This window comes from Porphyromonas canoris (assembly GCF_000769115.1).
In the GTDB taxonomy this organism is placed as follows: domain Bacteria; phylum Bacteroidota; class Bacteroidia; order Bacteroidales; family Porphyromonadaceae; genus Porphyromonas_A; species Porphyromonas_A canoris.
The window spans coordinates 1-57,671 of the sequence record NZ_JQZV01000010.1 but is presented as its reverse complement, the minus strand read 5'-3'; the positions used below and the strand labels follow the sequence as shown (position 1 = coordinate 57,671).

The 57,671-nt window shown below is 46.1% G+C and carries 49 protein-coding genes and 3 pseudogenes (1 of these 52 running past the window's edge); 33 read left to right on the top strand and 19 right to left on the bottom strand.

Going from position 1 to position 57,671, the window contains the following annotated elements; translation table 11 throughout:
• Together HQ43_RS05120 and HQ43_RS05115 are read right to left on the bottom strand one after the other, a co-directional pair.
• Window positions 1–816, bottom strand: the 5' portion of a protein-coding gene (locus tag HQ43_RS05120; protein ID WP_036790668.1) for a hypothetical protein. Its footprint begins 150 nt before the window's first position; only the first 816 of its 966 coding nucleotides appear in the window; the start codon lies at window positions 814–816; the stop codon falls past the left edge of the window.
• 116 nt (window positions 817–932) lie between these two features.
• Window positions 933–2,513, bottom strand: a pseudogene (locus HQ43_RS05115) (helicase-related protein); the annotation flags it as partial.
• A 271-nt stretch (window positions 2,514–2,784) separates the two neighbouring features.
• Between HQ43_RS05115 and HQ43_RS05105 the strand changes: the two are divergent.
• The 6 genes from HQ43_RS05105 to HQ43_RS05080 all read left to right on the top strand — a co-directional run bounded on the left by HQ43_RS05105 (window position 2,785) and on the right by HQ43_RS05080 (window position 7,567).
• Window positions 2,785–4,005 carry a site-specific integrase gene (locus HQ43_RS05105; RefSeq protein ID WP_036790659.1) on the top strand — a complete coding sequence of 407 codons (1,221 nt, stop codon included), beginning with the start codon at window positions 2,785–2,787 and terminating at the stop codon, window positions 4,003–4,005.
• A 4-nt stretch (window positions 4,006–4,009) separates the two neighbouring features.
• Window positions 4,010–5,275, top strand: a complete 1,266-nt coding sequence (locus HQ43_RS05100) for a site-specific integrase (protein WP_036790656.1) — start codon at window positions 4,010–4,012, stop codon at window positions 5,273–5,275.
• 594 nt (window positions 5,276–5,869) lie between these two features.
• The gene (locus tag HQ43_RS05095) at window positions 5,870–6,139 is read left to right on the top strand and encodes a helix-turn-helix domain-containing protein (RefSeq protein ID WP_036790653.1); all 270 of its coding nucleotides are present in this window, start codon (window positions 5,870–5,872) and stop codon (window positions 6,137–6,139) included.
• A gap of 7 nt (window positions 6,140–6,146) precedes the next feature.
• Window positions 6,147–6,452 carry a helix-turn-helix domain-containing protein gene (locus HQ43_RS05090; RefSeq protein WP_036790650.1) on the top strand — a complete coding sequence of 102 codons (306 nt, stop codon included), beginning with the start codon at window positions 6,147–6,149 and terminating at the stop codon, window positions 6,450–6,452.
• Window position 6,453: 1 nt separating this feature from the next.
• A complete protein-coding gene (locus tag HQ43_RS05085) occupies window positions 6,454–6,942 on the top strand; it encodes a DUF3408 domain-containing protein (protein WP_036790647.1) in 489 nt (162 codons plus the stop codon).
• A 199-nt stretch (window positions 6,943–7,141) separates the two neighbouring features.
• Complete coding sequence (locus HQ43_RS05080; RefSeq protein WP_036790645.1) at window positions 7,142–7,567, top strand: plasmid mobilization protein; 426 nt, start codon at window positions 7,142–7,144, stop codon at window positions 7,565–7,567.
• A 110-nt stretch (window positions 7,568–7,677) separates the two neighbouring features.
• Here HQ43_RS05080 and HQ43_RS05075 read toward each other — a convergent pair whose 3' ends face one another.
• The 4 genes and pseudogenes from HQ43_RS05075 to HQ43_RS10165 form a co-directional block, all read right to left on the bottom strand.
• Window positions 7,678–9,276 (bottom strand): Eco57I restriction-modification methylase domain-containing protein, encoded by a 1,599-nt coding sequence (locus tag HQ43_RS05075; protein WP_036790643.1) that lies wholly within the window; start codon window positions 9,274–9,276, stop codon window positions 7,678–7,680.
• Window positions 9,263–12,277, bottom strand: coding sequence for an Eco57I restriction-modification methylase domain-containing protein (locus tag HQ43_RS05070; protein ID WP_036790641.1), 3,015 nt, complete (start codon window positions 12,275–12,277; stop codon window positions 9,263–9,265). The genes HQ43_RS05075 and HQ43_RS05070 overlap by 14 nt, the downstream gene beginning before the upstream one ends.
• A 9-nt stretch (window positions 12,278–12,286) precedes the next feature.
• Window positions 12,287–12,526, bottom strand: a complete 240-nt coding sequence (locus tag HQ43_RS05065; RefSeq protein ID WP_036790639.1) for a helix-turn-helix transcriptional regulator — start codon at window positions 12,524–12,526, stop codon at window positions 12,287–12,289.
• A gap of 255 nt (window positions 12,527–12,781) precedes the next feature.
• Window positions 12,782–13,033, bottom strand: a pseudogene (locus tag HQ43_RS10165) (hypothetical protein); the annotation flags it as partial.
• 316 nt (window positions 13,034–13,349) lie between these two features.
• Between HQ43_RS10165 and HQ43_RS05055 the strand changes: the two are divergent.
• Window positions 13,350–16,658 (top strand): Eco57I restriction-modification methylase domain-containing protein, encoded by a 3,309-nt coding sequence (locus tag HQ43_RS05055; protein ID WP_152567487.1) that lies wholly within the window; start codon window positions 13,350–13,352, stop codon window positions 16,656–16,658.
• Window positions 16,659–16,764: 106 nt separating this feature from the next.
• On the opposite strand, the gene HQ43_RS05050 is transcribed toward HQ43_RS05055, so the two are convergent.
• The 8 genes from HQ43_RS05050 to HQ43_RS05015 all read right to left on the bottom strand — a co-directional run bounded on the left by HQ43_RS05050 (window position 16,765) and on the right by HQ43_RS05015 (window position 29,604).
• Window positions 16,765–17,193, bottom strand: coding sequence for a plasmid mobilization protein (locus tag HQ43_RS05050; RefSeq protein WP_036790629.1), 429 nt, complete (start codon window positions 17,191–17,193; stop codon window positions 16,765–16,767).
• A 353-nt stretch (window positions 17,194–17,546) separates the two neighbouring features.
• Window positions 17,547–17,855: a helix-turn-helix domain-containing protein gene (locus HQ43_RS05045; protein WP_036790625.1), complete on the bottom strand. Its 309-nt coding sequence runs from the start codon at window positions 17,853–17,855 to the stop codon at window positions 17,547–17,549.
• A 7-nt stretch (window positions 17,856–17,862) separates the two neighbouring features.
• Entirely contained in the window at window positions 17,863–18,132 is a 270-nt protein-coding gene (locus HQ43_RS05040) for a helix-turn-helix domain-containing protein (protein WP_036790622.1), read from the bottom strand.
• A gap of 499 nt (window positions 18,133–18,631) precedes the next feature.
• Complete coding sequence (locus HQ43_RS05035) at window positions 18,632–19,921, bottom strand: site-specific integrase (RefSeq protein WP_036790619.1); 1,290 nt, start codon at window positions 19,919–19,921, stop codon at window positions 18,632–18,634.
• Window positions 19,922–19,930: 9 nt separating this feature from the next.
• Window positions 19,931–21,184 carry a site-specific integrase gene (locus tag HQ43_RS05030; RefSeq protein ID WP_036790616.1) on the bottom strand — a complete coding sequence of 418 codons (1,254 nt, stop codon included), beginning with the start codon at window positions 21,182–21,184 and terminating at the stop codon, window positions 19,931–19,933.
• A 223-nt stretch (window positions 21,185–21,407) separates the two neighbouring features.
• On the bottom strand, window positions 21,408–25,916 hold the full coding sequence (locus HQ43_RS05025) for a DUF2958 domain-containing protein (protein WP_052103090.1): 4,509 nt from the start codon (window positions 25,914–25,916) through the stop codon (window positions 21,408–21,410).
• A gap of 182 nt (window positions 25,917–26,098) precedes the next feature.
• A complete protein-coding gene (locus HQ43_RS05020; protein ID WP_036790611.1) occupies window positions 26,099–28,174 on the bottom strand; it encodes a DNA topoisomerase 3 in 2,076 nt (691 codons plus the stop codon).
• Window positions 28,175–28,200: 26 nt separating this feature from the next.
• Window positions 28,201–29,604, bottom strand: coding sequence for a DUF4099 domain-containing protein (locus HQ43_RS05015; protein ID WP_036790607.1), 1,404 nt, complete (start codon window positions 29,602–29,604; stop codon window positions 28,201–28,203).
• A 412-nt stretch (window positions 29,605–30,016) separates the two neighbouring features.
• On the opposite strand from HQ43_RS05015, the gene HQ43_RS05010 reads away from it, so the two are divergent.
• The 9 genes from HQ43_RS05010 (at window position 30,017) to arsB (ending at window position 36,210) form a co-directional block, all read left to right on the top strand.
• Entirely contained in the window at window positions 30,017–30,343 is a 327-nt protein-coding gene (locus tag HQ43_RS05010; RefSeq protein WP_005800946.1) for an ArsR/SmtB family transcription factor, read from the top strand.
• 77 nt (window positions 30,344–30,420) lie between these two features.
• A complete protein-coding gene (locus tag HQ43_RS05005; protein ID WP_005800948.1) occupies window positions 30,421–30,654 on the top strand; it encodes a thioredoxin family protein in 234 nt (77 codons plus the stop codon).
• A gap of 12 nt (window positions 30,655–30,666) precedes the next feature.
• Window positions 30,667–31,110, top strand: a complete 444-nt coding sequence (locus tag HQ43_RS05000) for a nitrophenyl compound nitroreductase subunit ArsF family protein (protein ID WP_036790603.1) — start codon at window positions 30,667–30,669, stop codon at window positions 31,108–31,110.
• Between the two features lies 1 nt (window position 31,111).
• Window positions 31,112–31,819 (top strand): aromatic aminobenezylarsenical efflux permease ArsG family transporter, encoded by a 708-nt coding sequence (locus HQ43_RS04995; protein WP_036790600.1) that lies wholly within the window; start codon window positions 31,112–31,114, stop codon window positions 31,817–31,819.
• A gap of 35 nt (window positions 31,820–31,854) precedes the next feature.
• Window positions 31,855–32,181 carry an arsenite efflux transporter metallochaperone ArsD gene (gene arsD / locus HQ43_RS04990; protein ID WP_036790597.1) on the top strand — a complete coding sequence of 109 codons (327 nt, stop codon included), beginning with the start codon at window positions 31,855–31,857 and terminating at the stop codon, window positions 32,179–32,181.
• Between the two features lie 25 nt (window positions 32,182–32,206).
• The gene (gene arsA / locus HQ43_RS04985) at window positions 32,207–33,919 is read left to right on the top strand and encodes an arsenical pump-driving ATPase (RefSeq protein ID WP_036790594.1); all 1,713 of its coding nucleotides are present in this window, start codon (window positions 32,207–32,209) and stop codon (window positions 33,917–33,919) included.
• Between the two features lie 4 nt (window positions 33,920–33,923).
• Window positions 33,924–34,352 (top strand): arsenate reductase ArsC, encoded by a 429-nt coding sequence (locus tag HQ43_RS04980; RefSeq protein WP_081964544.1) that lies wholly within the window; start codon window positions 33,924–33,926, stop codon window positions 34,350–34,352.
• Window positions 34,353–34,504: 152 nt separating this feature from the next.
• Window positions 34,505–35,152: a cation transporter gene (locus HQ43_RS04975; RefSeq protein ID WP_235305946.1), complete on the top strand. Its 648-nt coding sequence runs from the start codon at window positions 34,505–34,507 to the stop codon at window positions 35,150–35,152.
• Window positions 35,153–35,163: 11 nt separating this feature from the next.
• Window positions 35,164–36,210, top strand: coding sequence for an ACR3 family arsenite efflux transporter (gene arsB, locus HQ43_RS04970; RefSeq protein ID WP_036790587.1), 1,047 nt, complete (start codon window positions 35,164–35,166; stop codon window positions 36,208–36,210).
• Between the two features lie 657 nt (window positions 36,211–36,867).
• On the opposite strand, the gene mobC is transcribed toward arsB, so the two are convergent.
• The 3 genes from mobC to HQ43_RS04950 form a co-directional block, all read right to left on the bottom strand.
• On the bottom strand, window positions 36,868–38,871 hold the full coding sequence (gene mobC, locus HQ43_RS04960) for a conjugal transfer protein MobC (protein ID WP_036790582.1): 2,004 nt from the start codon (window positions 38,869–38,871) through the stop codon (window positions 36,868–36,870).
• A gap of 292 nt (window positions 38,872–39,163) precedes the next feature.
• Complete coding sequence (gene mobB, locus HQ43_RS04955) at window positions 39,164–40,444, bottom strand: conjugal transfer protein MobB (protein WP_036790579.1); 1,281 nt, start codon at window positions 40,442–40,444, stop codon at window positions 39,164–39,166.
• Window positions 40,444–40,854 carry a plasmid mobilization protein gene (locus HQ43_RS04950; protein WP_036790576.1) on the bottom strand — a complete coding sequence of 137 codons (411 nt, stop codon included), beginning with the start codon at window positions 40,852–40,854 and terminating at the stop codon, window positions 40,444–40,446. The genes mobB and HQ43_RS04950 overlap by 1 nt, the downstream gene beginning before the upstream one ends.
• Before the next feature lie 548 nt (window positions 40,855–41,402).
• Here HQ43_RS04950 and HQ43_RS04945 point away from each other — a divergent pair.
• The 17 genes and pseudogenes from HQ43_RS04945 to HQ43_RS04865 all read left to right on the top strand — a co-directional run bounded on the left by HQ43_RS04945 (window position 41,403) and on the right by HQ43_RS04865 (window position 56,260).
• The gene (locus HQ43_RS04945) at window positions 41,403–42,188 is read left to right on the top strand and encodes a ParA family protein (protein ID WP_036790573.1); all 786 of its coding nucleotides are present in this window, start codon (window positions 41,403–41,405) and stop codon (window positions 42,186–42,188) included.
• 3 nt (window positions 42,189–42,191) lie between these two features.
• A complete protein-coding gene (locus HQ43_RS04940; protein ID WP_036790570.1) occupies window positions 42,192–42,704 on the top strand; it encodes a DUF3408 domain-containing protein in 513 nt (170 codons plus the stop codon).
• The gene (locus tag HQ43_RS04935; protein ID WP_052103089.1) at window positions 42,704–43,141 is read left to right on the top strand and encodes a DUF3408 domain-containing protein; all 438 of its coding nucleotides are present in this window, start codon (window positions 42,704–42,706) and stop codon (window positions 43,139–43,141) included. Before HQ43_RS04940 ends, HQ43_RS04935 begins: the two co-directional genes overlap by 1 nt.
• Complete coding sequence (locus tag HQ43_RS04930) at window positions 43,138–43,899, top strand: hypothetical protein (protein ID WP_052103088.1); 762 nt, start codon at window positions 43,138–43,140, stop codon at window positions 43,897–43,899. Before HQ43_RS04935 ends, HQ43_RS04930 begins: the two co-directional genes overlap by 4 nt.
• A gap of 138 nt (window positions 43,900–44,037) precedes the next feature.
• Window positions 44,038–44,340, top strand: a complete 303-nt coding sequence (locus tag HQ43_RS04925; RefSeq protein WP_036790565.1) for a DUF4134 domain-containing protein — start codon at window positions 44,038–44,040, stop codon at window positions 44,338–44,340.
• A 5-nt stretch (window positions 44,341–44,345) separates the two neighbouring features.
• Window positions 44,346–44,675 (top strand): DUF4133 domain-containing protein, encoded by a 330-nt coding sequence (locus HQ43_RS04920; protein ID WP_036790562.1) that lies wholly within the window; start codon window positions 44,346–44,348, stop codon window positions 44,673–44,675.
• Between the two features lie 127 nt (window positions 44,676–44,802).
• A pseudogene (locus HQ43_RS04915) lies at window positions 44,803–47,313 on the top strand (TraG family conjugative transposon ATPase).
• Window positions 47,314–47,350: 37 nt separating this feature from the next.
• Entirely contained in the window at window positions 47,351–47,980 is a 630-nt protein-coding gene (locus tag HQ43_RS04910) for a DUF4141 domain-containing protein (protein ID WP_036790559.1), read from the top strand.
• A 13-nt stretch (window positions 47,981–47,993) separates the two neighbouring features.
• On the top strand, window positions 47,994–49,043 hold the full coding sequence (gene traJ / locus HQ43_RS04905) for a conjugative transposon protein TraJ (protein WP_036790556.1): 1,050 nt from the start codon (window positions 47,994–47,996) through the stop codon (window positions 49,041–49,043).
• 24 nt (window positions 49,044–49,067) lie between these two features.
• Window positions 49,068–49,691, top strand: a complete 624-nt coding sequence (traK, locus tag HQ43_RS04900; protein ID WP_036790553.1) for a conjugative transposon protein TraK — start codon at window positions 49,068–49,070, stop codon at window positions 49,689–49,691.
• 4 nt (window positions 49,692–49,695) lie between these two features.
• Complete coding sequence (locus tag HQ43_RS04895) at window positions 49,696–49,992, top strand: hypothetical protein (protein WP_052103087.1); 297 nt, start codon at window positions 49,696–49,698, stop codon at window positions 49,990–49,992.
• Complete coding sequence (gene traM / locus HQ43_RS04890; RefSeq protein WP_036790551.1) at window positions 49,985–51,232, top strand: conjugative transposon protein TraM; 1,248 nt, start codon at window positions 49,985–49,987, stop codon at window positions 51,230–51,232. The genes HQ43_RS04895 and traM overlap by 8 nt, the downstream gene beginning before the upstream one ends.
• A gap of 38 nt (window positions 51,233–51,270) precedes the next feature.
• A complete protein-coding gene (gene traN / locus HQ43_RS04885; RefSeq protein WP_036790548.1) occupies window positions 51,271–52,209 on the top strand; it encodes a conjugative transposon protein TraN in 939 nt (312 codons plus the stop codon).
• A 5-nt stretch (window positions 52,210–52,214) separates the two neighbouring features.
• The gene (locus HQ43_RS04880; RefSeq protein ID WP_036790725.1) at window positions 52,215–52,796 is read left to right on the top strand and encodes a conjugal transfer protein TraO; all 582 of its coding nucleotides are present in this window, start codon (window positions 52,215–52,217) and stop codon (window positions 52,794–52,796) included.
• A 14-nt stretch (window positions 52,797–52,810) separates the two neighbouring features.
• The gene (locus tag HQ43_RS04875; RefSeq protein WP_036790545.1) at window positions 52,811–53,266 is read left to right on the top strand and encodes a DUF3872 domain-containing protein; all 456 of its coding nucleotides are present in this window, start codon (window positions 52,811–52,813) and stop codon (window positions 53,264–53,266) included.
• 5 nt (window positions 53,267–53,271) lie between these two features.
• On the top strand, window positions 53,272–55,179 hold the full coding sequence (locus tag HQ43_RS04870; protein WP_036790542.1) for a collagen-like domain-containing protein: 1,908 nt from the start codon (window positions 53,272–53,274) through the stop codon (window positions 55,177–55,179).
• Complete coding sequence (locus HQ43_RS04865) at window positions 55,169–56,260, top strand: OmpA family protein (protein ID WP_036790539.1); 1,092 nt, start codon at window positions 55,169–55,171, stop codon at window positions 56,258–56,260. Before HQ43_RS04870 ends, HQ43_RS04865 begins: the two co-directional genes overlap by 11 nt.
• Before the next feature lie 207 nt (window positions 56,261–56,467).
• Here HQ43_RS04865 and HQ43_RS04860 read toward each other — a convergent pair whose 3' ends face one another.
• Together HQ43_RS04860 and HQ43_RS04855 are read right to left on the bottom strand one after the other, a co-directional pair.
• The gene (locus HQ43_RS04860; protein ID WP_036790536.1) at window positions 56,468–56,917 is read right to left on the bottom strand and encodes a hypothetical protein; all 450 of its coding nucleotides are present in this window, start codon (window positions 56,915–56,917) and stop codon (window positions 56,468–56,470) included.
• Between the two features lie 13 nt (window positions 56,918–56,930).
• Window positions 56,931–57,671 (bottom strand): PcfJ domain-containing protein (locus tag HQ43_RS04855; RefSeq protein ID WP_036790532.1); only part of this gene is annotated, 741 nt, incomplete at its 5' end.

Genomic DNA, 57,671 nt, shown 5'->3' with positions numbered 1-57,671 from the left:
AATATTATTCCCGAACTTCTCATTTACACGAGTAGAGAGCGTTTTTAACGCTGCTTTTGTTATGGCATAACATGCTCTTGGTTCGGGATTTATCATAGTATACTCAGAAAGGGCATTGATGCCACTTTGCCAAGTGTCTATAACATCATCTGTGTAAACGATTTTTGCGACTGGGTTTTCTAAGAAAGGCAAAGCCTTCTCCCACAATTCTCTTGGGGTATGATGCAGTTCAATCAATTTACTCTTGCCTTGGCTCACTTTGATTAGCTCTTTGTCATATAGCCAACGGATAGCACGATTAGCAGAGGCATATGAAACATCAAGTTTACTCGCCAAAGCTCTTGCATCTAATCCTTGAACAGACTCAACTTGAAGATGATAAAGTAAGAGAACCTGAGCTGTAGGAGAAATCGTTTCTGTTAGATCACTTCCTATCTGTTGCTCCTTTCTGAAATTGACTAATAGGGAAGGCAGGAACATTTGCTTATTGGGAACAATAAAGTTTATCCTAAGATTGGCAAGTCGCAAAGCATTGTATGAAGCTATCTCTTGGGTCGCAAGAATTACCAAACTTCCAAGTTTCTGTTCTAGTATTAGAAGTTTTTTCTGTATTTGTTTTGGGGGAATGATGTCTGCTTGCTCTATAAGAGCTAAGACGACATCACAATTCAGTATCCTGCCACTGTATAGATTAAACTCTCCTGATATAGCAATAGGAACTCTATTTCGTAGAGACTCGTTAATCGGCGAGAAGACGACCTTCTCTCCGATATATTCATTAATGTATGTGTTTGTATTTTCTATCAAACGACTCATATTGCACATAATCTCTCATTCTGATTTTGTGCAAAGATAGTGATATTATATTGATTTACAAAACTTATTTGAGGTATTTATTCCATACGACTTCAGTAAATCAAACTATAGGATTTCTATCTCCACTTGGGCTTAGATATGACCACACAACTCATGATGCCTCGGTCTTCTTGTTCGCTCTTCGGAGCTTGCATAGGAGACTGGGGCGTTGTCGTGTTTTGGGGCGAAGTGTGAGCTGGCTCTTGCTTTTCCCCTTGAGAGGTTGTGCTTTGTCCGCCACCTTGACTTTGCCCCTGCTTCTCTCCCTCGTTGACCTCTTCCTTCTCAGGCTCGGGCGGAGCCAGTTCTAAGGCAATTTTGCGGTCGAGCTCGGCTGCTTGGGTCTTGAGCGAACGCAATTCGTCCTCCTTCTTCCATGAACCGCCCGCAATCGCTGTGTAGACGCCGATGTCTGCCTTCGCCTTGGCAACTTCTTTCTCATGCGACTCTATGACCTTAGGAATACGCTCCAGAGCGTTCACGAAGTTGGCACAGGCTAGTTTGGGGTCGCTGGCGAGCTTACCATTATTATAGGTGTAATAGATGCCCTCCTGACCTTTGACGAAAAAGCGATTGACCGACATCTGAAACAGGTCTTTGCTGGAGCTCTCGGTCTTGACGGTGATAGAGAAGCCATAAATCTCTCCAATCTTGTGATGCTCTCCATTGGTGCGGGCTTTCTCCTCAATCTCTTGCAAGCGTGCAGCCATCGCCTTGATGTCATCACCCTCTTCCACTCCTTTGAGGACAAGTTTATTGATGGGGTTGCCCTCTTCATCACGCTGCACACGGCTCTCAAATGCTGCCAAGTCGGCTTTCGCTTCCTCGACACGCCCCGTGTGATACTCCACCGAGTGCTGCATCTCTGCGAGTTTACCGCTGGCGGCATCACGCTCCTTGAGGAAGGACTTACGCTCTGATTCAAGAGCGGTAACTTTCTTATCGAGCTTGGCTTTCTCTAGGAGGTCGGTATTACCCGAGAGTACGGCTACGTATTCAGAGAAGTTCATACCGCTGTCCTCATCCATCGATCCCTCGTCAATCGTACGAGAGCCCAGCGTGTTGGTCTTGAGCTGATTGATGAAGAGCTGTTTATTGTGCAGGAGGTTGAACTTATAGCTATCCAACGACCGCTCCACAGCATAGATAATCACATCGACCTTGTTGTCAGCAAACTCCTTGGCGATGAGGTTGCCCTTACGTACAGCTCGTCCGTTGCGTTGCTCAAGGTCTGATGGTCGCCAGGGTGTATCGAGATGATGAATCGCCACGGCACGCTGTTGGGCATTTACCCCAGTGCCAAGCATCGAGGTAGAACCGAAGATGATACGAATATCGCCTTTGTTCATCGCATCGACCATTGCTTTCTTGGCTTTCTCGTTCTTACACTCTTGGATGAAGCGAATTTCAGATGAGGGGATGCGGTAGTCCTCTACGAGCTTCCGCTTGATTTCGCTATACACATTGAAGTCATCGCCTGGCTTATAAGTGCCGAGGTCAGAAAAGACGAACTGCGTTCCCTTCTGAGCATTGTACTTTTGATAGTAGTCGTTGAGCATCTTGGCACAGTGCGAAGCCTTGTTGTCCACGTGGTCTTCGTAGGCAGGGTCAATCATCCGTAAATCTAAGCTCATCTTTCGGGCAAAGTCGGCAGGCAGAAATCAAGGGATAAGTAAGGAAACGGAGAAATAGATAATCGTTTGTTTATCATAGGATTGTCGTTTTTCTGCGTTGAAAGGGAAAGGCAAAAGGGAGCGATTTTCGGCAGGAGTTCCGTGGGCAAATCGTAACCCCTTGTCTCCCGAAGCAAAAAGGGGTTACGATTTGAGTCTAAATCCCTGTTGATTAGGTTTTTATTCGCTTCCTCTCCACCTTTTGCATAGCTCATAAGCACTGTGTCAGAAGTAACTTTGTAACAAAGAAAAAGCTATGCAAACAGAACAACTTAAAGTCTCGTTTTTCGTACAAGCGAAGCGAGTCGACCAGCACGGCAATGCCCCCATCTTTGGGCGTATTGCTATCGGTAGGAGTAGTGCGGACTTCTCTGCCAAACTCAAAGTCCCTCTCGCCCTCTGGGATAGCCGTAAACAGCGACTTCTCGGCAAAAGTCATGTCGCCGTAAGCCTCAATCGGAAACTCAATGAGTGCATCGCACTCATTCATACACGCTACCGAGAGCTTTGCGAGCGGGGCGAGGTGGTCAGTGCCTCCCAACTGCGAGATGCCTACCAAGGACAGATGCAGGAGGAGGGTTTTCTACTGAAAAACTTTGAAGCCTACCTTAATCAGATACAATCGCGCATCGGAGTAGATAGAGCTTTGAAAACATTCAAGCTCCGCTCTTATCAGTTATCTGTGCTGCGGGAATATGTGCAGAAGCGTTACAAGCTCAAGGATATTGCCCTAAGCCAGCTCGACAAAGCCTTCATCGAGGGTTTTGAGTATTACCTCACCATCGACCGAGGCTTAAAGCCAAGCACGATAGCTAGTACACTCTCCACTTTACAGTCTATCGTCCTGCAAGCCGTTAGGCGAGGGCATTTAGACCTTAATCCCTTCATGGGCTACAGCTACGACCGCCCCAAGGGAGAGCCACGAAGCATTACAAGGGCAGAGTTGCAAGCTCTCATCGCCTTGGAAATAGCGTGGGAGAACTACCGCATCGTGCGAGACCTCTTTGTCTTCTCTTGCTTTACAGGCTTGGCGATTTCCGATGTCCATAACCTCAGAGAGGAACAAATCGTAACCGAGGAGGGACAGCTATGGATTAAAGGCAGACGACAAAAGACGAAAACCCCTTATCGGGTGCAGGTGCTACCGCCCGCCCTTACGATGATAGAGCGGTATCGAGGCAGGCGAGCAGGCTTTGTCTTTGATGTGCCAAGCGTGGATGTCGTACTCAATGGTATGCACTACCTCAAAAAGCAACTCCAGATGGACAGACCGCTGACCTTTCATATGGCACGACATACCTTCGCTTCGCTCATTACCCTTTCTTCGGGTGTTCCTCTCGAGACCGTGAGTCAGATGCTGGGGCATAGCGACCTGCGTACCACGCAGATTTATGCCCAAGTATCCTCCGAGCGCATACGGCAGGATATGCAGCGAGTGCAAGCACGTATTCAAGACACATTTACCCTTAAACTCTAAGACGATGGCACGCAGTACATTCAAACACATCTTCTATATCAACCGCTCCAAACAAAAGAAGAGTGGCAGATGCCCCCTGATGGGGCGCATCACCATTGATGGCGAACAGGTGCAATACAGCCTTGGCGAGGACATCGCCCCCGAAGACTGGGACAGCCGACTCGGTAGAGCCAAGGGCAAGAACGAGGACACACAAAAACTCAATCGCCTCATCCAAGAGTATCACGCTAAGGCGGAGCGTCTGTATCAATCCCTGCTTTGGGAGCAAGGCTATATCTCTGCCGATCTGCTCAAGCGTGAGCTATTAAAGCCCGAAGCCTCCAAGGCTTATCTCATAGAGGAAGCTAACAGATTTATCGCAGAGAAACAGCCTTGCGTAGGGAAGACCGTGGCGAAACCTACTTTTAGTAATTATATTTATGCCACACAGCTCATTCAAGCCTACCTCAGAGAACTGTTAGCAAGAGAGGATATTGCCTACTCGGAGTTGAGTTACAGCTTCATTGAGGGTTTGGATTTCTACCTCAAGAAGGAGCGAGGCTTGTCGCTGGCCACGATACAGATAGTCGTTATCTTCTTGCGTAAGCTTATCGGCATCGGGCAGCAGCAGCGTTACATCACGGCAGACCCTTTTGTGGACTATAAGGCAGAGCTACCCCAACGCACAAGACGCTACCTCACGACCGAGGAGTTGCAACGAGTTTTAGAAACACCCATCAAAGACAAGCAGTTTGAGCGAGCCAGACTACTCTTCCTCTTCTGTGCCTTTACGGGGCTGGCGAGGATAGATATGCAGCGTCTCAAACCCAAGCACATCATACGCTATGCCGATGGCACGGCAGAGATACGCATCAAGCGACAGAAGACCGATGTCGAGGCGAGTGTTCCCCTTTTGCCCATAGCGGAGCAAATCCTTTCGCTCTTCATCGAGGGCAAGGCGGAGGACGAACTCATCTTCCCGAACCTTACCGTGCGTAAGGCTTCCTTTGCCTGCGTGAACATTGGGCAAATCTGCCGTATCGACAAGGGGCTGACCTTTCACATGGCACGCCACACTTTTGCTACGACGCTCTGCCTCTCCAACGGCATTGCGATGGAGACGCTCAGCAAGATGCTCGGGCATAGCAGTATCGACACGACACAGATTTACGGCAAAATCACCGACCATAAGATACAGGAGGATATGACGGCACTTGCCGAGCGTCAGCAGGCGGAGTTTAAGGACTATTGTACCGCCATCATGCGTCAAGCCGAGCCGTCCACCGCCTAAGGTCGTATTCATTTCGGGCAAAGGTACAAGGGCGGTCTGTTTGCCTATCAAGGTCAAGTCCTGCGGAGGGGGGAAGAATCTCCACCGCAGGACTTTTTGTATCATAGCGGTCGTATTCCTTCCCTCCCACCTTGCTTGGCAAGACCGCCCTTTGTGAAGAAAAGCCCGAACGAATACGACATACTCAGGCTCTTTGGACGCAAGCAAGGCTTAAAGCTATCTATCGCTATGGCTATCGTTTGAGAGGTAGCTCAAACAGCCTATCAAACTCTCGATAAATCGAACGTTCGATAAATCGATTTATCGAAATGTCGAACTCTCGAGATGTCGACATATTGATTTCTCGACAAATCGACATCTCAAACGAGCCATTTTCGCCCATAGGAACGAGCCGACTCCTCATCTCATTACCGCAAGTAAGCGCTTTTTCAGCCTGCTGCTTTTCCTGCCTTTTCCCTCGTTTTCCTTGCTCCTCCTGAGGCTCTTGAGAGCTGCACGCTTAGCCCTAATTTTGCCTCCAAAAGAAAAGGCAAGTCCGAGCATCTGCCCCGACTTGCCACCATATAGAAACGCAACTTAAAACCAACCAAAGCAATGAAAATTATCATCGTAGAGGGCAAAGCGTGGGAGCAGCTCCGTTCCTCCTTTGCCGACTTTATCCACCGCACAGAGCAGCTCATCGGTAATCCGCCCCAAACAGAAGCGTGGCTCGACAACGAAGCCGTCTGCCGTAGGCTGAGCATCAGCAAGCGAACCTTGCAGACGCTCAGAGATACGGGCAAAATCCCCTTCTCTATGGTCGGACACAAGTGCTACTACAAAGTGAGTGACATCACAGAAGCATTGAACTCAAAAACTGAATGAATGCACTATGGCAGAGAATGAAATCATTACAAGTGAAAACCCTCAAATGAAGCTGTTTACGCAGATGATGGAGGGTATATTAGCCAAGCTGGAGCGTTATTGTGCCTCGGCTCGCCCGATGTTCGGCGGTGAGGTATTCCTCACTGGCGAAGAGGTCTGCGAGCTACTCAAACTTAGCACACGCACGCTCCAAGAGTACCGTAGCAACGGCACATTAGCCTATTACAAGATAGGAGGTAAGATACTCTACAAACAGAGCGACATCCAAGCAATGCTCGAAAGGCATTATAACCCCATTCTAACAAAGAGATAGTATGACACAAGAAGAGAAAGATAAAATCCTCAGCGAGGGTTTGAAACGGCTGGGGAACTATGGAATTAACCCGAATAGGTCTAAACTCGCCTTTGACCCTGATGAGGAAGACGATGATGAGAATGGTATGCCCAACTTCAGCAAGAAGTTTGCTTCATTACTTCAAAATCCGCCATCGAAGCCTAAGCCCCAGCACCAAGCCCAGCCGAGTAAAGCTCCGACACCGCCCAAAATCGAAGAGCCTGTCGTCAAGCAAGGCTTAGCTCAAAAAAGGGAACGACTCGCCCAATTTCAAGAGAAGTACCTCCAGCCCCAACGCATCAGCCACCGCAAGGCGGTCTATGTATCCGAAGAAACGCTCAAGAGCTTAGACTTGGTTGTTCGCAGAATAGGAGAACGTGGGGCGACAATCTCGGGCTATGTGGAGCGAATACTCAGAGAGCATCTCGAACAGTACAAAGAGGACGTAGAAGTGTGGCGGAAACTCTAATGTCTTGCGTGTTTAGCACTCAAAGCCCATCTGAATACCTGCACTCAATGGGTGCAAGTGTTCAGATAAGGGATATATCCCCATCTTGACATTAGCAAGGTGTGTCTTTGTCCCACAAATTGTCATTTGTCGCACAAAGACCCTTACCCCGATAGGGGTATCAATCACTCCGAAGTCGTGATTAAAGAAAAACGAACCAATGAAAAGAAAGAATACAGACAAGCCAGACGGCAGATGTGCCACCTGCCCACGATGGGACAGATGGCACATCAGAATACCGAACCCCGAAGACCAAAAGAAGCTCATCGAGCTGTACCGAAAGTCGGGCGCGAAGACCAAGAGCGACTACTTCAGAGGACAGCTCTTGAATCAATCCTTTAAGGTCATTATAGAGGATAAGACTGCCGAACCCTACCTCAGAGAGTTGAACAGTATTGTCGCCCTAACAAGAAGAATAGGGATTCTCTACAATGAAGCCGTCAAGACGCTCAACAGCTACCATTCGGTTAAAACTGCCCAGATAATGATCCGCAAGCTCGAAGTCTACTCGGAAGCGATCATTAAGCTACAGATGCAGGCGATACAGCTAACTCTTGCATATAGAAGGAGGGAGATAATTCAATAGTGACGACTTACAACTAAGGGATATTGACTTTTATCTCATTACTTCCGATAAACTGTAATAGCTTCAATAGAACCATCCACGAATTCTTTATTATCCAGCGACAGCAGTCTTTATCGATTCAACCTTCGATTGAGTATTTTATGCCAAATAGATCGAGCAAGCCGTACTTCTTCAGCACTTAACCCCATCCCTTGACATAGAATAAAGTCATCCGTAAAATCTAGGATTTGTTCAGCGGTTGCCTTGGCTCTTAATAACTCATCGATATGTTCAAATATCTGCTCGTTTTCAACTCGATAGGGTAAATATACCTCACCGACTTCACTTGGCATAAGCTCCAAACAGCCTCCTCCAAAATTTCGACCAAGAATTTCTGAAAAGGCAAATGATAAAGAGTTGTAATAACTTGCGATAAAGGCTTTCTTGTTTACTCCATTTTTGATGAATACTCGATGCATAGTATCTGTAGTGTATGCACCAGTTTCATTTAAGACAAATTTGGGGTAAATATTGTTCCTCCTCAAGAAGAAGGCATCCGAGAGCTTTATGGAAGGCACCACCCACCACTGTTCTCGGATGCCAGTTTTGTAACCCTTGTGAATTCCGAGTTTCTCTCCATGCATTATGTAATGTTTTATGCCATCAGTATCTTTACCGTTGAATTCATTGGGGAATGCAAGGAGGTATGCCTTAGCCCCTGTTTTAACATTTTCTTCCCAGTCTTCTGTTGTAAAAGAAACTCCACTTACTTGTATACTTCGTCCGACCATCGGATATGCATATTGAAATAGTTGATATTCTTGTACAATCTTATCTGATACCGTGAAGTAATTATTAGCACCTGTTGTAATTCCAACTTCAATATTGGCAAAAGTTGAAATGGTATTTCCCTTACCTGTCTTTATCTTCTCCAACAGGTCAAGCTCCTTTTGATCTAAGAAATAGTAAGTCCACTTATCTGTGTAGAAATCAATTTTCTTTGTTGGTGAATTGAATTCACAGGGATTAAGCTGCAGAAGCTCCTTTATATCTTTAACTTCAATATGTTCAATTTTATGCTCCTTGGTATTATTCTTCTCACAGAGGAGTAAAACTACATCTTGTTGAATTTCGTCAAAAACTAATTCTTTGAATGATATGATGTTTATTTTATTGAAGGTTTTGGATAGGTATTTTCTAAGTTGTTGTGCATACTTAACCATAAGTAATTCAGATGGAATTACAAAACCCATTCTACCCTGATTGCGTAGTAGTAGAGTCGAACCAACAACAAATGTTACCCAAGCATTACTCTGCTTTGAGCGCTTTAATTTTGCTTTTTCAAATATTTGATCGGCTAGTAATTGTTGCTCTTTATCATAATATTGATATCGAATGAATGGGGGATTACCAATTACCAAATCAAATCTCAGATCTGTTTTAAGACAGAATTGATGAAAATCACAATTAATAATATTTGCATTGGCTAATCTAATAGCACGAGCTTTTTCAACTTCTTCCGCTTCATATTCTACGGCAGTAATGCTATCATAAGGCACATTATTATTCGCCAAGCACTCTAAGAATACTCCATCACCACAGCTTGGCTCGAGTATATCAAGACGCTCTTCTCCATTTATACCCCAACGCAAGATAAAATTGGCTATTGTAGCGGGAGTGTAGTATGCCCCTCTAAGTTTCTGGCTTGTTGCATCTTTAATTAGCTGCATATATATTCTTAATTATCGGGATTTTAGAAGCCTCATTTGTCGTTAGACCATAAAGTCTATTTATTGCCCTTTGTTGCTCATCCTTTAGAGCCTTAAATTGCCGCTTGAGAGGAATCGCTCTTCTATGGTTTTCTCTCATATTCGCAATCCGCTCTCCAAGTTCAATAAGGGTTCTTTGTCTCTCTGAGATTTCATCATGTTGAGAAACCTCAATAGGATTATCGAAGTTGATAGTTCTGATAGGTATTTGCTTAAGAACTTTTGTTCCCCTTGCAATATATCCACCACGAAATATCTCCCCATAAAGAGATGCAAGCCACTCTCCTTGAAGAGATCCCAATAGAGCTTGAATATAGTAGATTGAATAATTACTAGTCTCAGGTAGGCTTATCATACAATAGCCAGCAGTACCTCCAGAAGAAACTAGTGTGCCCTGTGTATCAACTGCATATTTATCTGACTGAGCTAATACTCCTACTATAATCTTTTCACTTATTTCACAGGCTTCTAAACATTGATGTCTACCATAACGATACCACTCATCAGGAGTCACAGGGGCGGGCTGTATACTTCTTGATGGTTTTGCTAATTCACTCTGGAAATCTAGAAGAAACCTATGAAGAAAAGGATAATTCTGTTCAATTGAGGGTAGTGACATAAGCTCTAACCTACCTTCTGCATCCTTTTTGTATGGAAATATAACACGAGCATTGGGCTTAAAAGTTCGATAAGTACTCAGAGCATTTTCTCCTTGAGTTGTCTTAAAATAGGGCTTTGTAACGCACTTCTCTATCTGATAAACCCTTCTATTGAATGCTGTAAAAGTAAACAAATCGTCTTCTTCAGATTCTGGTTCAAACACGTAAATTCGGTTTGCACTAGTTTGAATTCCATTAAAGATATTATCTTCCCCTACGATATCTACAAGGGGGCTGGCATTAGCTGTAATCTTGTCAAAGAGATGTTGGTTTACATCAGTACAAATAACCCAAGTTTCATCTGAAAGTTGATTAGAGTCTCTGGAAGTGAATGTATATGAACTTTCCTCTCGAACTCGCCACTTATCAAATTGCTCTACCTCTGAATACTGAAACCGAGCATTTTCTCCTTTCTGTAAGATAATAATACAGGTATAAGTTGATTTATCTTCAAAGACTTGATGAGCACCAAAAAAAGTTAATGCCCGTAAGAACTTCCCATTCGCTATGAGTCCTCGTAAAGGTTTAGCAGCTCCCACCTTCATGAATTTACTTGGAACGATATAGCCTAAATAGCCCCCTTCTTTAAGGAGAGTAAGAGCTCGTTCTATGAACAAGAAGTACTTGTCATACTGCTTATGGGCACATACATAGCGATTCTCTGTTTGGTATAATTTTTTTTCAGAGGGGGTAAAGTTTTTTATGTCCTCCGTTTTCATATAAGGAGGATTGCCCACAATCAGGTCAAACTGCCTATCCCCAAAATCAAAAGGATTAATTTCATCAGCTAACCCCTCGGGCACATCACTTGGGCTCAATAAACTATTACCATAGAAGATGTTATTATCCATCCTGGGTAGTATTGGATGCTGATCAGACAATGTATCTAAATCTTCATCCTCTAGAAGTTTAAGTAGTAATCCAAATTTGCAGGCTTCAACAGCATTATAATCTTTATCAAAGCCATATATACAATTCGTAAGTAGACGGCATTTCGTTCTGTAAGGCAGCCTATATGAATCAACGTTAGTTCGAATTAGCTGTGAAGGGTCATGTATTACATAATAATCTATTAGTGCATCACACAACAACTGATACAACTCTAACAAGAAAGCACCGGAACCACAAGCTATATCCGCACATCTCAATTCATTTAGCTGTAAATCTGTTTTTTCTCGAATTACATCGTTCACTGTCTGATTTAAGATCTCACGAACGATATAATTGGGGGTTGTTACGATATCACGTTCAATGTTCTCAGGTTTATCAACGAGAACAACCTCTCCGTCTTGAATAGCAATCTTCTGAGCCAAGAAGATTTCGTATATCCGACCAAGGATGTCAGACGAAAGAACCGCAAAGGAATATGGACTTTCGGGGTAATATAATTGACGGATAATTACCCAAAATGATGAACTTATTTGTCCAATGACATTCTCAGAAAGCAGTTCATCAAAAAGCCCTGAATTATACTTTCGGTCAGCTTCCCTGAATTTTTGTATTAAAGCTGAGTAACTATCATTTTCGGCGATATTAAGCAAAGCCTGATAAGTTTCAATATTTCGATCTTCGCAAACTCTAAGAAATAAAATCTTGTTAATATAGCTCTGAACAATATCACCCAAAAAGTCAGCGTCAATGTTAGGATCATAGGAGTATATCTCCATTCCCAACATTTTCCTCCAGCTGTTTATTTGATCTAAAAATAGTTTGTCAATAGATCTATGATCAATATTTAGTACGATATCTTTCCATTCTGAGTCAAATTGCCCACTATACACTGATTCCTTACCTAAATATTTAAGTAACTCCTCTGCAGCGTCTTCGTAGGAGGTATAGTGATATTCCTTGATTCGATACTTGGTAAGGGAGTCATTATCTTCTACAGGACTTGAAGTTTCATAAATAAAGAGGTATTCAAAGTTGGAAAGAACTGATATCTTTAGCCCAGCTGTAAATCCATATCTTCGAACTTGTTTTGCAGGTTCATTATCTTCTTCAATCCGTACGCATGGTTTTTTTGCTTCAAGAAAAAACTTACGTTCTCCGTATAGACGAAATGTATAGTCCGGTTTTTTGGAGTGTGTTGATGCATTTTCTCTGAGTGATTCCTCTAAGAGAACCTCTCGTTCATTAGTACTACGGTTAGATACATTACGGATATCCCAGCCAAGCGCCTCAAACAAAGGATCTAAAAACTGGCTACGAAGCTCTGTTTCGTTAAATCTCGAAGAGCAATAAAAGTCTTTATTTTGTTCATACTTTTTAACGAGGGTATGTATCTGTAATTTTATATCTTGCATCACTTTCTCTTAGTTTTCATTCTTTTCATAAGACATACCTTCATCCGTAAACTCAATACATACAACCTCCCTAAGATCTGCGTTCAGGGCTTTGCATATATTTAACAATGTTTTAAGTGAAGGCTGGCTAGCATTAGTACACCACTTGCTAACAGTAGCAGGATCTTTATGCAACTGTTCTGCAAGCCATTTGCTAGTTTTATTTCTATCCGCTAATACAGCTTTTATTCTATTTAAGTTCCTATTCATTGTTGAGCTACAATATTTTGATGCAAAGATACTAAAGTGACTCCAATAAGGATGAATTATACGCCATAAAAATGGTATATAATTCAATTTTATAACAAGTTAAGGCACTCTTTATTGCTCAAAATAAACTACCTTTGCAATATCAAAATAGGTGTTCATTGAGAGATTGCAAAAGAAAGAAAGGGAAAGAAGCTCGCTCGTTGACAAGTCGTAACCCCTTTCCCATTTACAAAGACTCATTCTTCTGATTTTCTGCTATATATACTCATCTGTATATCTTCTCCTCGCGTAATCAGTTGCGATAAGCATTTTCGCCTTTTCCTCACGTTCGCTTAGGGGCTCACGCCCTAAGACGGTAGCATTGCCCGTCTTGGCGAACTCCATCAATCGCTTGATAAAATCCTCCTGTTCAGGTGTTGGTAGAATGTTGTGTAGGATTTCATTTTTCTCGGGTCGGTCGATACCGATGTCCTTAGCTGTACGAAAATCGCAGATCTCCGCATAAAATCCGATTGTAGAGAGTTAATGGGTTGATATTGAGTAGATAGTAATGTGTCTACTCGGCTAAGGGGAACGAATAAGAAACGAGCGAAGTACTTCTTGCTTCTTGGTTTTGCAACTTTACAAATATCCCTTACTTCTTACTCGCAAAGGTACTGATTATCCGATGAAAAACGACTGAAATCAAAGAAAATCGTTGTTTCTGATAAATAATTCCCTAAATCTTTCGCTTATAAGCTCCTTGATATCGTACCTTTGTAGATATATCTTGGAGTTAAAGCCGACAATTTATATAAAAAAGAACTTTGATAAAGACATAGCAATGAGCAACTATTCAAACATATCAAGATGGCTGAAGAGTGGGGAATACCGTTCTCTGATAGATTCTGTCCTTACGAAAATCGTAAGGAACTGTGAGCTATCTAATAGTGAAGCAGATACTTCAAGTATTTTTGAAAGAGAGATATATTACCTTGTTAGATCCCAATTAGGGATAGAACTATCTTTTAGCAAAGAATCCCCAATAGAAGGTATTGTGCATAAATTCGAAGGGCTTTCATCTCGCAAAAGTGGTCATGGGCGTTTAGATGCCGTAGTTAATAATATAATTATTGAATATAAACATCACACCAAACTTACAACAGAGAAACAAATCACATCTGCATTTGAGCAAGTAAAGGATTATCTTATTGCTATTGATAAAAATGAAAATATCAGATATGATGCTATATTAACGGATGGAATAAAAGTTGCCTATTTTCAATTTATAGGTGATGTTGTTAGAAATACAGCTCTGAGGACTATAACTGTGGATGATATTGACAGAATTGTTAAGGCTATTCTAAATAACCAATCAAAGAAATTTGATCCATCTAATATCGTAAAGGACTTCTCGATATCACCAAAGTCATTATCCGTTTCAAAGAAAATTGCAAAAATACTATACAATCAATTAACATCAGACATCACAGAAAAGTCTGAGATGTTGTACTCTGAATGGAAGGAGCTAATGCACTTATCTGTGGCAGATAATGGTAAAAGTAATGATATTGCAAAAAGAAGAAAGGATCTATCTCTCATTTTTGACTGTAACATATCAAATACCGAAACGGAGTATAAGGCATTATTCGCCTTGCAAACAACTTATGCTATAATAGTAAAGCTAATAGCCTGTAAAGTTGTGGACAAGCTAAATTTCAATGAGGAAACTCATGAATATCACGACTTGTCCGTTCTGGCATTTGATAAAACTCAAAAATTCTTCCAAAAAATGGAAGACGGATACTCATACACAAGTTTAGAGATTAGAAATTTTCTAGAGGGAGATTTCTTCTCTTGGTATGCTGATTCCAGTCAATGGTCTGAAGGTTTTTGGAAGGATATCAGAGAAATTATAAAAACATTAGATGACTATTCTTCTTTTTCTCTTAATGTCAAATATAATCCTATAGATATTTTCAAGGATTTATATATGAGCATAATTCCTCAGTCTGTGAGACACTCAATGGGTGAATACTTTACTCCTGAATGGCTTGCAGACTGTGTAGTAACAGAGGCTTTAACGACAATAACCAAAACACAATGGACGGCAATTGACCCTTGTTGTGGCTCTGGAATCTTCATTATTGCTTTAATCAAAAAAGTCGTAGGTAATATCGATATAAACGAGCTATCAAAAAGTCAGAGAAAAGAGTTATTGAATTCTATCCTTAACAGAGTACACGGTATTGATATCAATCCCCTCTCTGTATTATCTGCACGCGTCAGTTATTATATTGCTATTCAGCAATTTTGCGAAGTTGAAGACGTAGAAATACCCATATTCCTCGGAGACTCTGCAATTGTTCCTATCAGAGAGAGTGTCGATGGAGTAGACTGTTATCGTTATGCAATAAACAACAATAAGTTTGGGCAGTTAAAGGTACTATTACCTGTCAGTTTTGTCAACAAAGCTGATTTTGGAAAAAATATGAGTAACTTACAAGCACTCGTGAAAGCCGAGAGTCCAGAAGCTCTTTACAAAAGCATTATACAGGGCTTTAGTGAAGAGGAAAAGAGTTCGGTAACTCTGATGGAGTCGGTAAAAAAGTTGGCAGTAGACCTAGTAAAGCTCCATAAAAACAAATGGGATGGTATTTGGATACGTATAACGACCAACTTTATGCTTATTGCTAGGTTGCAGAAGCATGATTTAATCGTAGGAAATCCACCTTGGGTAAAATGGGAACATCTTCCTAGTGCTTACACCAAAAAAATTAAGGAGTTTTGCAATATTAGGCATATATTCTGCAATGATGGCATGTATGGTGGAGCTCAGTTAAACATCTGCGCCCTTATATCCAATGTTGCGGCAACGAATTGGTTACATCGCAATGGTATTCTTGCATTTCTTATGCCTGATAGTTTGATGTCCCAGAACTCATATGAAGAATTTCGTAATTTCTACATTGATGATGAAAAAAAAGAGAGACTTTATTTGCAGAAACTTGACCGCTGGTGTGCACCTCTGAGACCATTCAAAGTTGGGAAAAAGTCTGTATCCCAAGACTTCAATACTTACTATTATTCATCTCAATTTGTAGACTATAAAGATGGAGTCAAAGTTCGTTCTATCTCAAAAAAAGACAAAGTAAACGACTTAGTTATCAATAATTGTGCTTCATTCATTGATGCGGAAGAGTATTTAGATATAAAAGAGGTATCAGCTAGACAGCTAGCCGAGAATTCAACTCAATTCACATATGTATCTGCTCGCTTTGATTTTTCTGCTATCATTGGTGATACATTCTACAATTATAGAACAGGAGTTGAATCAACACCTTTTGAGGTTTTTAAAATGGTTGGTGTAGGTTGTTCAAATCAGCCCAACCACTATCGTTTCAAAAACAAAATACTAAAGGCGTCTAAATATAAAGTAGATAATATCCCTGTAAATGGGTGGGATTTCCCTGTTGAACTTCTTTATCCGATGATTGAAGGACCAGCAATTACTCCATATTCTGTGAACTGGGACAATAACTTCCATATTATCCCCTATAACCAAGATAATACGAGCCTCCCAATACCATTGGACAAGTTGTTAGAATCGAATGAAGAGCTAGCAACATACTTCTGCAAACATAAAGAACTATTGGAACAGCAATCCGATAAAAGTAAAAATATGCATCGTGGTAAAGAGTTTTATGCACTATCAAAGATTGGACCATATACATTTGCCCCTTTCATTGTCGCTGCAAGAGATAATTCTAACTTTTGCTCTAGTGTTATTCGCCCAGTGCATACCCCTTGGGGAGAACTCAAACAAGCAATCTGTGTAAAGCATACCATAATAATAAGCCAAGATATTAAAGGGAACTTTATATCAGAAGATGAGTCTCACTACATAAATGCTATTTTAAATAGTACTATAGTCCGCTCTTATATACATGCGACCTTTAAAACTAACGGATTTAGTCTGAAAAAGTCAAATCTATGTATGCCTAAATTTGATTCCTCAAATAGGCTACATTCTAGACTTGCAATATTGTCTAGAATAGCAACTTTACCCCAAAATGCTGAAAAGAGAGAACGAATTTCAGACTTGTCTTCGTATATATACATACAAGTCTGTACAGAATACAAAAGCATGTAGACATCTATAAGTACATATAGGTTGTATCACATCATTAATGGGGGGCAAGACGATTTCTATCCACATATATCAAAGAAATGGTAGGCTATTGTTAAACAGATTATAACTAGTTAGCCTTCTTGGCTTGATTATCAAATGCCATTGTCAGCTGTATCGCTTGTACTTGTAATTTGATGATAGCTGCGGAGTATCTTTCGAGCTGCTGTATCATTCTTTGTGCTGTGGCGACCGAGTGGTAGCTGTTGAGCGTCTTAACGGCTTCGTTGTAACTCACACCGATGATCCTCAATTTAGTGATGATGTTGCCCAGCTCTCTTAAATACGGCTCAGAGGATTTATCCTCTGTGATGACCTTAAAGGATTCGTTCAATAGCCGTCCTCTGACATAGTCGCTCTTGGTCTTTGCTCCCGACTTTCGGTATAGCTCAATGAGCTTTTGCTGGTCTTCGGGCTTGGGTATTCTGATGTGCCATCTGTCCCATCGTGGGCAGGTGGCACATCTGCCGTCTGACTTGTCTGTATGCTTTCTTTTCATTGGTTTAGTTGTTCTTTAATCACGACTTCGGAGTGATTGATACCCCTATCGGGGCAAGGGTCTTTGTGTGACAAATGACAATTTGTGGTACAAAGACACACCTTGCTATGCACAAAAGAGGGGTAGGTTCAATCGCTGATGGCTCAGCATTCAGTTGGTCATATAGTTCTTGAGTTCATAGCTTGTTCTATAGTTTCAAGATTGAGTTTAGAGGTCATTTCATAGGTCGTTATATGACTTCAAAGCTAAGTTTAGAGGTTGTTAGTTGAGTTTCTCTGGGAGTTGGTCTAAATAGACTAACTGACCAATTGACCAACTGACCTAAGTCTATGCTGACTTGAGTCGGTCTAATCCTACTTTCTGACTGTTAGAATGGGGTTATAATGCCTTTCGAGCATCGCTTGAATATCGCTCTGCTTGTATAGTATCTTACCTCCTATCTTGTAATAGGCTAAAGTGCCATTACTTCGGTACTCTTGGAGCGTGCGTGTGCTGAGCTTGAGTAGCTCGCAGACTTCCTCACCAGTGAGAAACACCTCTCCGTCTAGTATCGGGCGAGCCGAGGCGCAATAACGCTCCAGCTTAGCTAATAGTCCCTTCATCAGTTGAGAAAACATTTGCATCTGAGGACTATTGCTTGTGATGATTTCATTCTCTGCCATAGTGTATTCATTCTGTTTGTGCGTTCAGTGCTTTCGTGATGTCGCTCTCTTTGTAGTAGCACTTGTGTCCGACCATAGAGAAGGGGATTTTGCCCGTATCTCTGAGTGTCTGCAAGGTTCGCTTGCTGATGCTCAGCCTACGGCATACGGCTTCGTTGTCGAGCCACGCTTCCGTTTCGGGGGGATTGCCGATGAGCTGCTCCGTGCGGTGGATGAAGTCGGCAAAGGTGGAGCGGAGCTGCTCCCACGCTTTGCCCTCTACGATGATAATTTTCATTGCTTCGGTTGGTTTTAATTTGCGTTTCTATATGATGGCAAGTCGGGGCAGATGCTCTCGCTTGCCTTTTCTTTTGGAGGCAAAATTAGGGCTAAGCGTGTAGCTCTCAAGAGCCTCAGGAGGAGCAAGGAAAACGAGGGAAAAGGCAGGCAAAGGAGCAGTCTAAGAAAGGGCTTACTTGCGGTAATGAGATGAGGAGTCGGCTCGTTCCTACTTGTCGAGAATGAGGTAATTGAGCCTATTAAGGCTCGCCTTATAAAAGAGCAAACAGATTATGCTCTGCTTTAAGCCTTGCTTGCGTCCAAAGAGCCTGAGTATGTCGTATTCGTTCGGGCATTTCTCCACAAAGGGAGGTCTTGCCGAGCAAGGTGGGAGGGAAGGAATACGACCGCCAGAATACAAGAAGTCCTGCGGTGGAGATTCTTCCCTCCCTCCGCAGGACTTGACCTTGATGGGCAAACAGAGCGCCCTTGTACCTTTGCCCGAAATGAAGACGACCTTAGGCGGTGGACGGCTCGGCTTCGCTGGCAGTGGTTCGCTTGCGTGGTGGGCAAACCCTCAGAGCCTTGCGAAGCGTCTGCGTCTGCTCGCTCCCCATCAGTGGGAGCATCTCCTTGGCGATTTTCTGCTTGCTGACCTTGGCATATAGCTCTGTGGTGCTGATAAAGCGATGTCCTAACATCTTACTCACCGTTTCAATCGGCAAGCCGTTCTCCAAACAGATGGTTGTGGCAAAGGTATGCCGTGCTGTGTGCGAACTCGCCTCTGTATGTGGCGAGCATCCAGCCTTGATGAGTAGTTCACGGATTTTGCGATTGAAGTGGCTGTTTACGGGAAACTCTCGGAAGTATAGTCCCTCTGAGCGTCCTTGCCCTACAAAGGCGAGAATCTCCTCGGCAATGGGGAGCAATGGTACGATACAACAATTCTGCGTCTTGGTGCGGTAGAGCGAGATATATCTGCGTCCATCACTGAGGGTATAGATGTCCTCCATCCGCAATTTCTTGAGGTCAGAGAAAGCCAAGCCAGTGAAACAGCCCAAGAGGAATATCAGTCTGATATGATTATCCACAGAGCGATGCGGACGATAAGCCAAAAGTTTTCGTAGTTCGTCACCGCTGAGCGAGTTGCGTTCGTAGGCAGGGGTGTCTATGTCGATGAGGTCAAAAGGGTCTTCTCTCACGACACCCTCCATCAAAGCTCTGCGAATAACTTGGTGCAGGTGTCTGAGGCGGTTGGCAACAGAACTTACCTTATTCCCTAAATCTCGGAGCATATAGAGCCGATAATCCTCAATCAACCCTTTGGTCACCTCGGGGGGCATACATCCGCTTTGCCCCCTCGAAGCCAAAAAGCGAGCAAAGCTCTTGTGACTATCCCGAAAGGCTCTTATGGTAGCTTTACTGAGAGATTTATCCTCATAAGCCCTCTTAGCCTCGCAGACCGCTTGATATAGCTCTAAGATGGACTGCTGAGGCTTTTCCTTACGAAGAAACTGCTCCTTGAGATACTCGGCTGTGATGTATTGCTCCTCTCGGAGAATGCGTTCATAGAGTGCATTCAGTCCTTGTTCGATAGCATTCAGTGCGTTGTTGATGCCTTGAGCCGTGGGGGTGCTTGCTTTTACTCTTGCCCTCTGAGCGTTCCAATCTTCGGGGGCTGTTTGTTGCTTGGTAGAGAACGAAGCGGTCTTGCCATTACAAGAAATGCGACAGCGGATAAGACATAGCCCCTGCTCATTCGCCTTGCTACGGTCGATAAAGAATAAAACTGAAAATGTACTTTTCATTGTCTTGGTTTAATTGGTTAGACGATAGTGGGCAATCTCGGGTAGGATACGCTCTATATCCCGAAATACACGCTCGGGCGAGGTCTCTGCATAAACTTGCGTAGTCTTGATTTGACTATGCCCCAGCATCTTTGACACGCTCTCGATAGATACCCCTTCGGAGAGGGTCATCTGTGAGGCGAAAGTGTGGCGAGCCATATGGAAGGTGAGGCATTTATTGATTTTGCAGAGCTTCGCCATCTTCTTCAGATGGATATTGACCGTATCACAGCCAGGAATGGGCAGAAGATAGCCCTTAGGCGGTTCGTGGCGAAAGGCTCGGGTGTGAATGCCTCGGTACTGCTCAATGATGGCAGCAGCCTCGGGCAAGAGTGGGATGTGGCACACATTGCCTGTCTTGATGCGAGGCTTGCGTATCCAAGTCATACCGCCCTCCTCGACAAGATGTTCAGCCGTAAGGTGGTAAATATCCGTGTACGATAAGCCTGTATAACAAGCAAAGACAAACATATCCCTTGACACCAGCTCATAATCTCCTAATTGCGTTTCATCAAGGGCGACAACTCTCTGCAATTCCTCCTTAGTGATGTAACGTGGCGAGCCGACATCCCAGCGGATAGAATAGCCCAAGAAGGGATAAGTGTCGATGATATGCCGTTTGTATAGGTCTTTCAGTAGCGAAGCCAGCATAGAGAGGTAGCCAGCCGTGGTATTGAGTTTGAAAGCCTTCTCTCGGGAGAGATAAACCTCAAAGTCTTCAACCAAAGCTCTACCAACTTTCTGAACAGGCAGGTCGCCTACTCGATAGCGGTGTTTGATGAAAGCCTCGAAATGCTTGCGAAATAGCAAGATGCACTTATACCTGCGTTCACTGCGGTCTATACCCACACGCTCTCGAAAGCGTGCCAAATAGCCTTCCAAATGATAGAGCAAGCCTTGGCTATCGCTGTTTAAGCCAAAGAGCGTGTTTTTAACCTCCTCAGCTGTTACTATTTCCCCTTTTCTGCTCTGCAAGTGTTCAAAGGCTCGATGTACAGCGAGTTGTAAGCGGTCGAGTTCTGCGTTTACAGATACAGCTTCGGCACTTTTGCCCACGAGTCTGCTCTTGCGGCTATCCCATAGCTGGGGAGAACAAGCAATTTTACAACTGAACTGCACCATTGTTCGCCCCACACTGAGGCGAGCCATAATCGGACTTTTTCCGTCCTTACTCTGTGTGCCTCGCTTGAGGTAAAAGAGTAGCTTCAATGTCTTTTCTTTCATTGTCGTTTTTGTTTACAAAGTTAGACCTCTAAGGGATAGTTTTCGCTACGCAAAACATTGAAAACAAGAGAGAAAACACCATTTTAGTTACCACTTTTTGCTTACCTCTTCCGAAGCCCCTAAAAGGGAACGATTTGGTAACTGAACTCGCTCTTTCAACTGCTCTTTTTTGCCTTTTTTCGTGGTGCAAGCCAATGCGACCAAACGAAAGAAATGCTGTTAATCAAGCAGATAACCTTTTCTCGCTTCCCCTTGCTCCTAACTCCCATATTTCCGCATAGAAGCTCGCCAGCTCTGGCACTTTGATAAACGTACGGAAACGTTCCTTCTGAATAATCTCATTGGTCACCGAAAACTCATAGTCGGTCGATTTCTTGGCAAAGACCGCTGCCCATGCGTCAAAGCTGTTGATGCCTTGCTTCTCAAGGGCTTGCGGACGCAAGTATTTGAAGAGGAGATACAGCTCCGTCAAACTATTTGAAATAGTAGTGCCACTCAAAAAAGTCGCTCCTAAGTCCTTACCCGACCGCTCCTGAATGGTGCGAATGGCAAAGAGCATATTGAGGGCACGCTGTGAGCCGTTGGGGTTGCCCAAGCCCGACACACGGTCGTGACGGGTGTTGAACATCAAGTTTTTGAATTGATGGCTCTCGTCTACAAAGAGGTGGTCAATACCCATCATCTTAAAGTCTACGGCATCGTCCTTGCGTTCGGCAATGCTGTCTTGAAGGTCACGGAGTTTGACCTCAAGTGTCTGCTTGCGTTTCTCTAAACCCTTGAGCATCCCTCGGGAGATGTCTCTGCCTTGTTTGCGTAATACCTCGAGGTTCTCTTCGACCGAGTCCATCTCCTTTTGCAGAATAGCCTGCTGTATTTCGAGAGCTTGGGGTATCATACCGAACTGCTCGTGGGTAAGGATAATACAATCCCAGTCATTGTTCTTGATGTCGTTGAAGATGCGCTGGCGATTTTGCTTGGTGAAGTCGTCTTTACCTGGATAGAGGATTTTGGCATTGGGATAAGCCTTGCGGAAGGTATCAGCAATATCAAAGACATTCGCCTTGAGTCCGATAATCATCGGCTTATTCGCCAAGCCCAATCGCTTCATCTCATAAGCTGCCGTACACATGATAAGCGTCTTACCCGCTCCCACCTCATGGTCGCAGATACCTCCACCGTTGGTCTTGAGCATCCATACGGCATCCTTTTGACTTTTGTATAAGTCGGGAATGCCTAATCTCTTGAGATCGAGGTTCGGAAAAGACTGATGTGAGCCGTCAAAGTTCGGACGCACGAAGCAATTAAAAAGGGCGTTATAGCGGTCTGCTAATTGCTCCTTGAAGGTGTCAGGACGTTGTCCCAACCAATCGACAAAGCCTTGGCGGATTTCCTCAATTTTGGTATTGGCTTGCTGGATTTTCTCGCCATCTCTCACCTTAACGGTCTTCATCATGCCACTAACAGGGTCGGGCACTTCCTTGCTCTTGTTGATGTCGGGAATGGTGTTGTGCAGAGCGTGCTTGAGGAGATTCAAGCCATCATAGCGACGAAACTCTCCCTGCACTGCATACTTATGCCAGATATTGACATTCTTCCTGTCACAGCTAATCGTGTACTCATCCATATTAGCATGGTAGCTAATGCGAATGTCCGTTTCAAAAAACTCGGATGCAAACTTCTCATATACACTGCTCGGAATCCAACGCTCTCCGAAGTTAAAATCCAGGTCGGCAAAGGGGATAGGTGTTGGACGTGCTGCCATCAGGGCTGCTAAGCTCTGTTTGCCCTCCTCGTGATCTGGGTGGTCAAGTAACCAAGAGGCTAAGCGGTCGGCTTTCTCAATCACATTGCCCGAGATGAATTTGTCGGCTACCTCATAGCCTCCCACTTCAGGATTGAAGTAGATACGCCCCTCGAGAGCTGAAAGCATATCGCTCTCCTCCATTTCGGGCAGGAGCGAACTCATATAGTCAAGTTCTACTGAACCGTACTTGTTGAGCGAAGCACTGAGTGCCTCCAAAGGGTCGGTGGCTATGGTCAGATCATTGACAGAGAATGCAGTCGGGTGGTCAAAGATGTCGGCTTTGATGTACTTGCCATTCTCGGAGCGTTCCAAGAAGAGCATCTCCATACCTGTGGCGTCCATCTTGATGACATCGATGTTGCTTTTATGATTGAACGCTCCCCAGCGAGCCACATAGCCGTCATAAAGGCGGTTGAGTTTGCTGCGTTCCTCCTTGTCTTCGGCGTGGTTGTTCGCCTCATAGTCATAAAGGCGGTGATAACTATCACGGATTTCGATGTAGGCTTTTAGTTTGGAGAGCTGGGCATAGGGTAAGTCCATCGGATTGAAGGTCGGGTGTCGCTTCAAATCGGAGATAAAGCCCACCTGACCATTCTGTAGGACAATCGAGCCATCACGAAAATGCGAGTCGGGGGCAGAGAGGAAGGGACGTGGCGAAGCATCAAAGACTTTCTTGACCTCTACGATAGGTGACGGTGTGTCCTCGCTATCGTTCATAAAGTCGAAGAGAGAAGGCTCGTGTACATCAGGCTGAGCTTTCTTATTCGTTCGAGTGCGACGCTGTGTCGCAGGTGGACTAACCTTAGATACATTACTCTTCACCTCTTCCTTGGGCTTAGGTGCGGGCTTAACAACCTCTTTGATGTCTGCATTGAGCCTATCAACACTCTGCGTCCAGAGGCTATACTCTTCGGGAGCAAAGAGCGGTAAATCTGCCAATGTGCCATCATCAATAACCTCCATTACTGGGTGGTGGTCGTCATCAAAGTAGACAGTTTGCCCATTCATCTCACGAGGTGGCTCTACATCGGGGCGAATAACAGAGGACTCTGCCTCATACTGACGATGCAAGGTCAAAGTAGGCACACCCTCGGGGGCTGGTTCTTCAGTTATTTTTGGGCTTGGCTCTTGCTGAATAGAAGCAATATCTTCAGGGGCTGGCTCTTCCTTGATAATCGGTGCTTCTTCTGTCTGCACTGACACAACTTCCGCATGCTGCTCTTCCTCTTTAATTTCAGTAGCCACCGCTTCTTCGACAACTGCTTCTTGGGTATAGCGTCCTGCGACGAGTTCCTCGAGTTCGGCGATTTCGTGTAGTTTGGTGGGCGAAAAATAGAGGTCACGCTCAATACCTAAGCCGTGGATATTGATAGACTTCATCTCATCGAGCGACATATTGCCTAACTCCCAACCATAGCCCATAGTTACCGCACCGAAGCCAATACGCTCCTTAGGGTCATACTCCAAGAGATAAGCCGTGTAAGCCCCCATTGGGAAGAAATAACGAGCATAGGCAACCTTATCGCCGACAAGCGTCTTCTCCGTACTGTAGAGTTTAGGCAGTTGCTTCTCAATGCTCTTGGGCAGGAGATTATAAGCATCTTTCATGTCTTCATCTACCTCTGGTTCCTTCTTTTGTTCCTCTTGGGGGGCAGACAAGCCTACGGTCACACCGAGCTTGCGTAGCTCTTTCTCGGCTTCGGCTTGTCGCTCCGCTTCAGTCATTGCGATGCCCGTTTCATAGAGCTTTTTGTCGAAACGCTGTGTTATATCTGCCGAGAGCTGTATGCGTAGGCTCTCGGCCATCTCCGCCATACCGCCATCGAACTCATAGACCCAAGCCGGCTTGCCGTAGGGGTCTGTCCCCATCGTACGACTTGTGGCGATGGTGCGTGTCTGCACCTCCTGCCAATCATCCTCAAAGAGGCTATTATGCGTAAACGCGATAGAGAAACCGTCGCCTTTGGGAACGGGGAACGACCTCACAAAGGCTTGCTCCAAGCCCTCGGCAATATCTTTGCCCGATTGCTTTTGCAGGACAATGAGGTCGCTGCCCACTTCTGTACCTGCATTCTCGCTGAACATCCCCGAGGGCAGGCGAATAGCCGAAATCAATCGGCTGTTCTGCATCAAGTAGCGACGAATAGCCTCGTTGCGTGGAGCATCTAAGACGCCTTGCGAAGTGATGAAAGCGAGCAGTCCGCCCTCTTTGAGGGTATCCAGCCCCTTGACGAAGAAGTAGTTGTGGATTGCTCGGGTAGATTCGCTCTTGAGGACGTCCTTACCCTTGGTATAACTGCGGTCGTAGACCATAAAGTCCCCAAAGGGAATGTTACTCGTTACGAGGTCGTACTTGTCTTTATCCTCTACCTCTCCAATAGCCTCAAAGGGCTGGTTCTGAATAAAAATATTCCCCTCGCCATAGGGGTGCAAGGCTAGTGATATACGAGCCGTTAGGAGGTCTTTCTCCATAGCATCGACAAGACTTGACTGCTGGGCAAAGGTCTCAGCAAAAGCCCCCATACCTGCCGAGGGGTCAAGGCAACGCTTGACGCTTATGCCCGTATCCTTGATTGAGTCGGCAATAGCCGATACGATGCGAGTGTCGGTATAAAAAGACGTGAGGACGCTTGCCTTGATGCTCTCCCAATAGCGTTTGGCTCTGTTGGCATCTACTGCCTCTCGATAGATGAGTTGCTTAAGTCTCTGGGTAGGAGCAAAGAGTTGTTGCTCCGATGCTGACCAATAGCGGATGTCCTCGGGCTGTTCGCACCTATTGAGGACGCATTTCAGTCCGCCAAAACCTTGGTAGCCCCGTAGTATTGCTTTTTCTGCCTCCGTGGCTGCACGTCGCTCTTTCTCCAAGAGAAGCACCACACGGATAGCCTCCGTATTGGCCTCTAAAACGGCTTTCTTATTGTATGCCATAATGATGTTGCTGTTTGTTTTTCTGTCTAAGGGATGCGATGATGTCTTTACTCCTACCTCAGAGTCCCTCCCAGAGCGGTCTGTGGCGAGATACTAGGCAGACAAGTGTCCGCCTAATAGGGAGACGATCGTCTGCCTAATAGGTGGACAATCCTCTGCCTATTGACCCGTCCTCAGAGAGGCTATCGTTTCTTCCCTTCGAACTCAAAAGTTGCCCTAAAACCATCGCCTAGGACTAGTCGGGCATTGAACTTCTTACCGGCCTTGCTTACTAAGCCTTTGAGGATAGGCGTGCGTCTCGTCGTAATAAGGTCGCGCAGATTATCTTCGGATAAGAATGTCCCACAGACCTCTCGGAAGACAACGAAAGTGCAACCCTCGCTTCGGCACTTGGCGATCTTGGCGTAAATCCCCACGGTATCTCGCCCGCATTTAGGGCAAGGGTAACTAGGATATTGCTTAGGCTCGTTCGGGCGAGCCAGTAGTTCCTCCGTGATTTGCTTGGTGTAGGCGGTAATGCTCCGCATAAACTCCTCGGGTAGCACCTTCCCTCGCTCAATGTCTGCGAGGGCTAGTTCCCACGCCCCCGTCATCTCGGCATCGGCAATACGCTGATCTTTGACGATGTCGTAGACCGCCAAGCCCTTGTCCGTGGGGACGATGCTTTTCTTTTCTCGGCGGATGTATTCTCTGAGGATAAGTGTTTCGATGATATTGGCACGAGTAGCCGGTGTGCCGATACCGCAGTCTGCCATAGCCTTGCGGTGCTCGCTATCCTCTACCTCTCGCCCAGCATGCTCCATCGCAGAGAGTAGCGTTGCTTCGGTATAGAGGGGCTTAGCCTTCGTCTTGTGGCTCGTGATGTCGGCAGAGCGAAGCGATAGGGCTTCACCCTCAACGAGACTCGGCAACATCGATAGTATTTGTTCTTCCTGCTCGTCGCCTTCTATCTCCTTCCTCTGAGGCTTCGCTTGCTCTTTGGCTACTGCCTTCCAGCCCTGAGAAAGCACACGGCAAGCTTTCCACACATAGGTATGCGTGCCGTCTGAGAATTGTACCTGCATACGCTCCTCCTCGGAGTTAGGCGAAAAGGCTTCGATAAAGCGGGTGCGTATCATCTGGTAGATGATGCTCTCATCGCTACTGAGTCTATCCGTTGGCTCCCCTGTCGGGATAATAGCGTGGTGGTCAGTTACCTTGCTATTGTCTACGCTGTGGCGGTTGAGCGGTGTCGCTAAGGCTTCGCCAAAGGTTCTGAGTATAGCCGGCACTTCGTCAAAGACATCTTCGCTGATGTAGCGACTGCCTGTGCGTGGATAGGTTGCTACCTTCTTCTCATACAGCGTTTGGGCAATAGAGAGCGTCTTATCTGCCGAAAAGCCGTACTTGCGGTTGGCGTCCTTCTGCAAAGCTGTGAGATCATAGAGCAAGGGCGGAAGGGTTGTGCCTGTCTTGCGACTCACTGATACAACCGAGAGTTTGCCCTCTGTGCGAAGAGCCGACAGGGCTCGCTGTGCTACCGCTTCATCGGAAAAACTATCACTACTTATCGCCTTAATGCTGATGCCATCTTTCTCGGCTTCGGCATAGAGCTTCCAATAAGGGACAGAGGCAAAGTGCTTATTCTCGAGGTAGCGACGGCAGACCATCGCCAGCGTAGGTGTCTGCACTCGTCCGAGGGAGTAGCCTCCCTTGCGAGCAATGGATAAAGCCCTACTAGCATTGATGCCCACGAGCCAGTCTGCCTCGCTTCTTGCTTTTGCGGAGTGATAGAGATTGTCGTAATCTCGTCCAGGCTTTATTTGGGCTAAGCCCTCGCGGATAGCTTTGTCGGTAAGGGAGCTAATCCACAGCCTATCGAAGGGCTTATTACACCTGAGATACTCGTAGATATATCTAAATATCAACTCGCCCTCACGACCTGCATCGGTGGCTACGATGATGCGGTCAGCCTCCGTAAAGCAATGGCGGATAGCCTTGAGTTGCTTGAGGGCTGCTGGGTCATCGCTGTATTCCTTATCCTTGCGTACCTGACGCACGATAAGCTGAAAAGGATTGGGGCGGATAGGCAGGTCTTCAGCTTTATACGCTCCGTAGCCATAGGCTTCTGGCATAGCGAGGGTAATGAGGTGTCCCATAGCCCAGGTTACGAGGTAGCCACTGCCTTGTAAATAACCATCTTGTTTGGTACGAGCTCCTACGATGCGAGCAATATCACGGGCTACCGAGGGTTTCTCGGCAATGATACATGTTGTCATAGTTAAGGTTTGGGTTAAGGGTCAGACTACATCTTGCGTCCTCGACGCTGCTTGTTCTCTTGCTTCTGCTTCTGCTCGGCAGTGGGCTGTGTCTGCCCTGACTTGAGCGGCTCCTTAAGGTTTTTGGTCGCTTCGTTGGTTTTACCCTTGTTATTGACAGCGACCTGCGTCTTATGCTCCTCAGCCACGGCTTCTACCTTGCCACTCGTCTGCTTCTTGTCAGGGTTAAACTTGTAGAAGCGTGGGCGGTTCTGCTCCTTATCCATACGGACATAGGCATTGAAGCTATTCCCCGCCTTGTCCACCATATTTTTGAGGTAAAGCGTACGTCCTGCATCAAGGGCTTCACGCTGCTTGTCGGAGAGTTCCAAGCCACAGAGTTTGTGGGGTACACCGCCTTGTTTTTGTCCTTGTTCTTGCGACTGCTCTTGGCGTTCCTTGAGGCTTTTAGGTTCGCCAAAGATAAACTCAATGCCTTTCTTCTCTGCATTGACCTGAAGCGTAGCATCGAAGGACTTGCCACTCTTAGCGGTCATACCTTCTACTTTCACTGCTTTGCCCTCCACTAGATCTTTGTATTGTTGGTCAGAGAGCGTGACGCCTTTGATCTCTCGAGGAATGCTTACACGGTCGGCACGCAAGGCGATAATCTCATTGGTCTGTGGGTCGATGGAGACGTAGGCTGCAAAAGGTTCACCGCTCTTGGGTGTTACTTCGATGGTTTTGTCGAGATTGCCGGTTGCGAGTAGTTGTTCCTTCTCTTCGGGTGAGAACTTGTAGCCCATATAGGGATAGTCGAGCTGTGGCTCTTTACGCATAGCGTGTACGGCTAACCCGATATTGCCCTCATTATCTGTACGGAAAGCAAGGCGAGCCTCTGTGTAGATAGTTGTATCTCCAATGGGGATAGCTATGGTCACGAGATTGCTCTTCTGCCAGTTGAGCATCTTCTCTAGCTCACCACTCTGCTCTAACCGATCACGGGAGAGTCCGAGATTGTCGAGCATCTTCCAGTCTACCTTTTCTGCATCAATGGCTGTGCTCTTCTTCTGCCGTGGTAGATAGTCTTCAAAGGGTACACCAACCTCTGCCAACTGCTGTCTGCTTTCAGGAGTCTCTCGGTTTTGGAGCAGAGTACGCAGGTTATCTACGCCTTGCTCCACATTGTTTGCTAACACCTTGTATAGCCCGAAATGGGAGGGGTTATTGAACTGCTTGAGAAAGTTGGTCATGAAGTTCTTCAGCAGTCCATCCTTGCTGTTGAACTTCAGAAAAGCAGCCTGATTAGCTTCAAGTGGCTCAGTTGTTTTGAGCTTGCCCTTATCATCGATCCCCGAAACGATGGTGAGTTTCCCCGCCTCTTGCTCGTTCTTAACCTCCGTACGATCCTCCAAAACCAATACGTAGTTGTCATTGCTATTTGCTTCCATAAATCACTCTATTTGATTTGAATAATACCTTTCAGACAGCAAATATATATAGGAGCAACTCTCCGCTTATCACCCGAGGATAAAGATGGAAATAATGGGAAACCGATAGTAATTAGGTTCTTGCAGTCAGAGTTGAAGCATTACATAAAGTAATCTCGTCTAAGTCTCTATAGAGGAACTCGAAAATTCAAGGAGACTATTTTTGACTATCCAGTGAGTAATGGGGAATTTCTTCGGACTTATGATTTCATTCTTCCGAAGTTCCACTTCATTCTTCCGAAGTTTTATTTGGTTCATCCGAGATTCTGCGTGATGACTTAACTGTGGAACAGGAAAAAAGCTAGCTCGTATTTGGCTGTTCAAATTATTGTTCGTACTTTTGCGAACAACAAAGAAGAAAGGAGAACTTGGAGTGAAAGAGAAACAGTACACAACAGAGCAGGAACAGATTGCTCGGTTCGCCAAAGCAATGGGACATCCGGCACGGATGGCTATTCTTGCTTTCTTGGCAAAACAAGATAGTTGCTTCTTCGGTGATATTCACGAAGAACTGCCTATTGCTAAAGCAACCGTTTCGCAGCATTTGAAAGAATTGAAAGAAGCTGGCTTAATTCAGGGGGAAATAGAAACGCCCAAAGTCCGTTATTGTATAAACCGGGAGAACTGGGAACTTGCCCGAAAATTGTTTGCAGCTTTTTTAGGGGATTGTAAATGTAAAGGTACATCGTGCTGTGAATAGCAGTACCTTTTTTGGGGAATCTTCGTTCGTAATTCTACGAATTACGATTATCGTATTAACTTTAAAGTAAAATGACAATGGAAATTAAAGTATTAGGAACTGGGTGTTCAAGCTGTAAAGCCTTGTACGAAACCACCAAACAAGCTATTTCAGAATTAGGTTGCGATGCAACCCTTATCAAAGAGGAAGATTTATTGAAAATCATGGAGTATAATATTTTAGGGCTTCCGGCTTTGGTGATTGACGAGAAAGTCGTATCTGCCGGAAAAAAGTTATCTCTTGCAGAAGTGAAAGAGTTGATAACAAAATAAAAATGATGAACTATGAGAAAATTATTTTATCTACTGATTGCAACGCTGGTCTTAGTTTCCTGCGGTAATGGTTCAAAGAAAAAGACCGGAGAAAACCAAGCCGAAGAAATACAGTCTAACCGCATAGAGGTTCTTTATTTTCATGGAGCACAACGGTGTATCACTTGCCGGGCGATAGAAACAAATACAGCAGCCCTTTTGGACAGCCTTTATTCAAAAGAAAAAGCAGACGGTAAAATTATCTATAAAGTGATAGATATTTCAAAGAAAGAAAATGAAGCGATTGCAGACAAGTACGAAGTTACATGGTCGTCTTTGTTTGTAAACAGTTGGAAAGACGGCAAAGAGTATGTAAACAACATGACCGAGTTTAGTTTTTCCAATGCGAAAAATGCACCGGACAAGTTTAAAGAGGGAATTAAAAGCAAGATTGACGAATTGTTAAAACAGTTGTAAGATGGATTTTCTTCAATCGCTATTAGATAACAGTTCTATTCCTGCTATTACAGCTTTTATATTGGGGATTTTAACGGCAGTCAGTCCGTGTCCGTTAGCGACTAATATAACGGCAATAGGATTTATTAGTAAGGACATAGAAAGCCGTCACCGAATATTTATAAACGGATTGCTTTATACTTTCGGCAGAATAGTAAGCTATACGGTTCTTGGCTTTATCCTTATTCCTATTCTCCGTGAGGGAGCAAGTATGTTTATGGTTCAAAAAGCTGTAAGTAAGTACGGGGAAATGCTGATTGCTCCGGCGTTAATCATCATTGGAATATTTATGCTCGATATAATAAAACTCAATCTGCCGAAAATCAATATCGGCGGTGAAAGTTTGAAAAAGAGAACTAAAGGCGGTTGGGGGGCTATGCTATTGGGTATTTTATTCGCCCTTGCTTTTTGTCCTACCAGTGGAGTATTTTATTTCGGTATGCTTATGCCATTGTCAGCAGCGGAAACGGGTGGGTATCTCTTGCCTGTAATTTATGCTATTGCTACGGGATTACCCGTAATCCTTGTTGCATGGATTTTAGCGTACAGTGTTGCCAGACTGGGTAAGTTTTATAACCGGATACAAATATTTGAGAAATGGTTTCGTAGAATTGTTGCCATTCTCTTTATTGCGGTAGGAATTTATTATGCAGTAGTCTTTTATCTATAAATAAACATAGAGTATCATTTTAAATAAAAAACAGTATGAAAAAGATAGAAATTTTCGACCCGGCAATGTGTTGCCCTACGGGTCTTTGTGGAACAAATATTGACCCTGAATTAATGCGTATTGCGGTTGTTATTGAAACATTGAAGAAACAGGGTATCATCGTTACCCGTCACAATTTACGTGACGAACCGCAAGTATATGTAAGTAATAAAACAGTAAACGAGCATCTGCAAAAACATGGGGCGGATGCACTGCCTATTACTTTAGTGGACGGCGAAATCGCCGTTTCAAAAACCTACCCTACCACCAAACAAATGAGTGAATGGACGGGTATCAATTTGGATTATATGCCGGTAAAATGAGTATTCACCAGCTAATTATATAAAAATGGAAACATTCAATTTATCAGATATAGATTTGACGAAATACCTTTTCTTTACCGGAAAGGGCGGTGTAGGAAAAACTTCGATTGCTTGTGCTACTGCGGTAGGTTTGGCAGATAATGGAAAGAAAATACTTCTTATCAGTACAGACCCGGCTTCAAACCTGCAAGACGTGTTTAATCAAACACTGAACGGACACGGTACGGATATTCAAGAAGTACCCGGCTTAACGGTCGTTAATCTCGACCCGGAACAAGCCGCAGCCGAATACAGGGAAAGCGTTATTGCTCCTTTCCGGGGACAACTGCCCGAAAGTGTTATTCAGAATATGGAAGAACAACTTTCAGGCTCTTGCACGGTAGAAATTGCGGCTTTTAACCAGTTTTCCGATTTTATCACGGATGCCAATAAAGCAAAGGAATACGACCATATCATCTTTGATACAGCCCCCACGGGACACACGTTACGAATGCTACAACTGCCGTCAGCGTGGAGTACATTTATTAGTGAGAGTACGCACGGTGCATCTTGCTTAGGTCAATTATCCGGTTTGGAAGAACGGAAAGGTATCTATAAGCAGGCGGTTGAAACACTTTCGGATGCAAACGCAACCCGCTTAGTGTTGGTTAGTCGTCCTGAAATCGCACCATTAAAAGAAGCCGCACGTTCTTCACATGAATTGCAATTACTGGGAATTAAAAACCAGCTATTGGTAATCAACGGGCTTTTGCTGCAATTAGATGAAGCCGACAGCGTATCGAAACAGATATATGACAGGCAGCAAAACGCTCTGAAACAGATCCCTGCGGAACTGCTGGCATATCCGTCTTATTATGTTCCTTTACGGTCATACAATTTATCTAATATTGCGAATATCCGTCGGATGCTTCACGATGATAATTTAACAAATGATGCGAATTATCAGCGGATTACCGATGCCAAAGGGGTAGATGAACTGGTAAACGACCTTTATCAGTCAGGGAAAAGGGTTGTTTTTACTATGGGAAAAGGCGGCGTGGGAAAAACCACTTTAGCCACTGAAATAGCCCTGAAATTAACAAAACTTGGCGCAAAGGTACATCTTACCACCACCGACCCGGCAAACCATCTGAATTATAACCTTGCTGTTCAGGCGGGCATTACGGTAAGCCGTATTGATGAAGCGGAAGTATTGGAAGCCTATAAAAACGAGGTTCGCAGTAAAGCTGCGGAAACAATGACTGCCGAAGATATGGAATATATAGAGGAAGATTTACGTTCACCGTGTACACAGGAAATCGCAGTATTCCGGGCTTTCGCTGAAATTGTCGATAAGGCGGAAAATGAAGTCGTAGTGATTGATACCGCACCTACCGGACACACGTTGTTATTGCTGGATGCAACGGAAAGTTACCATAAAGAAGTGCAACGTACACATGGCGACACTCCCGTTTCTGTAAGAAAGCTGTTACCACGTTTGAGAAACCAGCAGGAAACAGAAGTCGTTATTGTGACCCTGCCCGAAGCAACACCCGTTTTTGAAGCCGAACGTTTGCAAATGGATTTACAACGTGCCGGGATTAATAATAAATGGTGGGTCGTGAATGCTTGCTTGTCATTAACAGGCACCGAAAATTCTTTCTTGCGGGCAAAGGCGCAAAATGAATTGGCTTGGATTAAGAAAGTAGAAGAATTATCAAAGGGAAATGCTGCCCTGATAGCTTGGAAAAACAACTAAAAACATGAAGATTTTAATTCTTTGTACAGGAAATAGCTGCCGCAGCCAAATGGCACATGGCTTTTTGCAATCATTTGACAATAAACTGGATGTCTTTTCAGCAGGAACAAAACCTGCTGAAAAGGTTAATCCGATGGCGGTAAAGGTTATGGATGAAATGGGTATAGATTTAACCCACCATACCCCTAAAAGTGTAAACCTATATATAGGACAGGAATGGGACTATGTTATTACGGTCTGCGGTGGGGCAAACGAAAGCTGCCCGATGTTTACGGGTGAAGTAAGGAACAGGCTGCATATAGGATTTGACGACCCATCAGAAGCAACCGGAACGCCGGAGTTTATAAACAGTGAATTTCATCGGGTACGGGATGAAATAAAAGCCCGCTTCTATCAGTTCTACATCGACCATATCCAAGGAGAACAAGAATAATGCACCAATATATCTCTAAGTTCAATGTTCCAAAGATGGATTGCCCATGCGAGGAAAATTTAATCCGTCTGAAATTAGGCAATAGCCCCTTAGTGGAGCGTCTCGATTTCGACTTGGCGGAAAGAACCTTAGTTGTCATCCATCACGGGGAAGTGAAGTCGATTCAGGAACAGCTTGAAACATTAAACCTCGGTGCCAAGCTAACAGCATCTTCTCTCTGCGATGAAGCAAAGTCTGAAACCACCTCCAAAGTTCAGAGACGGGCGTTGTGTTGGGTGCTCGTCATCAACTTTCTATGTTTCATCATAGAAGCCACAACAGGCATCATCTCCCAGTCGATGGGCTTGGTCGCAGACAGTTTGGATATGTTGGCAGATGCTTTGGTTTACGGCATGAGTCTGATGGCTGTTGGAACAACTATAGCCCGTCAGCAAAAAGTAGCAAAACTCAGTGGCTACCTTCAAATTTCACTGGCTGTATTGGGGCTCATCGAAGTTATCAAACGCTTTATGGGCCTCGAAACGCCCCCAGACTTTTTAGTTATGATTGTCATCTCGTTCATTGCACTAATCGCCAATACAGCCTCTCTATGGTTGTTGCAGCGCACAAAGAGCAAGGAGGCCCACATACAAGCCAGTGTTATTTTCTCAGCCAACGATGTCATTGTCAATATAGGAGTCATCGTTGCAGGGCTGTTGGTTGGACTATTGAACAGCAACGCCCCTGATTTGATCATAGGCATCATTGTCTTTCTCATCGTCATTAGAGGCGCGATACGCATACTGAAACTCTCAAAGTAAAACTATAACATATGGAAAAAAATCAAGGCATTGGATTGTTTGAGAAATACCTAACAATCTGGGTTACTTTATGTATCATTATAGGAATTGCAGTAGGACAATGGCTTCCACTAATTCCGCAAACATTAAGCAAATTCGAGTATGCCAATGTGTCTATACCCGTGGCCATTCTAATTTGGTTAATGATTTATCCAATGATGCTAAAAGTGGATTTTCAAAGCGTTAAGAATGTTGGCAAGCGTCCGAAAGGGATAATGGTGACTTGCGTTACAAACTGGCTGATAAAGCCGTTTACCATGTTTGGAATAGCTTATATCTTCTTCTATGTGGTTTTCAAAACCTTTATACCTGCCGGGTTAGCCGAAGAATATTTAGCCGGGGCGGTATTATTGGGGGCTGCACCTTGTACGGCGATGGTATTTGTATGGAGTTACTTAACGAAAGGCGATGCCGCTTACACGCTGGTACAGGTTGCGGTAAACGATTTAATCATATTAGTAGCATTTGCGCCTATTGTAGCTTTCCTGCTGGGAGTTGGTGGCGTATCTATCCCGTGGGACACTCTGCTGTTATCCGTAGTATTATTTGTTGTGATACCACTTGCTGCCGGGGTTATTACCCGTATAATGGTTATTCGTCGCAAAGGAGTGGACTATTTCAATAACGTATTTATTAAGAAATTTGATAATTATACGGTAGCTGGATTGCTATTAACGCTTATTATCCTGTTTTCCTTTCAAGGAGAAACGATACTGAACAATCCCCTGCATATCTTATTGATTGCAGTTCCGCTTGTGTTGCAAACGGTTCTGATATTCTTCGTTGCTTACGGTTGGGCGAAATGGTGGAAATTACCCCATGATGTTGCCGCACCTGCCGGAATGATTGGGGCAAGTAATTTCTTTGAATTGTCAGTTGCTGTGGCTATTTCTCTTTTTGGTTTACAGTCCGGGGCTGCATTAGCTACGGTGGTGGGCGTACTAGTCGAAGTTCCGGTGATGTTGATGTTAGTAAGGATTGCCAATAACACACGAAGCTGGTTTCCGGCTACAGAATAACAATAGGGCAAAAGTCTTAATCTAACTTTATCGTAAAAAGGCTTGGTGCTGGAAATGTTTGTTCCTAACGTTTCCGGCATTCTGCCTTTTACAAAAGCCAGAATTAAGATATATCTTTCGGCACCAAGACAACCGCAACAATATGAACAATGAAATTGATTTTGAAGTATTTATAAAAACATGGACTGTACTATCTATGAAAAAGTAAATGTTGATAACTAGAATATTTCAATAGAGGTAGTTCTCGATGTCGTAGAGTGTCTGCAACGGTCACTTCAGATGAAATCTCCATCGAAGATTATTTTGAATTTGAGAAGCTTGTTAGCTTCAACTTTGTTTCTTTACTACGTAGCATCAATGTGATTTCTAAGCGTATACTCCTTTGTGATGTAGGTATAACTCCATTCATAACAAAGGTATCAAATCTATTTCTTCCTCCACTAGTATTTCAGCTTGAAGAATATGGATTGCCAAGAATGCTAAGTCGAAAACTTCACAACTCACGAGTAATTGATTTGGAGCGAGTGGATATTTCTATCAACGACGTTCTTGATGAGTTCCTAAAGGTATGAATGAATCGAATTATTGAGACTGCACAACTATCAGCGGTGGATCAATTTATCTTATCCTATTTTTTTGAGGGGATAACACCTTTAACTACTCCCTAAGTAAGTTCCTGAGTGTTGGGTCAGCTTTGATACGAGCAGTCTCAGAGTCTACGAGGGATAGCACCTCTTGCTTGACTTGGCGATAATTGGCTTCAATAGTCTCACGCAGACTGTCGGAGCCATTTTCGTTTGTAAAGTCCGCTATGATGGGGATAGGCTGGTAAGCTTTCGTTTCAGCAGAGACCTTGGCAACATCCACAACGATCTCAGCGTGGAAGATTTTCTGATCGATGCGTTCATCGAAATTGTCAGAGACAGCCCCAACGAACATACCTTGTGTAAGGTTACTAATCTTACTTGCAGGGATCAAGCTATCCATCTGCGTAGATATAGATGTGGACTTGTCGTTACGATTGATGGTCATGGACTGCCGTTGCTGAAGCACTTTGCCAAAACGCTCGGAAAGCGTCTTAGCCGTTTCACCTACAACTTGCCCGCTAAAAACATTGCCCACGGTGTTCTGTATCACTTTACTCTCCTTATCCCCATAGTCACGGGTAAGCTGAGAGAAGTCCTGAAACCCCAAGCAGACTGCCACCTTGTTACTTCGGGCTGTGGCTATTAGGTTATCGAGACCACGAAAGTAGATAGTAGGTAGCTCATCTATAATCACCGAGCTTTTAAGTTGATGCTTCTTATTGATAAGCTTCACAATGCGACTATTGTAGAGTCCGAGGGCTGCCGAATAGATATTCTGGCGGTCGGGATTATTGCCCACAACAAGAACTTTCGGCTCATTAGGATTGTTGATGTCGAGCGAGAAATCATCACCCGTCATTACCCAATAGAGCGCTGGTGAAATCATTCTTGAAAGCGGTATCTTGGCACTGGCAATCTGTCCCTGCAACTGATCCTGCGCCCCTCCCTCCCACGCATCCATAAAGGGAGAAAGATAGTTGGCAAGCTCATCGTAGGAAGTGAGTATCGGGAATATCTGGGCATACGGTCGATTCAAGAATTCTATGGCATGGGGAAAGGTGCAATACTTTCCCTCCTCGTATATCTTCAAAAACCAAATGATAGCTGCAAGCAAGATAATTGGAGACTCCACGAAGAAATCACCCTGCTTCTGAATCCACGAGCGGTTCAGGTTGAGCATGATGGTGTAAGCACTCTCGTAAGCATCTGATATATCCGTCATAAAAGCTGGATTGATGGGATTACAGCGGTGCGACTTACGAGGGTCATCAAAGTTAATCACAAAGAACTGTGGTTGTACCTTATAAGCATCCAAATGGGTACGTAAATGGTTATAGGCAATCTCCGATAGGTCGGGGAACTTGTAGTCATAGATGTACATCGCAAAGCCTTTCTCAATCTGCTGCTTGATGTAGTTATTTACGATAGCGAAAGACTTGCCCGAGCCAGGCGTACCCAAGACCATTGAAGCTCGAAACGGATTGACCACATTGATCCAACCATTGTTCCATTTCTTCTTGTAGTAAAAGCGTGTCGGCAGATTGACCGAGTACTCGTTCTCCATCAGTCTCGTCTCCTGCATAAAACTCTCATTCTCCGTATTGAATACATCGTTCATTAGGTTGTTTTTCAGCAGGCGACTCATCCATACTCCAGCCATCAGTAGGCAGATATACCCCACAGAGAGTGTGAAGATGTAGAGCGAAGCTGCACCAACGACTCCAATCGGAAGTGCCAGTAGCCACCAATTGAGGAAGAATAGCACAAAGCCGATAGTCAGAACCGTCCAAATCTTAGCCCAAGTAATCTTCTCTTCCTTAACTCCACGAGTTCCTAAGCAAGAAAGGGCAAGGAACAGCACACAAAAGAGCTTCGTCCAAAGGATCGAAGAGAAGAGTCCTGCTGTCCGTTGAAAGTTCATCAGAGTCTTATTGAGTACCGAGAGCGTCAAGCCCCAGGTGTGGAATGCTTCATAGCAAAACCAATAGCAGTTAATGAGGAGGAACAGTACAGAGATCCCCCTCATAAAGTCCATAATCTTGCCCAATGCTCTCAAATCATCTTCTTGTGCCATAGTTATCTGTTGTTTAATCGTTGTCTAATCACTATTTCGTCAAAGTCAAATGCGTAGGCTTCGCTGCTTTCCTTTTTCACCGAACTGTATCTTCACAGAGAAAACAGTAGATCCCTACGTGACCATTTTCTATTTTCCACGGAGGGGAGATCTATTTCCTCGGAAGTTTGACTTCATTCTTCCGAACTATCACTCTGTCCTTCCGTGGAGATTTCTTCTTTTCTCCGTCTCTATTTCCGATTTCCTCCGTGAAGAGTGCGATGCCGTCCTCTTTATCACACCCTGCCTTGACTTACCTCTTCCTTCGTCTGAGATGAACCTTGCTCTGCCTGCGAAGTTTCCGTTGCCAAGCCGCCTCTTTCCAATCATCATTGCTACTACCGAGAGGAAGGTCACCGACAATGTCATCTACCAGTTCATCAACAAGGCTGTCTCCCTCGTCCGCATCTGACTGTAACGGTTGAACAGTTGGGGCTTCTTTCAATTGAGAAGAAGAAATACCATACAATGTCTCATCCATAAATGGATTGTAGGTCAGGTTGGAGAGGTAGGCATTAAATGTATTGGCCGAGTACCCCTTGCCTAGTCGGGAACCATTGAGAGCAATGCCATTCTCATCGTCTATGAACGTAATACCATAGATGCGCCCGCTCTCATTCTTTCGGATAACCGTTCGCAAACCTTGCTCCTCCAATCGATGTCGCAGTGCTTCCTCTGTTTGGGGAGAAGTACGCATTACTTGTAGGACTTTCTCCCTTACAGCTGGTATCAGTGGCTTGATAGCTTGCTTAGATTGTTGCATCCTATTCTGCACGGCTGTATAGCCCACACCACGACCAATCTCCGAGGCATGGATGGATGTACTTACCTTATCGCCTTTATCATCAGTCGGTACATAGACCAGTCCATCGTACTTCTTCCCTCGAAACTCTGTCTTGACCTCTTCTACGGCAAGATTGTATTGGGAAAGAATCGCATTGAGTTCTCCCAACGAACAGAAGCGATAATGCTTCAGAACAGAACGAGCTATAGATGCTACCTGCTCTTTGATATTTCCTTTTGCCATATCCACCTTTGAGAGCTCTTGTAGCGATTTATCTGTAATCTCTGTGCTGGGAATTAGATGGTACTTCTTCTCCAGCGCATCCGTAATTTTCTTGCTTCGTCTGCCTTCAAACTTGTCATTGATCTTTCGACCATCACCATCTACCCTTAGCGATACGATGTGTATATGCTCACGGGTGATATCATTGTGCTTGAACACAATGTAGGGTTGCTTACCATAGCCCAGAGCCTCCATGTACTCCTTAGCTATCTGCGAGAGCGTTTCATCGGACAGCTTCTCGTCTGGATGGGGATTGAGCGAGCAATGGAAGACCGTTTTCTTTGTTCGACACTTTTCGGGTATCAATGCCTGCATATCTGCAAGTACCTCCGACATCGTATATTCGCCCGCTCTGTTTTGGTACAAGCCATGTGCCAGCAGAAGTATTGCTTCCTTCTTATTTACCTTCTTGAAGTTGTAGCCGAGCGTACCCCCGAGGTTCTCCGTTGCTGAAATCTTGGCAATCATTACTTGCGGTAATCAATGGTCAGAGAGACAGCCTGCTCCTGCAAAGCAATAATCTGAGCTGATAGTTGCTCCAGTTTCTCAAGCAGTATCTGAGCAGTCTTCACGCTATGATAGCTATTGATGGCTCGTACAGCTTGGTTATACAGTACACCTATCTTATGTATCTGGGCAGTTAATTCGGAGAGCTTACGATAGTACTCCACGGCAGATTTATCTACCATTATCACCTTGAAATGCTCCCCCAATATCCTTGCCCGAACGAAGTCGGACTTCGTTTCCGCACCTGATTTATGGAACAAGTCAATCGCCCGTTGCTGGTCTTTCGGGTCAGGCAAGCGTACATGCCAGTTGTCCCAGCGAGGCTTATTCAGCTCTTTTCGCTTGCGATCTCTTTCCGTCTGCTTATTCATCTGTTGCTTCTTCTATTAATTACGACTTTGGAGTAATTCATTTCCCCTTCGGGGCAAGGGTCTTTGTGGTACAAACTGCGGTTTGTGTTACAAAGACACACCTTGCCAGTATCAAGAGATGATGCTGATGAAGCATCCACCCTTTTGGGCTGTCTCCTTCGAGGCGTTAGCTCCGTGTTTTTGTTTCGCTTGCAAAGTTACAGCCTTGGTGTAATACGCTTAGCATAAGCGAAATACCTGTGTTTTCCTGCGATTTCCTTGTGTTTCCTTGAGCCTTGAAACTAACTGATTTACCTACTTATTTTGCAGAGGATTTAAGTCCAGACGGACTCAATGAGTAAGGTCTAAATAGACTAACTGACCTAAGTCTATTGGTCAGTCCAAAATGAGATGAGACAAGACTCAAGTTGAATAGTTGGTCACTCCATTTATACCGACTGAGTAGGTTCAATCAAGACTATGTGACCAACAGACAATCTCAGCTTGGTTGATTCATACGTCTGTGACTAAGTCTCAAAGTTAGTAACCTCGTAAAACAGTCATTTTATATGAAATCAGAGCAGACAGTCAGTCCTATATACTTGGGCTTTGCTTCACAGAAAGGAGGAGTCGGCAAGAGCAGCCTTGCCGAGGTACTCGCTTCTATCCTGTACTATGAAAAAGGGATACCTCTTACCGTAGTCGATTGCGATGGCACGCAGGAATCTTTTTATAAGCTCCGTGAGCGAGAGCGTAACATTATAGATGAGTCCCCAGACATTGCAGAGCAGCTCAAAGCCTTCTTTACCAAATTCGGTAAAAGAGCCTACCCGATATTCCGTACGAAGCCTGAAGAAGCCCTAATACAAGTCAAACAATTGCTTAAACAGACAGAAGAGGATATTAGACTCGTCATCTTTGACTTTCCAGGACACGCTGGAACCCCAGAGTTATTGAACCTCTCTTTGGAGATGGATTATATCATCTCCCCCATAGAAGCAGATCCTCAATCCTTAGTATCAAGTTTCGCCTATGCCCAAACGGTAAGAGACTTAGGTATCAGCTTAGAAGATGCTCGCATTCAAGACCTCTTATTGCTCTGGAACAAAATCAACCGCAGTGCAAGCACGGTTGTTATCGACCACTATAGCGATTATGCCAAGGCGGAAGAGATCAAAATCTTCGATACACGTATCTATCACTCGGTAAAATTTGCTCGCGAACTCGCCCAAGGAGGTGTTAAGGGAGTTTTTCGTAGTTCCTACCTGCCGCCTGCCACCTCATTACGAGCTGGTACAGGTGTCAATGAGTGGGTAGAAGAAGTCTGTCGTCGTTTCAATATCAGCACCGAGTAAGCAATGAGTTCCATTACAGAGAAACGACAGAAGATACTGAGCAAGAAGCTCCAAGAGATGGGCGATATAGGAGTGAGCAAGCGTAGTGCCGAAGAGTCCCCCTTTTTTGACCAACCTATCAAGTTAGGAACAGAAGAAGCAATAGAAGTGGTATCGCCTGAAGAGGAGGACGTACTTACGGCTGAACCATCAGTCCACAGAGATATGCCGATACCTACTGAGGAAGCCCCAGCCCAACCAGCAAAGAGAAAAACTGATGCCACCAGCTGCGGACTTTCTTTTGAGGAGTATGAAGCACGCTTCTTTGTTCCTTCACGAGATGCTCGAGGCAAGGTGGGCTTTACCATTCACTGGGAGGTGCTTCAGACCTTGCGAGATGTGCTGAATGATGTTCGCTCTCGGGCAACACTGACATCCTATATCGAGAATATCATCTTGGAACATCTTAAGGAGCATCAAGCAATGCTCAATAAGGTCGCAGCTCAACATAAACGTAATCCAACAATCAATTTATAATGAACACAATACTTTTTCAAGCATTTCTTGCTGTAAGCATCCTAACGATGCTTTGCCTGATGATTTACCTCACCATTCGTGCTTGGTATAGCGTTGCATCTTATCCCGAAGAGCAAGTCCCAAGTGTCTTTCCTGAAGCGAAGAGAATTACAACCTCAGAACATAACAACGATGTTCACACCCAATCTGAGCCAGTTGTGAATGCAGATGACTATAAAATCCGCTTTCTTTTACCTGTTCGTTTTGCACGAAAGACTGCTTTTACGATGAATGTCGAGACCTTGGAGATACTGCGAAATGTTTTACACGACCTTGACGAGCGCGTGACTATGGCTGCTTATATCGAGAACATCCTTCGTCAGCATCTATCAGAGCACAGAGAACTTCTGAATGCAGCGGCTGATGCTAAACGAAGAACCCAAACCATAACGATATGATGCAAACGATACTACTCAATGTCCTTTTGTGTCTGGGGATTATCTGGCTGCTCCTGCTTATTCGCTACACCTACTATTACATTCAGTTCTCTCGCAGAGAAGATCGTAAAGCAGCGAAAACCAATGGCGACAAAATTCCGACAGCGGAGGAAACGAAGCAAAAGCCCGAAGAAGCCCATACTTTGGTGGGCAAGAGCAAGGGGTTGAGTTCTGAGGATTTCCCGAAACTTCCTGCCATTCCAAAAACCGAGGTCAGCGCAACGCAAGCCAATACCTTTGCACCGCCCAAAGCGCAGGAGGGAGGCGAAGTGAGCGATACGACAGAGGAAGCCCCCTCTGATGAGCCCAGCATTAGCAAGGAGGAGAACGAGATGCAAGTCGCCTTTACGACCGATGAAGTCGATGAGGACGAGGTCGCCAAAGAGGAGATGCTCCTCACTCGAGACCCGATGCCTGAGGTATCGCCTTCGGCTATCCTTGCTCGTGACCTGGTACGTATGGGACGCTGGTCAAAGAACGATGAGGAGTTAGACGAGGAAGACGAAACCGAGGTACAAGACACCCTCAGTAAGGTGCAAGGTACAGACCTGATGGAAAAGTATTTAGAGAACCTCAAAGCAGAGGAAGGGAAGCATAGCAAACTCTTAGCCTTCGTGCGGAAAGCAGAGGAGAAGCAAAGACAAGCAGAAGAGTTAGGCGATGAGCGTACACAGACGATAAACACAAACGACACACATCCCTTAGACTACTACCTGTAAAACACAAGCGGAGTACTGGGTGGGGTGACACGCATAGGCTACACACCAATGACTATGAAGAACACACGAGCCTCAGTCGTGTCCCTCACCCACACGCTCCCTAACGCAAACAAGTATTCACTTATAAACTTAGTATTCATGAACACAAAGAAAATCGCACTGATGATGCTCCTCTTGGTCGCTGCCACCGCAGGAGCTTATGCTCAAGGCAATGGCATGGCAGGTATCAACGAAGCCACGAAGATGGTGACGAGCTACTTCGACCCTGGTACGAAACTCATCTATGCCATCGGAGCCGTGGTCGGCTTGATTGGTGGCATTAAGGTCTACAACAAGTTTAGCTCGGGCGATCCCGATACGAGTAAGACCGCCGCCTCTTGGTTTGGGGCTTGTATCTTCTTGATTGTCGCAGCTACTATTCTTAGAAGCTTCTTCCTCTAAAAGCGATGGCATCTTGGGAAATCAATAAAGGTGTAGGACGCACGGTAGAGTTCAAAGGCTTGAAAGCGCAGTACCTCTTCCTCTTTGCAGGAGGTTTGCTGGGGACTTTCATTGTCGTGGTCGTGCTGTATCTCTTGGGCATTAGTCAGCTCGTGTGCCTCGGCATAGGCGTATTGGGTGCTACCGTAGTTGTGTGGCAAACGTTCGCTATGAACCGCAAGTATGGAGAGCACGGACTGATGAAGCTCGGGGCGGTACGCACGCATCCACGGTATCTGTCGAACCGCCGTAGCGTCCTACACCTCTTTAGAAATACTCGTATAGCACGGCACTAGCGTCGTTACTTCGACACTCGGACTTCGGTCACGTACCCCACGTACGCTCCCTTGCCCTCGGTCTCAGTGCCTAGCTATTACCGCACTATACAAGCATTGCATCCTAATCATATAACAACAAGATAAGATGAGAAATACCAGCAAAATCAGTTCTTTGGAGGCGAAGTTCCCCCTGCTCGCTATTGAGCAGGGGTGCATCGTCAGCAAGGAAGCCGACATCACGGTGGCTTTTCGGGTAGAACTGTCCGAGCTCTTTACCGTGACCTCTGCCGAATACGAGGCGATGCACTCGGCTTGGCACAAGGCGATTAAGGTGCTGCCTAATTACAGCATCGTGCATAAGCAGGATTGGTTCATCACGGAGGCATACCAAGGCAAACTCGCTGAGAGTGGGCTGAGCTTTCTTGCACGCTCCTCGGAGCGACACTTCAATGAGCGACCCTACCTGCATCACTCGGTCTACCTTTTCCTCACCAAGAGCAACAAGAAGCGTATGGCACAGCAGAGCAATTTCTCTGCCCTCTGTCGTGGGCATCTTGTGCCGAAGGAGATAGAGGACAAAGAAGCCGTTATCAAGTTTATGGAGGCGGTAGACCAGTTTGAGCGTATCATCAACGATACGATGCTTATTCGCTTGGAGCGGATGACCGAAGACGAGCTCGTCGGCACAAACAATCAACCAGGAGTCTTAGACCGCTACTTTTCCCTCTCGGAGGAAGGACACGCCAGCCTCGAGGACATCCGATTGGGGGCAGACCTCGTGCGTGTGGGCGACAATAAGCTCTGCCTGCATACGCTGAGCGATACAGACGATTAGCCTACAAGTGTCAGCACCGATAGCCGATATGAAAGGCTCTCGACCGACCGCAGCGACTGCCGTCTGTCCTTTGCCTCGCCTGTGGGGCTGATGCTTTCGTGCAACCACATCTACAACCAATACCTCTTCATTGAGGATAGCGAAGCCAACTTACAACGCTTTGAGAAGCAAGCGAGGAATATGCACTCCTTGGCACGCTACAGCCGTAGCAATCAGATTAACGAGGAGTGGATACAAGAGTACCTCAATGTTGCCCACTCACAGGGCTTGACCTCTATTCGTGCCCACTTCAATGTGTTGGCGTGGAGTAGCGACAACGAAGAACTCCGCCAAATCAAGAACGATGTGGGCAGTGCCTTGGCGCTGATGGAATGCAAGCCCCGTCACAACACGATAGATGTGGCCACGCTCTACTGGGCAGGTATCCCAGGCAATGCAGCCGACTTCCCGAGCGAAGAGAGCTTCTACACCTTCATCGAGCCAGCCCTCTGCTTCTTCACGGCTGAGACGAACTACAAGGACTCGCTCTCTCCCTTTGGCATCAAGATGGCAGACCGACTCTCGGGTAAGCCCATACACTTGGATATCTCCGACCTGCCGATGAAAAAGGGCATCATCACGAACCGCAATAAGTTTATCCTCGGCCCCTCGGGCAGTGGTAAGAGCTTTTTCACGAACCACATGGTTCGTCAGTACTACGAACAGGGGGCACATGTCCTCTTGGTCGATACGGGTAACTCTTATCAAGGCTTGTGCGAGCTCATTCACGGAAAGACCAAGGGCGAGGACGGGGTATACTTCACCTATACGGACGACAGCCCCATCTCTTTCAACCCCTTCTACACGGATGACTATGTCTTTGATGTCGAAAAGCGAGAGAGCATCTACACGCTGCTGCTCACCCTGTGGAAGTCAGCCGAAGAGCGGATTACCAAGACCGAGGCAGGCGAATTGGGTTCTGCTGTCAATGCCTATATCGAGCTGATTAGAGCCGACCACACCATTACCCCTTGCTTCAATACCTTCTACGAGTATCTGCGTGATGTGTATCGAGAGGATATGAAGCAGCGAGAAATCCAAGTAACGCTCTCGGACTTCAATATCAACAACCTGCTAACAACGCTGAAGCAGTACTATAAGGGTGGTCGCTATGATTTCTTGCTCAATTCGGACAAGAACATTGACCTGCTGAGCAAGCGTTTCATCGTCTTTGAGATTGATGCGGTCAAGGACAACAAAGACCTCTTCCCTGTGGTGACTATCATCATTATGGAAGCCTTCATCAACAAGATGCGTCGATTGAAAGGCACTCGCAAGATGATCCTCATTGAGGAAGCGTGGAAGGCGATTGCTTCGGCGAATATGGCGGACTATATCAAGTATTTGTATAAGACCGTGAGAAAGTTCTTTGGCGAGGCGATTGTCGTGACGCAAGAGGTAGACGACATCATTCAGTCGCCCATCGTTAAGGAGAGTATCATCAACAACTCCGACTGCAAGATTCTGCTCGACCAACGCAAGTACATGACCAAGTTCGACGGCATACAGGCGATGCTGGGCTTGTCCGAAAAGGAGAAGAGCCAAATCCTCTCTATCAACCAGAGCAACGACCCGAACCGCCTCTACAAAGAGGTATGGATAGGCTTGGGCGGTATGCAATCTGCCGTCTATGCTACAGAGGTGTCGCTCGAGGAATATCTCGCTTACACGACCGAGGAAACAGAGAAGGTAGAAGTGCTACGCTTGGCTGAAACTCTCGGTGGCGACATCGAAACGGCTATTCGCCTGTTAGCACAGCAGAAACGAGAGGATAAGCGATAAAGAAGCAACAATAGAAAACCTATAAACCATAGCAACAATGAAAAAGTATATGTTTACGGCTCTGCTTGGCTTGAGCCTATTTGCCACACAAGCCCACGCTCAGTGGGTGGTGACCGACCCGACCAACTTTGCGGGTAACATCGCCAACACGGTCAAAGAGATTGCCACAGCAGGCAAGACGGTGAAGAATACCTTAGACGGCTTCAAGGAAGTCGAAAAGCTCTACAACGATACCAAGAAATACTACGATGCCCTCAAGAAGGTCAATAACCTGATTGGCGATGCCTACAAAGTGAAGGAGTGTATCCTGATGGTAGGCGACATCTCCGACATCTATGTGAACTCCTACAAGCGAATGCTTCGTGATAAGAACTTCCGCCCCTCAGAGCTGGCAGCCATTGCCTCGGGCTATACGAAGCTCCTTGAGCAGAGTGGCGAGAGTTTGAGAGAACTGAAGTCCGTTGCCAAGAGCAATGTCTTTTCGATGAACGACAGCGAGCGTATGCAGATGATTGACCGCATCTACACAACACTGCGTGAATATCGCTCCTTGGTGTCCTACTATACACAGAAGAACATCTCGGTGAGCTATGTGCGTGCCAGAGAGAAGGGCGACCTCGCCGCAGTAAAGAGTTTGTACGGCAACGACAGTAGCCGTTATTGGTAAGGAGAGCAGCGTTATGGATTTTTCATCTTTACACGAACTGCTCCGCTCCACCTATGACGAGATGCTCCCCTTGGCAGCCGAGATGACGGGCATCGCTAAGGGTATCGCAGGTCTGGGAGCCTTGTTTTACATCGCCCTAAGAGTTTGGTCATCACTCGCTCGAGCCGAAGCGATAGATGTTTATCCGCTCCTGCGTCCTTTTGTTCTCGGCTTCTGCATTATGTTTTTTCCCACGGTGGTACTCGGCACGATGAATGCCGTGCTCTCACCCGTGGTGCAAGGCACAGAGGCGATGGTGCATAAGCAGGAGGGGCAACTCGCAGACCTTACCGCCAAGCGAGACAAACTCAAAGAGGAAGCCTATCTCAAAAATCCCGAAACGGCTTATTTGGTGTCAAACGAAAAGTTTGATGCCAAGATTGAGGAGATGGGCATTATCGGTCCCGAGGATGCGGTAACCATTGCAGGTATGTATGCCGAACGAGCCGCCTATCAGACCAAGCAGTGGTTTATGAAGCTCTTCAACGATTTGATGGAGCTGCTCTTCCATGCAGCAGGCTTGATTATTGACACGCTCCGCACCTTCATCTTGATCGTCCTCTCTATCCTCGGTCCTGTGGTCTTCGGTATCGCTGTATGGGACGGTCTGTCGGGTTCGCTCACGGCATGGTTTAGCCGATATATCTCGGTGTATCTGTGGCTACCTGTGAGTTCTATCTTGACGGCACTACTCACGAAGATTCAAGTCTTGATGATACAAAAGGACATTGCCGAGCTGAGCGACCCCAGCTACATACCCGATGCAGGCTCGTGGTATTACATCGTCTTCTTCCTCATCGGTATTGTCGGTTACTTCTGTGTGCCTACGGTCGCAGGCTGGATTATCGAAGCAGGTGGCGGCATTGGCTCTTACGGACGCAATGTCAATCAGCTTGCTCAGCGTGGTGTGCAAGGAGGGGGTAAAAGTCTGTACTCAGGCGGTAAGGCAACTGCTGCAGGTGCAGGTGCAGTTCTCGGCAATCTCGGTGGTCGCATCAAGGGAGCACTCATCAAAGGGAAGTAGAACTAAAACAAGAAAACAGCAACTATGGAATTTAAGTCATTAAAGAATATCGAAACCGCCTTTAGGCAGATCCGTCTTTACACGATGGTCTTTGCCTTGCTCTGTGCAGGCGTTTGTGGCTATGCCCTCTATGCTTCGTTCGACTTTGCTCAGGAGCAGAGAGAGAAGATCTATGTCCTCGATGAGGGCAAGAGTTTGATGCTCGCCTTGAGCCAAGATGCCTCTCGCAACCGCCCTGTCGAGGCGAGGGAACACGTCCGACGCTTTCACGAGCTTTTCTTCACCATCGCTCCCGACAAGGAAGCCATTGAGGGGAATATGGAGCGAGCCTTTCTGCTCTGCGACAAGTCGGCATTCAACTACTACAAGGACTTGGCTGAGAAGGGCTATTACAACCGAGCCATTTCGGGTAATGTCAATCAGCGCATCGAGATTGACTCGATTCACTGCAACTTCGATAGCTATCCCTATGAGGTCACGACCTACGCACGGCAGTTTATCCTGCGACAGAGTAATGTCACGGAGCGAAGCCTTGTGACGAGTTGCACACTTCAGAACTCTGTCCGTTCGGACAACAACCCACAGGGCTTTCTGATGGAGCACTTTCTCGTGCGAGAAAACCGAGACCTGCAAACCTATAAACGCTAAGCCTATGTCAGCGAAACACTCCTTCTACCGCCATTATCTGCGACTGCACTACTGGTTGCGAGAGCGATGCGATAGGCTTAGCCCCAAGGCACGCAAGCGGTTGGTCTACGGCATCAGTGCCGCCTACCTCCTTTGTTCGCTCTTGATGATAGCCCAGTTCTTCCTCCCCAAAGCGGAAGAGCCACGGCTACCGATACCCAAAAATCAATACATCGACTCCTCTATCCACTCCTTTGGGGTGGATAGCATCGGAGAGCGATTAAGTACCATCACTCATCAAATGATAAAGACCTATGGATAATAAACAGAAAGAACAACTCAAGAAGGGCTTGGTCTTTAGTGGGCTGGGCTTACTCTGTGCCCTGTCTATCTGGTTCATCTTTGCCCCCTCAGACAAGGATAAGGCAGAGGAGCAGCAGGGACTCAATAAGGACATACCCCAAGCCACGGTCGAGCAACTGACCGACAACAAGCTCAAAGCCTACGAACTCGGGGATAAGTCAGCCTCTGAGGAGCAGGCACAAGCCGAGATGGGGCGACTATCGGACTACTTTGCCGATGCCACGCCTACGCCCGAAGTGCAGCAAGCACAGCAGGCTTCGACAGCGAAGATTGAAGGCTCGCTCCAGCGATACGAAGAGAACAACCGCCTGCTCAGCTCCTTCTATGCTCCTGACCCACACGAAGAGGAGCGAGAAGCCCTCAGAGCCGAGATAGACGACCTCAGAGAGGAACTCCGCAAAAAGGACAGCGAAGCCGAGGACGAAGAGGAGAAACAGCTTCGCCTGATGGAGCGTAGCTATCAGATGGCATCGAAGTACCTGCCCAAGGGAACGAACCTGCCTGCCAATGCCTTTGCCGAAGCGACTGAGCGACCCATTGCAGAACCACAGGGCAAAAGCAATGTGGCAACAGTAGGCGAGCCGATGCTCGAAGCCCTCACCGAACAGAAGTCTATCGTGTCCAGCCTTAATCAGCCTATGAGCGATTCCGCCTTTATACAAGAGTACGGGACGAAGGAGCGACACCTTGGCTTTCACTCCTTAGCTTCTCAGAAGAATGCAGTGCAGCGTAACACCCTGCGTGTGGTCGTCGACCGCACAACGACTCTGCAAGAGGGCGAGTATGTCGCTCTTCGTCTACTCGAAACGGCACGCATCAAGGAGTTGCGTATCCCTCGAGGGGGTAAACTCATCGCCCAAGCGAAGATTGAGGGCAACCGTATGCAACTGCTCATTAAAAGCATCGAGGTAGGTGGACAGATTACCCCCGTCAAGCTCTCTGCCTACGATACCGACGGACAAGAGGGCATCTACATCCCTGGCTCTGAGAATGTGTCCGCCCTCAAAGAGATGGGAGCGAACATCGGTGGCTCAATGGGGACGTCCTTCACCTTCGCTTCGTCTGCCAAAGACCAAATCATCTCCGAGGCAGCTCGTGGTGTGATGCAGGGAGCAAGCCAGCTCCTGCAAAAGAAGCTCCGCATGATTAAGGTTACCCTCAAAGGAGGATACCGCCTATTCTTAGTACAAACCAAGTAAGGACAAAACTCTTAATCAATAAATTAAACGAATAGACAATGAAAAGAATGATTTTATCTGCCCTTATGCTTGTAGCAGGCATCACAACAACATTTGCCCAAAACAATGAAGGGTATCGCCCTCTCAACTCGGGCGACCTCTATCAAGGAATGACCAAAGCGATCCCCTCGGGGCGTGTCGTTTTACCTTATGGGCTTGAGGTTACTTTCGAGAAGACCTCGCACCTTATCTTCCCTGCACCTATTCGCTATGTAGACCTCGGGAGCAACAACCTCATCGCAGGCAAGGCAGAAGATGCCGAGAACGTCTTGCGTGTCAAGGCTGCCGTGCGTGACTTTGAAACCGAAACCAATATGAGCGTCATCTGTGAGGACGGCTCATACTATGCGTTCAATGTGAAGTATGCCGACGAACCCGAGAAGCTCAGCATCGAGATGAAGGACTTCTTGTCGAGCACAGAGGGGCGACTACCCAGCAATCGTGCCGATATCTACTTTAAGGAACTCGGCAACGAGTCGCCCATCCTCGTCAAGCTGATGATGAAAACCATTCATCAAAACAACAAGCGGACGATTAAGCATATCGGGGTACAACAGTTCGGCATCAAGTTCCTACTTCGTGGCTTGTATGCTCACAATGGGCTTCTGTACCTGCATACCCGCATCGACAACGAAACCAATATGCCGTACTCGGTGGACTTCATCGCCTTTAAGGTCGTGGATAAGAAGGTCGCTAAGCGTACCGCCATACAAGAGCGAGTACTCCAACCTCTTAGAGCCTATCATCAGATTATGCAGGTGCGTGCCGAGGACAGCGAGCGAACAGTCTTTGCCCTCGAGCAATTAGCCCTTTCGGAGGACAAACAGCTTGAGGTAACGCTCTATGAGCGAAACGGCGGTCGCACGCTCTCTTTCTATTTGGAGCAGGAAGACCTACTACTTGCCCGAAAAATTGATAAGCTCCAACTCAAATGGTAAGCCCTATGAAGAAGAACCTATTCTTATCAGCCTGTGTAGCGGTGGTAATGGCTTTTGCCTTGCCATCGCACGCACAGCGACTTATCCCGAAACAAAAGGGGATTGAGGTAGTAGCATCTGTGCCAGTGATTAAGGGCGAGAAACTCTTTATGAAGGGACAGTTTGGGGTAGGTGTTTCCCTCACGAAATACCTCAAGCGAGAGAATTATGCCTTCCTCTCGGCAGAATATGAGGAACAGAGCCTGCCGTATCGCACTTATCAAGTGCCGATGCGTGATATGCTCCTGCAAGTAGGCTATATGCAACCTATCCTCTCCGATAGGGGTAAGAACGTCTTTACTTACCTCGGTATCTCTGCCCTCGGAGGCTATGAGGAACTGGGTGAAGAGAAGTCTTTGCTGCCCGATGGGGCAACCCTGCTTGACCGCTCTCGCTTCGTCTATGGCGGGGCGGTGCATAGTTCTGTAGAGTGCTTCCTCTCGGATAGGCTGCTCCTCGTCCTCAAGGCTCAAGGGCGGCTGTTCCTCGGCTCGGATGTACATCGTTTTCGTCCTGCTATATCAGCAGGCATTAAATTTAATCTTTAAGCAATAAGAGAATAATGAAAAAGAAAATCTTTAATACGCTGTGGGTCGTGGGGGTACTCACCTTTGCGGGGTTTTGTTTACCTGCTTGTAATCGGGAGTTGGATGTGCAGCAGTCTTACGACTTCGCTTTGCAAACGATGCCCGTTCAAAAGGACATCAAAAAGGGCGAAACAGCCGAAATCCGTTGTTCACTCAGACGAGGGGGCAACTTTGCAGACACTCGATACACCCTTCGCTACTTCCAACCCGAGGGCAAGGGCATTTTGAAAATGGACGATGGCTTGGTCTTTAATCCCAACGACCGCTATCCCTTGACGAGGGAGGAGTTTCGCTTGTACTACACCTCTCAGTCGGCAGACCGCCAGACGATAGATGTGTATATCGAAGACAACTTCGGCAAAGTGCAACAACTGACCTTTGCCTTCAATAATAAGAAGGCAGAGGACGAAGAAAAGGATAATCAACACTAAAAACTATGAAACAAACACTTAGAAATCTCTTACTTATAGCCTGTGCTACGCTCTCCCTTGGGGCTTGCTCTCGCTTTGACCTTAGTCTACCCGAAGGACCTCAAGGCAAGCAGGGGATAGCAGGGGCATCAGCCTACGATATTTGGAAAGGAGAAGTCCTCTCGGGGAAGATTCCTTGGACGAGTGGCATGACACTCAGTGACTTCTTTCGCTACCTCAAGGGGCGTGATGGTAAGGATGGCAAGAATGGGCGCTCCGCCTTTGAGCAGTGGCAAGACCTCGTGCATTCAGGTTCACTCATTGACCCCAAGACGGGCGAAGTCTGGGAGCGAGACAGCGACAGCGAAGCCGACTTTTGGTACTTCCTTGCTGGTCGTGACGGCATCAATGGTCGTGATGGGATAGATGGACGAGCTGGCAACAATGGCTCTGATGGAGAGAACGGCAAATCAGCCTATGAGCTATGGCGAGACGAACTTCAGCGTCGTTACAAGACGGACAAGCCTATGCGAGATCCCAAGACGGGCGAGGTGTGGTCATTGCAAGACAATAGCCTTGACGACTTCTTCCGTTACCTCTCTGGACGAGATGGTAAGGACGGCAAGAATGGCATCAACGGCAAGGACGGACGCACAGGCTCAGACGGTCGTCCCTCGCCCCCTGGGACAGCAGGCGATACGGTAGTCGTTGTTATTGGCAAACCGAATGTCATTGCCCAGTACTCTATTCAGTCGCAGAGCGAATACATCTTGCCTGAGGGCGTTCGCTACAAGGTCTATTGGGAGGACGGAGAGCTTGCTCCTCATGCCGTGGTCAAAGGCTTACCAGGTATAGATGCCGAGAAGACTTTTACCGCTGACGAGAATGGCGAATTTGTTATTCCGATGGCAGACCTACCCTTTGCCGATGAAATCTCCTTCGGACGAGCCGAGAGTGTCAGCTACAAGGGCAAGACGGCACGCTCAGCCAACAATACCTATGTCCCCAATAAGTTCCTCTACGAATTTGAGGTCAATAACAGCATGATGTTCCTCTATGCTGATGTGATGCAAGGAAGCTTTAGCCTTAGGGTGAAGCGTGCTCCCAGCAAGCCTTGGCAGTCCATGCCTCTATATTTTCAGAAGGCAGAGACAAAAGTCCACGCCTATCGCATCTCTGACCCCAATAATCCACATTCCTTTGTGCTGAACGACAAGGGAGAAAAGGTTAAGGAGCTTTGGGGTATGGATTATCATCAAAACTATGTTGTCCCCAGTCGTCCTGCGATTAGAAGTAAGCGTGCTCCTACCAATGCTAAGAGCTTTTGGGACGGCAAGAAACGCTACTATCTCTGCGACTTCAACTTTGGTAGCTTCCCAGGGCTCATACGTGAAGCCCTCATCATAGAGGTGCCCCCTATTCAGTACGCTCCTCGCCTAAAGAGCATCCATCTCAAGACGAAGCGACAGACCGAAGGAGGCGTTACCTACTTTGAGAGCGTCTCGGGAGAGTTAGACAACAGCGATATTGACTTCAGCAACCTCTACTCGGTGTACAACCGCACTTTCTCTCGTTTCACTACGGGTCAGCGTATTCTCTTTACGCCACTAACCTCCGAAGAAGTCGCTCGCTACAAGGTCTACGTGCGTTTTCGCTACAATGCAGGAGGTGTATCGCACGATGTGCTCAGCTCACCTAAACATCCGAGCTTCTCGGACTTGAGCTATAAAGCTGTACTCCCTTACATCGGTTCGTATGTACACATTGACTTTGATTGGTCATCCACTTCAGGGCAGGCACATAATGTGTCGTGGCTACCAGACCGCACGGGCGGAACGCTCAAGTATGCCCCTAATGGGCGAGATTTCCTCGTAACCTTTGACAGCAAGCAGTATCCTAACCTAAAACCTATCACTGTTACCTATGAAGAATAAAGTAGTCCTTATGAGCCTTGCCCTATTCCTTGGGGCTGGCTCGGGCTTTGCCCAAACGAGTAAAGCCATAGAAATCAGCTTTGGGGCTAAGACCATCGCCTATCCACGGCTTAGTCTGCTCTCGGCAAAGCACAGTTCTCTTGGTTATCAGTTAGCTCTTGAGAAGCAAGAGCTGCTCTTAGGGCTGAATGCTTCTGTCACTCAAGAGCTATCGCCTCATTGGGGTGTACAGCTCGGGCAAAGCCTTTTCAAAGATAAGGGCATTATTGCCCTTATAGACTTACAAGTAGAGCATCGCTTTGGAGCTTATTTTGCTCGCTCTGCCTACATCGACCCTTACATCGGCTTAGGGATTAGCTACTTCTACAATGGGGTATCCAAGAATTCTTTCGGACAAGGCTCTGTTGAGGGTAAGCCCATCGTATGGCAGGCTGAAGCACAAGAGTTGTGGCAGAAGAGGCACAGCTTGCCCCTAAGTGCCACTATAGGAGCAAGGCTCTGGCTCAATGACCGCTGGGGCATGAAACTTGATGCAAGCTATACAGCTCTCGCCACAGACCCTCATCGTGGAGCTTGGTCGGCTGGCTTGGGGCTAAGCTATCGCATAGGTGGACGAAGTAAGATGCCCCAAGCCAAGATTCAGTATATCGACCGCTACTTAGAGCAGATTATTGAGAAGCCTATTCTCATAGAGAAGCAGGTTCCCATCTACATCAGCGAGGTGCTTGAGGGGATTTATTTTGATTTCGGGAGCAGTGAGCTGAGCGAAGCCTCTATGCCACTTGTGGAGCGACTTGCCCAGTGGATGCGTCAAGACATCAGCAAACGCTTTCTCATCACAGGCTGTACTGATATTGTAGGGGCGAAGAGCTTTAACGAGCAGTTATCTCTTGCTCGCGCTCAAGCGCTTGCCTCAGCCTTGGTCGCTCGAGGAATAGCCGAGGAGCGTATCAAGTGCCGAGGAGTAGGCAAGCGGATTGCCCTCGCACCGAAGGACACGAGTATAGACACGCGTAGCCAAGACAGAAAAATCCTCCTCGAAGTCGTCTCAAATGAGGACTACTGGAGGAGGATAGAATAAGCATAAAATTGCTTCATTGTGGTTTAAGTGGTGTGCAGGCATCGGTTCGAGAGAATAGATGCCTGCGTTTTTATGGTTTCAGCTCTTGGGCTGAGAGCGACTTTCTTTTGCTTCTTTTCTTTTGGTCGCCTGCTCGCCTCAAAGACAAAGAAAAGAAGCCACGCAAAGATTTTTCTCTGCGTGGCTTTTTTATTTATCCGTGCTCCGTTATTGGGAGTCCTTGTCTCGGCTCTGTAAGGTTGCCACAAACAAGTGGCAAAAGTTTCGGGCTTCTTCTTCGGTGAGAAAGTAGTTCCCACACGCATACAAACTAATACCAGGGACATCTTCTCGGGTAGGGTCTGCCCACTCATAGGTGTCTACACTGCGTGGGATGCTCGTGTCTACAAAGTAGTACAAGCCTTTGCTCCCTGCTCTCTGTAAACATCTGTTTTGTATTAGGGTGTCACGAAAGATGGATGCGTAACGCTCGGCTTCTTCCTTGTCTGAGAAATAGTTGCCACTCTCGTTTCTCAACTCATCAATAGTCTTAAAAGGAAGTCCTTCTTTTCCTCTATCCCACGCTCGCACAACTTGCATATCTCGGGATATATACCAATAGCCTTCGTCGGCTTTGGCTCTCCATCGTGGAGCGATGTCAAATGTCAAACTGCTCATATTGTATTCTTATTTAGGCTGTTGCTTTCATTCTATCTCTAAACACTTGTTGGTTGGCATTAACCAAGTCGATGATGCGGTCGTGGTACTCGGTGTTCTTATTCTGCAAACCACGGCACTGAATGACCTTCATCGTTTCAAGCGATACTTCAATAGTCTCTATCCGCTTGCCGTCAATGCGAGCCGATAGAATAAGACTCTGCTCTTTGAGGTAGTACTCGTTGGTAAATACACAATGGTGTAAGGCTTTGCCCTCTTCCATATACTCTGCTACACTTTCCAACATACGCACCTCAATCGTGCCGTCTGTAAAGGCGATGCCAAAGAATGGGGCTTTGAGTGCTTGAAAACGTTCCTCGTTCTCTATGGCTCGTTGTCTTCTGTGTGCTTCGGCTTCCTTGTCTCGCTGTGCCTGCATTTTTCGCTGTGCCGTGTCGTGGGCTACTTGCAAGTCCTCGGGGCAAACGAAGTGGGCGTTGTGCGTGTCCTTGCCTAACCTCCCAAGCATATCCACATAGTCGCACCAAAGGGCAATGTCTGTGATGTCGTAGCCCCTGCGAAGGGTGATTTTGTAGGCTTGCCAATACGCATCTATTCGCCTTGCTCGGCTGAGGAAGTAACGCAGATGCTCGGTACGTCCTGCTTTCATCAGTGTCTCGGCACGGCTGTCTGTGAGGAGGGCAGGGATAAGTATATTAGGGGCGATGTCGTGGCACTCGCCTGCAAAGCCGTTCCTGCGGAGGGTGTCTATTGT

Coding starts and splice junctions, on each gene's coding strand:
- HQ43_RS05105 (WP_036790659.1), top strand. CDS start 2,785: ATGCAAACAGAACAACTTAAAGTCTCGTTTTTCGTACAAGCGAAGCGA.
- HQ43_RS05100 (WP_036790656.1), top strand. CDS start 4,010: ATGGCACGCAGTACATTCAAACACATCTTCTATATCAACCGCTCCAAA.
- HQ43_RS05095 (WP_036790653.1), top strand. CDS start 5,870: ATGAAAATTATCATCGTAGAGGGCAAAGCGTGGGAGCAGCTCCGTTCC.
- HQ43_RS05090 (WP_036790650.1), top strand. CDS start 6,147: ATGGCAGAGAATGAAATCATTACAAGTGAAAACCCTCAAATGAAGCTG.
- HQ43_RS05085 (WP_036790647.1), top strand. CDS start 6,454: ATGACACAAGAAGAGAAAGATAAAATCCTCAGCGAGGGTTTGAAACGG.
- HQ43_RS05080 (WP_036790645.1), top strand. CDS start 7,142: ATGAAAAGAAAGAATACAGACAAGCCAGACGGCAGATGTGCCACCTGC.
- HQ43_RS05075 (WP_036790643.1), bottom strand. CDS start 9,276: ATGCAGCTAATTAAAGATGCAACAAGCCAGAAACTTAGAGGGGCATAC.
- HQ43_RS05070 (WP_036790641.1), bottom strand. CDS start 12,277: ATGCAAGATATAAAATTACAGATACATACCCTCGTTAAAAAGTATGAA.
- HQ43_RS05065 (WP_036790639.1), bottom strand. CDS start 12,526: ATGAATAGGAACTTAAATAGAATAAAAGCTGTATTAGCGGATAGAAAT.
- HQ43_RS05055 (WP_152567487.1), top strand. CDS start 13,350: ATGAGCAACTATTCAAACATATCAAGATGGCTGAAGAGTGGGGAATAC.
- HQ43_RS05050 (WP_036790629.1), bottom strand. CDS start 17,193: ATGAAAAGAAAGCATACAGACAAGTCAGACGGCAGATGTGCCACCTGC.
- HQ43_RS05045 (WP_036790625.1), bottom strand. CDS start 17,855: ATGGCAGAGAATGAAATCATCACAAGCAATAGTCCTCAGATGCAAATG.
- HQ43_RS05040 (WP_036790622.1), bottom strand. CDS start 18,132: ATGAAAATTATCATCGTAGAGGGCAAAGCGTGGGAGCAGCTCCGCTCC.
- HQ43_RS05035 (WP_036790619.1), bottom strand. CDS start 19,921: ATGAAAAGTACATTTTCAGTTTTATTCTTTATCGACCGTAGCAAGGCG.
- HQ43_RS05030 (WP_036790616.1), bottom strand. CDS start 21,184: ATGAAAGAAAAGACATTGAAGCTACTCTTTTACCTCAAGCGAGGCACA.
- HQ43_RS05025 (WP_052103090.1), bottom strand. CDS start 25,916: ATGGCATACAATAAGAAAGCCGTTTTAGAGGCCAATACGGAGGCTATC.
- HQ43_RS05020 (WP_036790611.1), bottom strand. CDS start 28,174: ATGACAACATGTATCATTGCCGAGAAACCCTCGGTAGCCCGTGATATT.
- HQ43_RS05015 (WP_036790607.1), bottom strand. CDS start 29,604: ATGGAAGCAAATAGCAATGACAACTACGTATTGGTTTTGGAGGATCGT.
- HQ43_RS05005 (WP_005800948.1), top strand. CDS start 30,421: ATGGAAATTAAAGTATTAGGAACTGGGTGTTCAAGCTGTAAAGCCTTG.
- HQ43_RS05000 (WP_036790603.1), top strand. CDS start 30,667: ATGAGAAAATTATTTTATCTACTGATTGCAACGCTGGTCTTAGTTTCC.
- HQ43_RS04995 (WP_036790600.1), top strand. CDS start 31,112: ATGGATTTTCTTCAATCGCTATTAGATAACAGTTCTATTCCTGCTATT.
- arsD (WP_036790597.1), top strand. CDS start 31,855: ATGAAAAAGATAGAAATTTTCGACCCGGCAATGTGTTGCCCTACGGGT.
- arsA (WP_036790594.1), top strand. CDS start 32,207: ATGGAAACATTCAATTTATCAGATATAGATTTGACGAAATACCTTTTC.
- HQ43_RS04980 (WP_081964544.1), top strand. CDS start 33,924: ATGAAGATTTTAATTCTTTGTACAGGAAATAGCTGCCGCAGCCAAATG.
- arsB (WP_036790587.1), top strand. CDS start 35,164: ATGGAAAAAAATCAAGGCATTGGATTGTTTGAGAAATACCTAACAATC.
- mobC (WP_036790582.1), bottom strand. CDS start 38,871: ATGGCACAAGAAGATGATTTGAGAGCATTGGGCAAGATTATGGACTTT.
- mobB (WP_036790579.1), bottom strand. CDS start 40,444: ATGATTGCCAAGATTTCAGCAACGGAGAACCTCGGGGGTACGCTCGGC.
- HQ43_RS04950 (WP_036790576.1), bottom strand. CDS start 40,854: ATGAATAAGCAGACGGAAAGAGATCGCAAGCGAAAAGAGCTGAATAAG.
- HQ43_RS04945 (WP_036790573.1), top strand. CDS start 41,403: ATGAAATCAGAGCAGACAGTCAGTCCTATATACTTGGGCTTTGCTTCA.
- HQ43_RS04940 (WP_036790570.1), top strand. CDS start 42,192: ATGAGTTCCATTACAGAGAAACGACAGAAGATACTGAGCAAGAAGCTC.
- HQ43_RS04935 (WP_052103089.1), top strand. CDS start 42,704: ATGAACACAATACTTTTTCAAGCATTTCTTGCTGTAAGCATCCTAACG.
- HQ43_RS04930 (WP_052103088.1), top strand. CDS start 43,138: ATGATGCAAACGATACTACTCAATGTCCTTTTGTGTCTGGGGATTATC.
- HQ43_RS04925 (WP_036790565.1), top strand. CDS start 44,038: ATGAACACAAAGAAAATCGCACTGATGATGCTCCTCTTGGTCGCTGCC.
- HQ43_RS04920 (WP_036790562.1), top strand. CDS start 44,346: ATGGCATCTTGGGAAATCAATAAAGGTGTAGGACGCACGGTAGAGTTC.
- HQ43_RS04910 (WP_036790559.1), top strand. CDS start 47,351: ATGAAAAAGTATATGTTTACGGCTCTGCTTGGCTTGAGCCTATTTGCC.
- traJ (WP_036790556.1), top strand. CDS start 47,994: ATGGATTTTTCATCTTTACACGAACTGCTCCGCTCCACCTATGACGAG.
- traK (WP_036790553.1), top strand. CDS start 49,068: ATGGAATTTAAGTCATTAAAGAATATCGAAACCGCCTTTAGGCAGATC.
- HQ43_RS04895 (WP_052103087.1), top strand. CDS start 49,696: ATGTCAGCGAAACACTCCTTCTACCGCCATTATCTGCGACTGCACTAC.
- traM (WP_036790551.1), top strand. CDS start 49,985: ATGGATAATAAACAGAAAGAACAACTCAAGAAGGGCTTGGTCTTTAGT.
- traN (WP_036790548.1), top strand. CDS start 51,271: ATGAAAAGAATGATTTTATCTGCCCTTATGCTTGTAGCAGGCATCACA.
- HQ43_RS04880 (WP_036790725.1), top strand. CDS start 52,215: ATGAAGAAGAACCTATTCTTATCAGCCTGTGTAGCGGTGGTAATGGCT.
- HQ43_RS04875 (WP_036790545.1), top strand. CDS start 52,811: ATGAAAAAGAAAATCTTTAATACGCTGTGGGTCGTGGGGGTACTCACC.
- HQ43_RS04870 (WP_036790542.1), top strand. CDS start 53,272: ATGAAACAAACACTTAGAAATCTCTTACTTATAGCCTGTGCTACGCTC.
- HQ43_RS04865 (WP_036790539.1), top strand. CDS start 55,169: ATGAAGAATAAAGTAGTCCTTATGAGCCTTGCCCTATTCCTTGGGGCT.
- HQ43_RS04860 (WP_036790536.1), bottom strand. CDS start 56,917: ATGAGCAGTTTGACATTTGACATCGCTCCACGATGGAGAGCCAAAGCC.